General features: G+C 60.9%; 52 protein-coding genes and 1 tRNA gene (2 of these 53 only partly in view). 31 read left to right on the forward strand and 22 right to left on the reverse strand.

What is annotated here, in order from left to right:
- The 6 genes in view from rutB to rutG are tightly spaced (at most 41 nt apart) and all read left to right on the forward strand, a layout consistent with a single transcriptional unit that may run on beyond the window.
- Positions 1-523: the 3' portion of a pyrimidine utilization protein B gene (gene rutB / locus C1N62_RS10590; protein ID WP_137764985.1), read on the forward strand. 242 nt of this gene lie to the left of the window's left edge; only the last 523 of its 765 coding nucleotides appear in the window; its start codon lies off the left edge, out of view; the stop codon is at positions 521-523.
- The gene (gene rutC / locus C1N62_RS10595; protein ID WP_137763596.1) at positions 516-905 is read left to right on the forward strand and encodes a pyrimidine utilization protein C; all 390 of its coding nucleotides are present in this window, start codon (positions 516-518) and stop codon (positions 903-905) included. The genes rutB and rutC overlap by 8 nt, the downstream gene beginning before the upstream one ends.
- A gap of 11 nt (positions 906-916) precedes the next feature.
- Positions 917-1,708, forward strand: coding sequence for a pyrimidine utilization protein D (rutD, locus tag C1N62_RS10600; protein ID WP_137763597.1), 792 nt, complete (start codon positions 917-919; stop codon positions 1,706-1,708).
- Positions 1,705-2,295 (forward strand): malonic semialdehyde reductase, encoded by a 591-nt coding sequence (locus C1N62_RS10605; RefSeq protein ID WP_137763598.1) that lies wholly within the window; start codon positions 1,705-1,707, stop codon positions 2,293-2,295. The genes rutD and C1N62_RS10605 overlap by 4 nt, the downstream gene beginning before the upstream one ends.
- Positions 2,296-2,318: 23 nt before the next feature.
- A complete protein-coding gene (gene rutF, locus C1N62_RS10610) occupies positions 2,319-2,840 on the forward strand; it encodes an NADH-dependent FMN reductase RutF (protein WP_137763599.1) in 522 nt (173 codons plus the stop codon).
- Positions 2,841-2,881: 41 nt separating this feature from the next.
- On the forward strand, positions 2,882-4,204 hold the full coding sequence (gene rutG, locus C1N62_RS10615; protein WP_137763600.1) for a pyrimidine utilization transport protein G: 1,323 nt from the start codon (positions 2,882-2,884) through the stop codon (positions 4,202-4,204).
- A 47-nt stretch (positions 4,205-4,251) separates the two neighbouring features.
- Here the strand turns inward: rutG and C1N62_RS10620 are convergent, their stop codons facing one another.
- Positions 4,252-5,097, reverse strand: coding sequence for a DMT family transporter (locus C1N62_RS10620; RefSeq protein WP_137764986.1), 846 nt, complete (start codon positions 5,095-5,097; stop codon positions 4,252-4,254).
- Positions 5,098-5,375: 278 nt separating this feature from the next.
- Here C1N62_RS10620 and C1N62_RS23495 point away from each other — a divergent pair, with 278 nt between their 5' ends.
- Entirely contained in the window at positions 5,376-5,498 is a 123-nt protein-coding gene (locus C1N62_RS23495; protein ID WP_255508602.1) for a hypothetical protein, read from the forward strand.
- A 196-nt stretch (positions 5,499-5,694) separates the two neighbouring features.
- Positions 5,695-7,428, forward strand: a complete 1,734-nt coding sequence (locus tag C1N62_RS10625; RefSeq protein ID WP_137763601.1) for a potassium/proton antiporter — start codon at positions 5,695-5,697, stop codon at positions 7,426-7,428.
- 251 nt (positions 7,429-7,679) lie between these two features.
- Here C1N62_RS10625 and osmE read toward each other — a convergent pair whose 3' ends face one another.
- Positions 7,680-8,015 carry an osmotically-inducible lipoprotein OsmE gene (gene osmE / locus C1N62_RS10630; RefSeq protein WP_137763602.1) on the reverse strand — a complete coding sequence of 112 codons (336 nt, stop codon included), beginning with the start codon at positions 8,013-8,015 and terminating at the stop codon, positions 7,680-7,682.
- Positions 8,016-8,404: 389 nt separating this feature from the next.
- On the opposite strand from osmE, the gene C1N62_RS10635 reads away from it, so the two are divergent.
- On the forward strand, positions 8,405-8,908 hold the full coding sequence (locus C1N62_RS10635; protein WP_240775691.1) for a cupin: 504 nt from the start codon (positions 8,405-8,407) through the stop codon (positions 8,906-8,908).
- Here the strand turns inward: C1N62_RS10635 and C1N62_RS10640 are convergent.
- Positions 8,886-9,074, reverse strand: coding sequence for a hypothetical protein (locus C1N62_RS10640; protein ID WP_137763604.1), 189 nt, complete (start codon positions 9,072-9,074; stop codon positions 8,886-8,888). The two genes, C1N62_RS10635 and C1N62_RS10640, sit on opposite strands and share 23 nt — an antisense overlap.
- A gap of 680 nt (positions 9,075-9,754) precedes the next feature.
- Positions 9,755-9,842: transfer RNA gene (locus C1N62_RS10645), tRNA-Ser, on the reverse strand.
- A 218-nt stretch (positions 9,843-10,060) separates the two neighbouring features.
- Here C1N62_RS10645 and yccA point away from each other — a divergent pair.
- Both yccA and tusE read left to right on the forward strand, forming a co-directional pair.
- The gene (gene yccA, locus C1N62_RS10650) at positions 10,061-10,717 is read left to right on the forward strand and encodes an FtsH protease modulator YccA (protein WP_137763605.1); all 657 of its coding nucleotides are present in this window, start codon (positions 10,061-10,063) and stop codon (positions 10,715-10,717) included.
- Between the two features lie 104 nt (positions 10,718-10,821).
- Positions 10,822-11,151 (forward strand): sulfurtransferase TusE, encoded by a 330-nt coding sequence (tusE, locus tag C1N62_RS10655; protein ID WP_137763606.1) that lies wholly within the window; start codon positions 10,822-10,824, stop codon positions 11,149-11,151.
- On the opposite strand, the gene yccX is transcribed toward tusE, so the two are convergent.
- Entirely contained in the window at positions 11,152-11,430 is a 279-nt protein-coding gene (gene yccX, locus C1N62_RS10660) for an acylphosphatase (protein WP_137763607.1), read from the reverse strand.
- Positions 11,431-11,519: 89 nt separating this feature from the next.
- Here yccX and rlmI point away from each other — a divergent pair, with 89 nt between their 5' ends.
- Complete coding sequence (gene rlmI / locus C1N62_RS10665; RefSeq protein WP_137763608.1) at positions 11,520-12,710, forward strand: 23S rRNA (cytosine(1962)-C(5))-methyltransferase RlmI; 1,191 nt, start codon at positions 11,520-11,522, stop codon at positions 12,708-12,710.
- 65 nt (positions 12,711-12,775) lie between these two features.
- On the forward strand, positions 12,776-13,093 hold the full coding sequence (gene hspQ, locus C1N62_RS10670; RefSeq protein WP_137763609.1) for a heat shock protein HspQ: 318 nt from the start codon (positions 12,776-12,778) through the stop codon (positions 13,091-13,093).
- Positions 13,094-13,147: 54 nt separating this feature from the next.
- Here hspQ and C1N62_RS10675 read toward each other — a convergent pair whose 3' ends face one another.
- Entirely contained in the window at positions 13,148-13,567 is a 420-nt protein-coding gene (locus C1N62_RS10675) for a CoA-binding protein (protein WP_137763610.1), read from the reverse strand.
- A gap of 249 nt (positions 13,568-13,816) precedes the next feature.
- Here C1N62_RS10675 and C1N62_RS10680 point away from each other — a divergent pair, with 249 nt between their 5' ends.
- Both C1N62_RS10680 and C1N62_RS10685 read left to right on the forward strand, forming a co-directional pair.
- A complete protein-coding gene (locus C1N62_RS10680; protein WP_137763611.1) occupies positions 13,817-14,497 on the forward strand; it encodes a DUF2057 family protein in 681 nt (226 codons plus the stop codon).
- 133 nt (positions 14,498-14,630) lie between these two features.
- Positions 14,631-15,089: a methylglyoxal synthase gene (locus C1N62_RS10685; RefSeq protein ID WP_137763612.1), complete on the forward strand. Its 459-nt coding sequence runs from the start codon at positions 14,631-14,633 to the stop codon at positions 15,087-15,089.
- A gap of 7 nt (positions 15,090-15,096) precedes the next feature.
- Here C1N62_RS10685 and helD read toward each other — a convergent pair whose 3' ends face one another.
- Entirely contained in the window at positions 15,097-17,082 is a 1,986-nt protein-coding gene (gene helD, locus C1N62_RS10690; RefSeq protein ID WP_137763613.1) for a DNA helicase IV, read from the reverse strand.
- 163 nt (positions 17,083-17,245) lie between these two features.
- Here helD and C1N62_RS10695 point away from each other — a divergent pair, with 163 nt between their 5' ends.
- Together C1N62_RS10695 and yccS are read left to right on the forward strand one after the other, a co-directional pair.
- Positions 17,246-17,686: a YccF domain-containing protein gene (locus C1N62_RS10695; RefSeq protein ID WP_137763614.1), complete on the forward strand. Its 441-nt coding sequence runs from the start codon at positions 17,246-17,248 to the stop codon at positions 17,684-17,686.
- Positions 17,687-17,759: 73 nt separating this feature from the next.
- A complete protein-coding gene (gene yccS, locus C1N62_RS10700; protein ID WP_137763615.1) occupies positions 17,760-19,904 on the forward strand; it encodes a YccS family putative transporter in 2,145 nt (714 codons plus the stop codon).
- 40 nt (positions 19,905-19,944) lie between these two features.
- On the opposite strand, the gene C1N62_RS10705 is transcribed toward yccS, so the two are convergent.
- Entirely contained in the window at positions 19,945-20,559 is a 615-nt protein-coding gene (locus C1N62_RS10705) for a TfoX/Sxy family DNA transformation protein (protein WP_137763616.1), read from the reverse strand.
- A gap of 266 nt (positions 20,560-20,825) precedes the next feature.
- Here C1N62_RS10705 and sulA point away from each other — a divergent pair, with 266 nt between their 5' ends.
- Together sulA and ompA are read left to right on the forward strand one after the other, a co-directional pair.
- Positions 20,826-21,281, forward strand: coding sequence for an SOS-induced cell division inhibitor SulA (gene sulA / locus C1N62_RS10710; RefSeq protein WP_370465599.1), 456 nt, complete (start codon positions 20,826-20,828; stop codon positions 21,279-21,281).
- Between the two features lie 356 nt (positions 21,282-21,637).
- Complete coding sequence (gene ompA / locus C1N62_RS10715; protein WP_137763618.1) at positions 21,638-22,708, forward strand: porin OmpA; 1,071 nt, start codon at positions 21,638-21,640, stop codon at positions 22,706-22,708.
- A 109-nt stretch (positions 22,709-22,817) separates the two neighbouring features.
- Here the strand turns inward: ompA and matP are convergent, their stop codons facing one another.
- On the reverse strand, positions 22,818-23,273 hold the full coding sequence (gene matP / locus C1N62_RS10720) for a macrodomain Ter protein MatP (RefSeq protein WP_137763619.1): 456 nt from the start codon (positions 23,271-23,273) through the stop codon (positions 22,818-22,820).
- A 208-nt stretch (positions 23,274-23,481) separates the two neighbouring features.
- On the opposite strand from matP, the gene C1N62_RS10725 reads away from it, so the two are divergent.
- Both C1N62_RS10725 and fabA read left to right on the forward strand, forming a co-directional pair.
- A complete protein-coding gene (locus C1N62_RS10725; RefSeq protein ID WP_137763620.1) occupies positions 23,482-25,227 on the forward strand; it encodes a Lon protease family protein in 1,746 nt (581 codons plus the stop codon).
- A 67-nt stretch (positions 25,228-25,294) separates the two neighbouring features.
- On the forward strand, positions 25,295-25,813 hold the full coding sequence (gene fabA / locus C1N62_RS10730; RefSeq protein ID WP_137763621.1) for a bifunctional 3-hydroxydecanoyl-ACP dehydratase/trans-2-decenoyl-ACP isomerase: 519 nt from the start codon (positions 25,295-25,297) through the stop codon (positions 25,811-25,813).
- A 62-nt stretch (positions 25,814-25,875) separates the two neighbouring features.
- Here the strand turns inward: fabA and rmf are convergent, their stop codons facing one another.
- The 6 genes from rmf to rlmKL all read right to left on the reverse strand — a co-directional run bounded on the left by rmf (position 25,876) and on the right by rlmKL (position 33,869).
- Positions 25,876-26,043: a ribosome modulation factor gene (rmf, locus tag C1N62_RS10735; RefSeq protein ID WP_137763622.1), complete on the reverse strand. Its 168-nt coding sequence runs from the start codon at positions 26,041-26,043 to the stop codon at positions 25,876-25,878.
- Between the two features lie 268 nt (positions 26,044-26,311).
- On the reverse strand, positions 26,312-26,878 hold the full coding sequence (gene pqiC, locus C1N62_RS10740; protein ID WP_137763623.1) for a membrane integrity-associated transporter subunit PqiC: 567 nt from the start codon (positions 26,876-26,878) through the stop codon (positions 26,312-26,314).
- Complete coding sequence (pqiB, locus tag C1N62_RS10745) at positions 26,875-28,518, reverse strand: intermembrane transport protein PqiB (RefSeq protein WP_137763624.1); 1,644 nt, start codon at positions 28,516-28,518, stop codon at positions 26,875-26,877. Before pqiB ends, pqiC begins: the two co-directional genes overlap by 4 nt.
- Complete coding sequence (gene pqiA / locus C1N62_RS10750; protein WP_240775692.1) at positions 28,505-29,746, reverse strand: membrane integrity-associated transporter subunit PqiA; 1,242 nt, start codon at positions 29,744-29,746, stop codon at positions 28,505-28,507. Before pqiA ends, pqiB begins: the two co-directional genes overlap by 14 nt.
- 92 nt (positions 29,747-29,838) lie before the next feature.
- Entirely contained in the window at positions 29,839-31,743 is a 1,905-nt protein-coding gene (locus tag C1N62_RS10755) for an ABC transporter ATP-binding protein (protein WP_137763626.1), read from the reverse strand.
- 5 nt (positions 31,744-31,748) lie between these two features.
- A complete protein-coding gene (gene rlmKL / locus C1N62_RS10760) occupies positions 31,749-33,869 on the reverse strand; it encodes a bifunctional 23S rRNA (guanine(2069)-N(7))-methyltransferase RlmK/23S rRNA (guanine(2445)-N(2))-methyltransferase RlmL (RefSeq protein ID WP_137763627.1) in 2,121 nt (706 codons plus the stop codon).
- 102 nt (positions 33,870-33,971) lie between these two features.
- Between rlmKL and C1N62_RS10765 the strand changes: the two genes are divergently transcribed.
- Entirely contained in the window at positions 33,972-35,081 is a 1,110-nt protein-coding gene (locus C1N62_RS10765) for a YcbX family protein (RefSeq protein WP_137763628.1), read from the forward strand.
- A gap of 45 nt (positions 35,082-35,126) precedes the next feature.
- On the opposite strand, the gene C1N62_RS10770 is transcribed toward C1N62_RS10765, so the two are convergent.
- Positions 35,127-35,675: a cell division protein ZapC gene (locus C1N62_RS10770; protein WP_137763629.1), complete on the reverse strand. Its 549-nt coding sequence runs from the start codon at positions 35,673-35,675 to the stop codon at positions 35,127-35,129.
- A 227-nt stretch (positions 35,676-35,902) separates the two neighbouring features.
- Positions 35,903-36,913, reverse strand: coding sequence for a quinone-dependent dihydroorotate dehydrogenase (gene pyrD / locus C1N62_RS10775; protein ID WP_137763630.1), 1,011 nt, complete (start codon positions 36,911-36,913; stop codon positions 35,903-35,905).
- Positions 36,914-37,195: 282 nt separating this feature from the next.
- Here pyrD and ssuE point away from each other — a divergent pair, with 282 nt between their 5' ends.
- From ssuE to ssuB, 5 genes are all read left to right on the forward strand, one after another.
- The gene (gene ssuE, locus C1N62_RS10780; RefSeq protein WP_137763631.1) at positions 37,196-37,771 is read left to right on the forward strand and encodes an NADPH-dependent FMN reductase; all 576 of its coding nucleotides are present in this window, start codon (positions 37,196-37,198) and stop codon (positions 37,769-37,771) included.
- A 92-nt stretch (positions 37,772-37,863) separates the two neighbouring features.
- Entirely contained in the window at positions 37,864-38,751 is an 888-nt protein-coding gene (locus C1N62_RS10785) for a sulfonate ABC transporter substrate-binding protein (protein ID WP_240775774.1), read from the forward strand.
- Positions 38,752-38,809: 58 nt separating this feature from the next.
- Complete coding sequence (gene ssuD, locus C1N62_RS10790; RefSeq protein ID WP_137763633.1) at positions 38,810-39,961, forward strand: FMNH2-dependent alkanesulfonate monooxygenase; 1,152 nt, start codon at positions 38,810-38,812, stop codon at positions 39,959-39,961.
- Between the two features lie 10 nt (positions 39,962-39,971).
- The gene (gene ssuC, locus C1N62_RS10795; RefSeq protein WP_137763634.1) at positions 39,972-40,769 is read left to right on the forward strand and encodes an aliphatic sulfonate ABC transporter permease SsuC; all 798 of its coding nucleotides are present in this window, start codon (positions 39,972-39,974) and stop codon (positions 40,767-40,769) included.
- The gene (gene ssuB / locus C1N62_RS10800; RefSeq protein ID WP_137763635.1) at positions 40,766-41,548 is read left to right on the forward strand and encodes an aliphatic sulfonates ABC transporter ATP-binding protein; all 783 of its coding nucleotides are present in this window, start codon (positions 40,766-40,768) and stop codon (positions 41,546-41,548) included. The genes ssuC and ssuB overlap by 4 nt, the downstream gene beginning before the upstream one ends.
- A gap of 54 nt (positions 41,549-41,602) precedes the next feature.
- Here the strand turns inward: ssuB and pepN are convergent, their stop codons facing one another.
- Entirely contained in the window at positions 41,603-44,233 is a 2,631-nt protein-coding gene (gene pepN, locus C1N62_RS10805; RefSeq protein WP_137763636.1) for an aminopeptidase N, read from the reverse strand.
- Between the two features lie 411 nt (positions 44,234-44,644).
- On the opposite strand from pepN, the gene pncB reads away from it, so the two are divergent.
- The 4 genes from pncB to C1N62_RS10825 all read left to right on the forward strand — a co-directional run bounded on the left by pncB (position 44,645) and on the right by C1N62_RS10825 (position 50,234).
- The gene (gene pncB / locus C1N62_RS10810) at positions 44,645-45,850 is read left to right on the forward strand and encodes a nicotinate phosphoribosyltransferase (RefSeq protein WP_137763637.1); all 1,206 of its coding nucleotides are present in this window, start codon (positions 44,645-44,647) and stop codon (positions 45,848-45,850) included.
- 208 nt (positions 45,851-46,058) lie between these two features.
- Positions 46,059-47,459: an asparagine--tRNA ligase gene (asnS, locus tag C1N62_RS10815; RefSeq protein WP_137763638.1), complete on the forward strand. Its 1,401-nt coding sequence runs from the start codon at positions 46,059-46,061 to the stop codon at positions 47,457-47,459.
- 301 nt (positions 47,460-47,760) lie between these two features.
- Positions 47,761-48,861, forward strand: coding sequence for a porin OmpF (ompF, locus tag C1N62_RS10820; RefSeq protein ID WP_305036960.1), 1,101 nt, complete (start codon positions 47,761-47,763; stop codon positions 48,859-48,861).
- A 182-nt stretch (positions 48,862-49,043) separates the two neighbouring features.
- Positions 49,044-50,234: an amino acid aminotransferase gene (locus C1N62_RS10825; protein ID WP_137763639.1), complete on the forward strand. Its 1,191-nt coding sequence runs from the start codon at positions 49,044-49,046 to the stop codon at positions 50,232-50,234.
- Positions 50,235-50,293: 59 nt separating this feature from the next.
- On the opposite strand, the gene C1N62_RS10830 is transcribed toward C1N62_RS10825, so the two are convergent.
- The 4 genes from C1N62_RS10830 to mukB form a co-directional block, all read right to left on the reverse strand.
- Positions 50,294-50,923: an MBL fold metallo-hydrolase gene (locus tag C1N62_RS10830; protein WP_137763640.1), complete on the reverse strand. Its 630-nt coding sequence runs from the start codon at positions 50,921-50,923 to the stop codon at positions 50,294-50,296.
- Positions 50,924-50,977: 54 nt separating this feature from the next.
- Positions 50,978-51,529 (reverse strand): YcbK family protein, encoded by a 552-nt coding sequence (locus tag C1N62_RS10835; RefSeq protein ID WP_137763641.1) that lies wholly within the window; start codon positions 51,527-51,529, stop codon positions 50,978-50,980.
- A gap of 182 nt (positions 51,530-51,711) precedes the next feature.
- On the reverse strand, positions 51,712-53,568 hold the full coding sequence (gene ldtD / locus C1N62_RS10840; protein ID WP_137763642.1) for a L,D-transpeptidase: 1,857 nt from the start codon (positions 53,566-53,568) through the stop codon (positions 51,712-51,714).
- Between the two features lie 234 nt (positions 53,569-53,802).
- On the reverse strand, positions 53,803-57,193 hold the 3' portion of the coding sequence (gene mukB / locus C1N62_RS10845; RefSeq protein ID WP_137763643.1) for a chromosome partition protein MukB. Its footprint extends 1,058 nt past the window's final position; the window shows 3,391 of its 4,449 coding nt (coding positions 1,059-4,449); its start codon lies beyond the right edge, outside the window — the gene reads right to left on this strand; its stop codon occupies positions 53,803-53,805.

The following is a 57,193-nucleotide window of genomic DNA, read 5'->3' on the forward strand; positions in this document are numbered from 1 at the left end:
TGGCATCAAGGTGATCTTCTTCCAGAACGGCTGGGATGATCAGTATGTCGAGGCCGGTGGCCCCGGCTCGCCCAACTATCACAAATCCAACGCACTGAAGACCATGCGCAAGCAGCCGGAGCTGATGGGCAAGCTGCTGGCGAAAGGTGACTGGGATTACCAACTGGTGGACGAACTGCAACCGCAGCCGGGTGACATCGTACTGCCGAAACCGCGCTACAGCGGCTTCTTCAACACCCAACTCGACAGCCTGCTGCGCAGCTATGGCATCCACCATCTGGTGTTTACCGGCATCGCCACCAACGTCTGCGTCGAGTCCACGCTGCGCGACGGCTTCTTCCTCGAGTATTTCGGCGTGGTGCTGGAGGATGCCACCCATCAGGCCGGGCCAGCCTTCGCCCAGCAGGCGGCGCTGTTCAATATTGAAACCTTCTTCGGCTGGGTCTCGGATGTCGCCAGCTTCTGCGCGGCCGTGACCAGCGAGTCTACCCCACACACCACACTGGAGAGTGAGAATGCCTAAACACGCGATTATCCCACCGGGCAGCGGCGTGCCGCTGGCCCCCTTCGTCCCCGGCACGCTGGCCGACGGCGTGGTCTATGTCTCCGGCACCCTGCCGTTCGACAAAGAGAACAATGTGGTGCACGTCGGCAATGCGGCAGCGCAGACCCGGCATGTGCTGGAGATCATCCGGGGGGTGATTGAGACCGCCGGCGGCAGCATGGAGGATGTCACCTTCAACTCCATCTTCCTCACGGATTGGGCGAACTACGCGGCGATCAATGAGGTGTATGCCGAATTCTTCCCCGGTGACAAACCGGCCCGCTTCTGCATCCAGTGCGGGCTGGTGAAGCCAGACGCGCTGGTGGAGATCGCCTCCATCGCCCACATCGGCGTGCGCTGAGGGAGCCTCGCATGTTCCATGAGATCCGTGGCATCCGCTCCCCGGCCGCACCCACCGTGGTGCTCTCGGCGGGGCTGGGCGGCAGTGGCAGCTTCTGGCAGCTGCAGTTGGCAGCGCTGGAGGCGCGCTACCGGGTGGTGATCTATGACCACGCCGGTACCGGCCGCAGCGGCGGTACCCTGCCGGCTGAGTACACAATGGCGGCGATGGCCAGCGAGCTGGCGACGCTGCTGGAGACGCTGGAGGTGCGGCAGGCGCATCTGGTGGGCCATGCGCTGGGCGGCCTGATTGGGCTGCAACTGGCGCTCGACCATCCGGGCCTGCTGGCGAGCGTGCTGGTGGTCAATGGCTGGGCGGTGCTGGACAGCCAGACCCGCCGCTGCTTTGAGGTGCGCCGCGACCTGCTGCTCAACAGCGGCGTGGCGGCCTATGTGCGCGCCCAGCCGCTATTTCTCTACCCGGCTGACTGGCTCTCCCGCCATGAGGCGCAGCTGGTGGAGGAGCAGCGCCACCAGGAGGCACATTTTCAGGGCAGTGAGAACCTGCTGCGGCGCTTGCAGGCGCTGATGGCATGCGACCTGCGCACGCGCCTGCCGCAGCTTGACCTGCCAGTGCTGGCGCTCTCCAGCCGCGATGACCTGCTGGTGCCCTGGCCCTGCGCCAATGCGCTGGCGGCGCTGCTGCCGCACGGCGAGACACACATCATGCCCTACGGCGGCCATGCGATGAGCGTGACCGACCCCGAGACCTTCAACCCCCTGATGCTGGCGTGGTTGCAGCGCCACTGCACGGAGCCTGTATGAGCGAAGCATTACGTCCCAGCGCCCTGGCGACGCTATTCACCGAAGCGCGCAGCCAGAATGGCTGGCTGGAGAAGCCGGTCAGTGACGCGCTGTTGCAGGAGGCCTACGCGCTGGCGGCTCTTGGCCCCACCTCGGCCAACTGTAGCCCGGCGCGCATTCTGTTCATCCGCACGCCGGAGGCGCGGGCGCGACTGTTGCCAGCGCTCTCCAGCGGTAATGTGAAGAAGACCGAGAGCGCCCCGGTGACGGCCATCGTCGCTTGGGATCCGGCCTTCTATGACGCCCTGCCGGAGCTGTTCCCGCATGGCGACGCGCGCAGTTGGTTCACCTCCAGCCCGGCGCTGGCCGAGGAGACCGCGTTTCGCAACGCCAGTTTGCAGGCCGCCTACCTGATCATCGCCTGCCGGGCGCTGGGGCTGGATACCGGGCCGATGTCCGGGTTCGATCAGGCGAAGGTGGACAGCGAATTTCTGGCGGAGCTGGGCTGGAAGTCCAACTTCCTGATCAACATTGGCTACGGTGACGCTGGCAAAGTGTATGGCCGCCTGCCGCGCCTGCCGTTTGACCGCGCCTGCCGACTGCTGTAGGCAATTCACATAGGAGTGGCCGTATGCAAACCCTGTTATCCACTACCCCGGCCGCCCCAGTGGCGGCACCCACCTTCCGCGATGCCATGGCGCGCCTCGGCGCGGCCGTCAACATCATCACTACGGATGGCCCGGCCGGGCGCGCCGGTTTCACCGCCTCGGCGGTGTGCAGCGTCACCGACAGCCCGCCGACGCTGCTGGTCTGCCTGAACCGCGCCGCCTCGGTGCATCCGGTGTTCCTCGCCAACCAGCAGCTGTGCGTCAACACGCTGGCCGCCGGCCAGGAGGCGCTCTCCACGCTGTTTGGCGGCAAGACGCCGATGGCGGCGCGTTTTGCCGCCGCCGAGTGGCAGACGCTGGAGAGTGGCTCGCCGGTGCTGGCTGGCGCGGTGGCCAGCGTCGATTGCCGCATCAGCCAGGTAGTGAGCGTCGGCAGCCATGACATCCTGTTTTGCGAGGCGCTGGCGATCTGTTGCAACACGGAGGGGCATGGCCTGATCTATGCCGACCGCCGCTACCACGCCCTGACGCACGCCCCACGTTGACCACCCTGCCGCCCGTGCGGCGCTTTTTTTCGGAGAAGACAATGGCTCACTGGTTCCCGCAATGGCAAAAACGGCAGGGCAATCTGGATGGTGCCCTGATCGCCCCGGACGAGCGGCTGCCGCTCGGGCCGACCCTCATCATGGGGCTACAGCACACGGTGGCGATGTTCGGCGCCACCGTGCTGATGCCGCTGCTGATGGGCTTCGACGCCAATCTGGCGATTTTGATGTCCGGCATCGGCACCCTGCTGTTCTTCCTGGTGGTGGGGGGCCGGGTGCCGAGCTACCTTGGCTCCAGCGCCGCCTTTGTCGGGCTGGTGATCGCGGTGACTGGCTACGGCGGTCAGGGGCCGAACCTCAATATGGGCGTGGCGCTCGGCGGCATCATCGCCTGCGGCGCGGTCTATACGCTGGTCGGGCTGGTGGTGATGGCCGCGGGCACCCGCTGGATCGAGCGGCTGATGCCGCCGGTGGTGACCGGTGCGGTGGTGATGGCGATTGGCCTGAACCTGGCACCAATTGCCGTTAAAGGCGTCTCTGGCTCGGCGTTTGAGAGCTGGATGGCGGTGGTGACGGTGCTCTGCATTGGCAGCGTGGCGGTCTTTACCCGTGGGCTGCTGCAACGCCTGCTGATTCTGGCCGGGCTGGTGGCCGCCTACCTGATTTACGTGGCCGTCACCAACGGGCTGGGCTGGGGCACGCCGGTGGACTTCACTCCCCTCGCCAGCGCCGCGTGGTTTGGCCTGCCGGCCTTTACCGCGCCGGTGTTTGACAGCCACGCGATGCTGTTGATTGCGCCGGTGGCGGTAATTCTGGTGGCAGAGAATTTGGGCCACCTCAAGGCGGTGGCTGGCATGACCGGGCAGAGTCTGGATCGCTACATGGGGCGGGCGTTTGTCGGCGACGGGCTGGCGACCATGCTCTCGGCCTCCGCGGGCGGCACCGGCGTTACCACCTATGCCGAGAACATCGGCGTGATGGCGGTGACCCGCATCTACTCCACGCTGATCTTTGTTGCAGCGGCGCTGATCGCCATTGTTTTGGGCTTCTCGCCCAAATTTGGTGCACTGATCCACACCATTCCCGGCCCGGTATTGGGCGGCACCTCGATTGTGGTGTTCGGTTTGATTGCGGTGGCCGGTGCGCGCATCTGGGTGCAGAACCGGGTGGATTTGAGCGAAAACGGCAACCTGATTATGGTTGCCGTCACGCTGGTGCTGGGGGCGGGCGACTTTGCGCTGACGCTGGGTGGCTTTACGCTGGGCGGCATCGGCACCGCCACCTTTGGGGCGATTTTACTCAACGCGCTGCTGCGCAACCGGCGAGTGCTGCCAGTTGGCACAGAATCTGCAACCAAAGGATGACGACCTCAGTTTCTCCTTAGCTCATCATCGTTGATGATCACCGGCGGTTACTCAGCCCACCCGTCTGAGACAACCGCCGGTTTTTTTCTTTTCAGCCGCAACTCACTCACCAGTACCCCCAATACAATCAGCACCCCGCCCAACAGTGCGACGCCCGGCAGGCGCTCGCCCGCCAGTCGCCCCACCACACCGGCCCACACCGGTTCCCCGGCATAGATCACGGTGGCGCGCGTCGGTGAGACGCTCTTTTGCGCCCAGTTCATGGTGACCTGGATCAGCGCGCTGGCGCAGCCCAGCCCAATGGCGCTGTAGAGCAGGCGATCGCTCAGCGGCGGCACCGACTCGCCGGTCGGCCCCATCATCATAAAGGCCAGCAGCGAGGCGGTTCCCAGCTGGATGATGGTGACGCGGCGAATGTTCACCTGCCCGGCGAAGGCGCCAATCAACAGGATCTCCGCAGCGATCGCCAGCGCGCTGACCAGCGTGATCAGCTCACCGAAGGTGAACGCCAGCGAGGCGTTGTCTGGCCCGGCCAGCAGGATCAGGCCAGCAAACGCCAGCACGATACCGATGCTCGACATCAGCCCCGGCGCGCGGCGCAGCACCAGCCACTGTAACAGCGGCACGATGGGCACATACATGGCGGTGATGAAGGCGGATTTGCTGCTGCTGATGGTTTGTAGCCCAACGGTTTGCAGGCCGTAGCCAAACATAATCGCTACCCCCACCAGACTGCCCGCCTTCAGTTCGGCCAGGGTCAGGCCGCGCAGCGTATGGGCGGAGAAGAGCAGCAGCACTGCGGTGGCGGTGGCGAAGCGCAGGCCCACGAAGAAGAAGGGGCTGCTCTCCTGAACGGCCAGGTGGACGACCAAAAAGGTGCCGCCCCACAGCATGGTGATGCCAATCAGCACCCACTCCTGGACAGACAGGCGCAAACCGGGCGCACGCACGGCGGAAGTTGAATCAGACACAGGTTCTCTCTTGTCATTGCGCCCGCCAGCCGGGCGCAGCCGGGCAGTATAGCCGCTCGGCGCGCCCAACCCAACCCCGCGCGGCTGTACAACCGGGCCGGGTGCACTACACTCCAAAAAGGCCGGTGAACGCTGCCTGGCTGGCTGATGCGGCACAGGGATAGGCCGGCTGACCTCTGCCCCTTACCGGAGATATGCTTATGGAAACTGCATTGATTGGGTTGTTGGTGCTGCTTTGTGTGGTGGCGGCCTACGCCCTGACCCGGCACATCCGGTTGAGCCGCTCGCGTGACCTGCTCAACCCGCGTGACCGCCGCCGTTGAAGGTAGGATCCTGGGCCAGAGGGAACCGGCCCCCCTCCCTGCCGCGCTGCGCCTGCCAAAAAAGGCGCAAGCGCTCATTTTCCTAAATTATCAATAACCTCTTTGCTATTCTCGGGTTAAATTATATCTGGATTATCCAGACCATTTAACACGCTGGCATGGTTGCTGCATGACTGGCAAAAAGGAGAGAGGCAGAGTGAACGCATCCACAATCAACACACTGTTTGTGATTGGCGCCGTGTTGGTGGGGGCAAGCATTCTGCTAAGTTCGCTCTCTTCCCGCCTCGGCATTCCCATTTTGGTGATCTTTTTGGCAATCGGGATGCTGGCCGGGGTCGATGGTCTGGGCGGCATCGAGTTTGACAACTACCCCTTCGCCTACCTGATCAGCAACCTGGCGCTGGCGGTGATCCTGCTGGATGGCGGTATGCGCACCCGCGCATCCTACTTCCGCGTCGCGCTATGGCCAGCGCTGTCGCTGGCGACGCTGGGCGTGGTGCTCACCGCCGCCCTTACCGGGCTGGCGGCCGCCTGGCTGTTTGACATCGATCTCTATCAGGGCTTGCTGATTGGCGCGATTGTTGGCTCGACGGATGCGGCGGCGGTCTTCTCGCTGATTGGCGGCAAGGGGCTGAATGACCGCGTCAGCGCCACGCTGGAGATTGAGTCCGGCTGCAATGACCCGATGGCGGTGTTCCTGACCATCACCCTGATTGACATGATCGGCAAGGGCGAGCAGGGCCTGAGCTGGATGTTCCTTATCGACATCGTGCGCCAGTTTGGCCTTGGCATCCTGCTTGGCTTTGCAGGCGGCTGGCTGTTGCAGCAATCCATCAACCGCATTTCGCTGGCCAACGGCCTCTACCCACTGCTGGCGCTGAGCGGCGGCCTGCTGGTGTTTGGCCTTACCACCCTGCTGGAGGGCAGCGGCATCCTGGCGGTCTACCTCTGCGGGCTGAAACTCGGCAACTCCCCGATCCGCAACCGCCACGGCATTTTGCAGACCTTTGATGGCATGGCCTGGCTGAGCCAGATTGGCATGTTCATGGTGCTCGGCCTGCTGCTCACCCCGAGCCAGTTGCTGCCGATTGCCGTGCCGGCGCTGCTGCTCTCGGTATGGATGATCCTGTTTGTCCGGCCGGTGGCGGTGTTCGCCAGCCTGCTGCCGTTCCGCAGTTTTACGGGCCGCGAGCGCATCTTCCTCTCCTGGGTGGGCCTGCGCGGCGCGGTGCCCATCATCCTGGCGGTCTTCCCGATGATGGCGGGCATCCCGGATGCGCGGCTGTTCTTCAACGTCGCCTTCTTTATTGTGTTGGTGTCACTGCTGGTGCAGGGCAGCTCGCTGGCGTGGGCCGCCCAGCGGGCGCGGGTGCTGGTGCCGCCCCAGCCTACGCCGGAGTCACGCATTGGGCTGGACATCGACCCGCAAAACGTCTGGCAGCACTTTACCTACAAGCTTGGCGCGGAGAAGTGGTACATCGGCGCGGCAATCCGTGACCTGCACATGCCGCCGCAGACCCGCATTACCGCGCTGTTCCGCGGCCAGGAGATGATCTATCCCTCCCGCCACACCCGCTTGCAGGAGGGGGACGTCCTGTGCGTGATTGGCCGCGAGAGCGACATTCCGCGGCTCGGCAAGCTGTTCAGCGAGACGCCGAAAACCCGGGTGGTGGATGAGCGCTTCTTTGGCGACTTTATCCTCGACGCCGATGCCCCGCTGGGCGGCGTGGCGGCGCAATATGGGCTGACGCTGGAGGCGGAGATTGATCCCAACCAACCGTTGCGCCACTTCATCATGCAGCATCTGGGCGGTGAGCCGGTGATTGGCGACCACGTGGAGTGGAACGATCTGGTCTGGACTATTGCAGAGATGGAGGGCCACACCGTGACCCGGATCGGCGTAAAAATTGACGGCGACGAGCCGGCCTAGGGGCTGGTACGGTACATCACCACCAGCAGCACGACGATGGTCAGCCCGCACAGCAGGCTCAGGCATTTAAACAACCGCTCAGTTTTCGGTCTCATGGCGTCTCCTTGTGAGTGAACACTCAGGTTACGCCATCTCCCCCGCCAGCCATGGCGGGAATAGCTGGCCGCTTTGCTGCCAAATTGCGCGATTGCCCACGCATCGATAAAAAAAGGCCGCCGGGTCTCCCCGGCGGCCTCTCTGATGTGGTGCGATTACTGGCCCTGCTGCGGGTCTTTGTCGTAATCGGAGCAGGACTGGTAGCCCTTGTTCATCACATGGCCGGTTTCATCAAAGCTGACAAAGTAGGTCTGCGCCTTGCCGTCACGTGGTTTCACCGCGTAGGTGCTACAGGTGCCCTTGGCATGCACCAGCGTGGCGTCGGTGGATGGCGGGCCGGCGATGGCGCGCACCTGGGCGCGGGTCATACCGACTTTGACATCGCTGACAACCGGCTCATCTACATAACTGGCAGCACGGTCGTATGCGGTACAGCCTGACAGCAGCGTGACAGCTCCCATTGCCGCCATTAACAGCGTTTTTTTATTCATGACTTCTCCTCCTGAGGTGCGTGATGTCCTTTAAGCCTAGAAGATAACGCAAGTTTTTCAAATTCGTTTGCCGATTTTGCCACCGCCCGGCATTTTCCTATGAGACCGGTTTACCCCCGTCGGGTGCGCGCCACCCCTTGCCAGACGGCCTGTTTGCCCGCGTCCGCGTGGGAAAAAAAGCCACAGGAAAAATCTTCCTACCGCGACCAGCATCACGTTTTGCGCTATACCTGTTTGATGTAAGCCTGCGCAATTGCTGTGCTTATTCCACCGTTACCCAAGGAGGAGCGCCGATGCCGCTTGATCGCCGCCAGTTTTGCGGCTTTTTCATTTTACTGGCCGTGTCGCCCTTTGGTTCCCCGGCGCGCGCGCAATCACGGGAGGTTGCCATGGAGAGGATTGCACTGACCAAAGCTGCCCACGGTGTCCCTAACAGCCCCTATCCGGTGATCCTCTATCACCATGTGCTGCCGCCGGAAACCGCTGACCCCGCGGCCTACCTGGAGCACCTGTTCACCGCCAATGGCTGGCCGCCGCAGTGGCGTTACCCGGTCTACCCCTATACCCATTTCCACTCCAACACCCATGAGGTACTCGGCTGCTATGCCGGCTCCGCCAAATTACAGCTCGGTGGTGAAGGCGGGCCAGTGCATGAGGTCACGGCCGGGGATGTGCTGCTGCTCCCGGCGGGAGTGGGTCATAAGCAGATGGAGGCCGACAAGGCCTTTATGCTGGTGGGCGCCTACCCCACCGGCTTTAGCCCTGACCTCTGTCGGGATGAGCCGCCGCTGTTGGCGAAACGCCGCAAAAGTGTGCTCGCGGTGCCGCTGCCAACCAGCGATCCGGTCACTGGCCACAGCGAGGGGTGCCTCAAGTATTGGGTGAAAGCGTAGAGGGTGACTCTTTGATATAGCAGCGTTTGACGTCCAGCCGGGCGTCGTCGTGCTTCACATCATTGAAGTAGGTGATGGCAAACATCACGGAGACCACAATCAGGCTGGAGGCCAGCAAGGCAATGAGGGCAATCAGTTTGTTGTCATCGAAACGGTTCTTCTCCATGCTGTTTCCCTCCTTGTCCGTCAGGTCACCAGTAGTGTAATAATCAGCGTAAAAATGATAAGGGCGCTGGAGGCTACCACCAGCACGGCGACCGCAAACTGCGCGTCGCCCAACGTCTCCTGATACGGAGGTCTCTCCGGGAGAGGGGATCTCTTTTCCACAACATCTCATTACGCAGCGTACTGCGTGCAATCGCGGGCGACACATATTCACGCCCATCATGAAGATATAATAAACAATACAGCCCAGATGTGCCACGCGCCGCAGTCATCACCGATCGCCAGCAACAAAAAAACCCTGCGCCAGGCAGGGTATATTTTTGCTGCAAAACATCATTTTACTGATTGGCCTATCTGCTGCTAACAGAAGTCCGTGAGGAAAGGTCGTTAACCCCCGGCGCTTATCTCCGGTTGTCAGGCAAGTCAGCTCTTCGACGGGAAAACAACAGACAACCTCCGTTCGTCTATTGGCACTAATCCTAATTTATTACTTAGTTTCTGAATGTGATGAACATCACTTTCCACTATCACGACTTATGTGTCGTGCTTAAGTTAGAACAGGATCACACTTCTGCGGGCATTTACAGACAGAGAGAACATCGGTGCAAAGATAAGGAAAGTCAAAGAAGATACGGCGCTTGGAACTATCAGGGAGAGTGTCATGAGGTACTGCAGGGAGAGTGGCGGAGGAGGTGAGATTCGAACTCACGGATGGTCTCCCATCGACGGTTTTCAAGACCGTTGCCTTAAGCCGCTCGGCCACTCCTCCGCAACGACGCGAACTATAAACATCCCCGATCACGTTGTAAAGCCCGATGTGTGTCAATTGCCTGAAAAATCGACATAAGGCACGTAAGCGTTGCAAATATCATCAGGATGATGCGTTTTTATGCGTCAGGAGCGCGTAAAGAAGGGTAAAACGCCTTTGCCCGCTTACGGTAACTTCTTATTATTTCCTCTCTTTTCACTCTTTATAGGTGGATGGTTATGGATCGTATCGTCGTATCGTCACGGGAGTCATCGCTCCTCAGCACCCACAAGGTGCTTCGCAATACCTATTTCCTGCTGGCGTTAACGCTGGGCTTCTCTGCCCTGACGGCGACGGCCAGTACCCTGTTGCAACTGCCGGCACCCGGCCTGTTGCTGATGCTGGTAGGCTTTTATGGCCTGATGTTCCTGACCTACCGTCTGGCTAACAGCCCGGCCGGTATTCTGGCAACCTTCGCCCTGACCGGCTTCATGGGGTACACCCTGGGGCCGATCCTGAGTTCGCTGCTCTCGGCGGGCGCGGGAGACATCATTATGCTGGCATTGGGCGGCACCGCACTGGTGTTCTTCTGCTGCTCGGCCTACGTGCTCACCACGCGTAAGGATATGTCCTTCCTCTCCGGCATGATGATGGCGGGCTTTGTGGTGCTGCTGGTGGCGGTGATCGCCAACCTGTTCCTGCAAATCCCGGCGCTCTACCTGGCAATCAGCGTGTTGTTCATTCTCTTCTCCTCAGGTGCCATCCTGTGGGAGACCAGCAACATCATCCACGGCGGCGAGACCAACTACATCCGCGCCACCGTTGGCCTCTATGTGTCGCTGTACAACATCTTTGTCAGCCTGCTGAGCCTGTTGGGCTTCGCCCGCAGCAACTGATCCCCCTGCCCCGTCGCCCCACTCCGCTGGGGCGACGCCCTGCTGTCCGTTGCACACGATTTTTGCTAGACTGCCCGCCGTTTTTTCTGCATGACTGAGGTTGTATGTTCGAGTTTGAAGGCCGCCCCATCGAAACCGATGCGCAGGGCTATCTGAAAAACAGCGCCGACTGGCAAGAGGGCATGGCGCCCCTGCTGGCGGAGCAGGAGGGCATTGAGCTGACGGACGCGCACTGGGAAGTGGTGCGCTTTGTGCGCGGCTTCTATCTGGAGTTCAATACCTCGCCGGCCGTGCGGATGCTGGTCAAGGCGATGGCACAAAAGTATGGTGAGGAGAAGGGCAACAGCCGCTATCTGTTCCGCCTGTTCCCCAAGGGGCCAGCCAAGCAGGCCACCAAGATTGCTGGCCTGCCCAAGCCCGTGAAGTGCCTGTAATCAGTGACGCACCCTGAAGTCAGGGTAGTCGCCGGGGGCCTTGGGTTCCGTCAGTACCCGATCCACTTTGGCGCTTTTTGGCCCCCCCTGTTTTAGCCAGTCAATCAGGCTGTCCACCTGCTGCTGTGATCCGCACGCCACCACTTCGACGCTGCCGTCGTCCAGGTTGCGCGCGTAGCCGGTCAGGCCAAGCTGGGTCGCCTGCTGCTGGGTCGAGTAACGGAACCCGACGCCCTGTACTCGCCCATAGACATAGGCAGAAACACAGACATTTGCCATAATCTTCTCCTCCTGATGTGATTCATTGCATTTTCGGCACCACCGCCCGACAATGTCGCTCTTTTTTTTCAGCTGGCAGCCTTTATATTATGACCGTACGTCTGTTTCTCGCCAAAGGGCGTGAAAAATCCCTGCTCCGCCGTCACCCTTGGGTCTTCTCTGGCGCCGTTGCGCGCGTTGAGGGCAAAGCCGCCTCGGGCGACACCATTGAGATCCATGACCACCAGGGCAAGTGGCTGGCACGTGGCGCTTACTCGCCGCAGTCCCAGATCCGCGCCCGTGTCTGGACTTTTGACAAAGAAGAGGCGATCGATACCGCGTTCTTCATTCGCCGTCTGGAGCAGGCGCAGCAGTGGCGCCAGTGGCTGGCCGAGCGCGACGGCCTGAATGGCTACCGCCTGATTGCTGGCGAATCCGATGGTTTGCCGGGCATCACCATCGACCGCTTCCAGAACTTCCTGGTGCTGCAACTGCTCTCCGCTGGCGCGGAGTTCCAGCGTGCGGCGCTGCTCTCCGCCCTGCAACACTGCTTCCCAGAGTGCGCGATCTATGACCGCTCCGATGTGGCGGTGCGCAAGAAAGAGGGGCTGCCGCTGACCCAAGGCCAGGTGCTGGGCGACCTGCCGCCGGCGTTGCTGCCCATTACCGAGCACGGTATGCAGCTGCTGGTGGATATCCAGCAGGGCCACAAAACCGGCTTCTACCTTGACCAGCGTGACAGCCGTCTGGCGGCACGCCGCTATGCCGAAGGCCGCCGGGTGCTGAACTGCTTCTCCTATACCGGTGCCTTTGCCGTCTCCACGCTGATGGGCGGTTGCCGCCATGTCACCAGCGTTGACACCTCTCAGGCGGCGCTGGATGTGGCGCGCCAGAACGTCGAGCTGAACCAGCTGGATCTGAGCAAGGCCGATTTCGTGCGCGAAGATGTGTTCCAGCTGCTGCGCGCCTACCGTGACCGCGGCGAAACCTTCGACCTGATCGTCATGGACCCGCCCAAGTTCGTCGAGAACAAGAACCAGCTGGCGGGCGCCTGCCGCGGTTACAAGGACATCAACATGCTGGCGATGCAGATCCTGTCACCGGGCGGCATCCTGCTGAGCTTCTCCTGCTCTGGCCTGATGCCTACCGATCTTTTCCAGAAAATTTTGGCCGACGCCGCTGTGGACGCGGGGCGTGATGTACAATTTATAGAGCAGTTCCGCCAGGCGGCGGATCACCCGGTCATTGCCACCTACCCTGAAGGACTCTATCTGAAAGGCTTTGCCTGCCGGGTGATGTAACTTGAAAACGTGCCTTTTGCCCCCATCTCTGTTGGGTTAAGGCACGGTTTCTCAGGAGGTCATCTATGATTGCCAGCAAATTTGGTATTGGCCAGCAGGTTCGCCATAAGCTGCTAGGGTATTTGGGCGTGGTGATTGATATCGATCCCGAATACTCATTGGACAAGCCCAGTGCGGAGGAGGTAGCAGACAGTGACACGCTGCGCTTCGCGCCCTGGTATCACGTGGTCATGGAGGACGATCAGGGGCAGCCAGTGCACACTTATCTGGCTGAGGCGCAACTCGATAGTGAAGTGGCCCAGGCCCACCCTGAGCAGCCCTCGCTGGATGAGCTGGCCGAAAATATCCGGCACCAGCTCAAGACCCCGCGCCTGCGCCACTGATCGCATCACTGAGAAACGCCTGAGCCCAGACCCGGTCTGGGCTTTTTTATGGCTTTATGCTGACTTATGCAGCCCCAGCCGGGGGATCTCAATCTTCGGGCAGCGATCCATCACCACTTTCAGGCCAGCATCCTGCGCCAGCACCGCCGCTTCCCCATTGATGACGCCGATCTGCAACCACAGCACATCCGCGCCAATCTCAATCGCCTCCTGCGCGACGCCATAGGCCGCATCGGGGTTGCGGAACACGTCGACCATATCCACATGCTTGCCAATTTCCTTTAGCGAACCCACTGCCTGCTGGCCCAGCACGCTCTTGCCCGCCAGTTTGGGGCTGACCGGAATCACGTCATAGCCCTGTGCCAGCAAATAGGCCATTACCCCATAGCTTGGCCGTGACGGGTTATCACTGGCACCCACCAGCGCGATTGTTTTTACCGATTGCAGGATCTGCGCAATATCACTCTGTTGCATGGTTTCACTCCTTTGCCTGTTCAGTGTGCTAAGTGTAACCCACCGGCGACGCCCGTCACTCCATCGCACATTTTTTGCCGCAAACTGCACCATCCCGTTCAATTTGTCAGCAAAAAATTCACGTCATGAATAAATAATCAACAGTCATTTCATTTCTAAATATTAACAAAGCGTCCATTTGAAAAACTTTGACACACTGTGGCGGTTCACTGAGAATATCGGCGGTCAATTTTTATAAAGGAGAGCACAATGAAAAAAGCAAGGCTGTTTGCCGGGTTGCTGGCGCTGGCCGTCGGCCTGCCGGCTATGGCCGCTACGCTGGCGCTGTCACCCGAAGTGGATCTGCTGGTGGTGGATGGCAAAAAAGTATCAGGCTCGCTGTTGAAGAGTGCTGACAGCCTGGAGTTGAGCGCCGGGGAGCACCAACTGCTGTTCCGCGTCTCCAAGGTGGTCAAATCGGGTCAGCATGATCAATTTATCTACCACTCTTCGCCGCAGATCGCGGTCTTTGACACCCAAAACCATAAAACAATCAGCATCAAGCTCCCCACTCTGGCCAGCGATCGTGATGGCCGCCGTTTTGACACACACCGCGACTACCAGATTCTTGATGAACAGCAGCAACCTTTGCCGCTGCGCCGCGATACGCTCCAAGTGCCCGGCCTGACCCTGACGGCAGATCTTGAGAATGTCATGGCTGGCTACAATGCTGGCAAACACCCGGCCTCACTGCCAGCACTCGCCATCCAGCCTCAGGAAGCCCCAGCCGCGCTGCCGGTGGTGGTCGGCAACGTCAACCAGAAAACCGTCACGCTACAGGGTGAGAACGTCACCGAGCAGATGTTGCAGTACTGGTTCCAGCAGGCGGATCACACCACCCAAGCTCGCTTCCTCTCTTGGGCGGAACAGCACCGCGCAACCGCGAAATAACCTCATCAGGCGCTTTTTTCTACAAAAAGCGCTTTTTTCTCCTCGCGGGCCGCTTTTCCCCGCTCCAGCATTTGCAGAGAAAAACAGTTTCAGTAATCTGTCACTTATCTCAACGTCTGATAAGGGACATCGCATGGAATTCACGACCCGCACGATCGGCAAGCAGAAGCACATTGCTCTGGTTGCCCACGATCACTGCAAGCATATCCTGTTGAACTGGGTGGATGAGAACAAGGCTCTGCTCTCAGAGCACCGGCTCTACGCCACCGGCACCACCGGTAATCTGGTACAGCGCAATACCGGGCTGGAGGTCACCAGTATGCTAAGCGGGCCGATGGGTGGCGACCAGCAGGTGGGCGCACTGATTTCTGAGGGCAAGATTGATGTGCTGATCTTTTTCTGGGACCCGCTGAATGCGGTGCCGCATGACCCGGACGTCAAGGCGCTGCTGCGTCTGGCGACGGTATGGAATATCCCGGTCGCCAACAACCGCGCCACAGCGGATTTCCTGATCAGCGCCGGCCTGTTCCGTGAGGAAGTGAAGGTCACCATCCCTGACTACCAGCGCTATCTGCAAGAACGGTTGAAATAATCCCCCGTCAGGGCGTGCGACGCTGCGGCACGCCCTGCGCACGCAGCGCCGCCGCCCACGGCGAGGGTGCCTCTGGCGGAGAGAGCAGCCAGGCCCGCGTGCGGGCGCGGGTCAGCGCCAGATAGAGCAACCGTTGGCTCTCCGCGCCAGCCTCTTCCGCAGGTGCCAGCGCCTGTTCCAGTGCCGCTACCGCACCCTCATCCGCCATCGCTTCCAGCACAATCACATACTCTGCCTCCTGCCCCGCGCTCGCCTGAATGGTCGAGAAAGCCAGCGACAATTTTGGCCAGCGGGTTTTCGCCTTTTGCAGCAGCGCTGGACGTTGGTGCGCGTCACACGCCAGCAGCAGCACCCGCTCCTTCTCCTGCGCAAAACCGCTCAACTTGTCGAGCAGCGCGGCCAGCTGGTCATCCGGCAACAGCAGCAAGTCCGGCGATGGCCCGTTCCGCAGGCCCAGCTTGCGGCGCGCGGCCACGTGGCCAGCCAGAAGACGGTCGGCAAGCTCGCCTATCGCGTCGGCGCGGTAGCTGCGTGCCAGCGTACACACCGCCATCGCAGCCGGTAATGCTTGCGTGTGGGTCTCATGCGATAGCGACGCATTGACGGTGACAAACAGGCTGGGGCCATCGTCACCCGTACAGAGGGCACGCAACAACTGCGCATGCAGCGGCGGCAGGTCTTGCCACTCATCCAGCAGAATATGCCGCCAGGGTGGATTGAAACGCCCCTTGTTCAAGCGATCCAGCGCCTGCCGGATCGCGCCGTCGGCATCCACCGCTCCCTCCTCTTTCAGGGCGCTGCGCCACCCCTTCACCAGCGGGGCCATCAGTTTTACCTGTTTTGCGAAGCTTGGTGCCTCTGGTGCTTCAGCGATGATTGCGGCCTGGCTGCCACCGTGCGCGCGCATCAATCCCAGCCAGCGATCGAGCCGACCGGCCAGCCGCTCGCCCAGCGCCCGGTTTTTCCAGAACGCGCCGGTAGGCAGCGCCCAGCCCAGCTCCTCTTCCAGCCAGAGACGCCAGCCGTTGGCCTGTGGCTTTTTCTCTTCACACTGTTGCCGCCATAGCTTCAGCAACAGGGCGCGGCGCGCCTTCTCATCCTGTTCCAATTTGCTGAGCACCAGCGCCTTGCGCCCGCCCTGCTGGAGAATCTGCAACGCCAGCGCGGGCACGGTAAGGGCCTCGGGGGCCTGCTTGCCCTGCTCGATTTTCAGGCGGCCGTTCAGCTCATCTGCCGTGCTCTGGCCGCTGGCGATCAGCAGGATCTGCCCGGCGGCGGCCTCCCCGCGCTGCACCAACCAACCAGCGCGTGCCACCAGCACCGCAGTTTTGCCACTGCCAGCCATGCCCGCGACCTGCACGGCGCGTTCGCCATTCACTACCGCCTGCACCTGCCGCTCATCCAGCGGCCCAGTGGCTGAGGTGGCGAGCCACGCCGGGTGTGCCTCCTGCATCTGTTTCGCCCAGCGGCGGTTGCGCGCCGCCTGTCGTGCCTCCCCCTCCTCCAGCCACGCACGGCAGTGGGCCGCGGCGGCGCGGCAGGCGTCAAATTCCGTCATCCGTGCCAGCGGCATCGGCAGCGCGGCAAAGGTATCGGCAATCTCCGCCTGCAACGCTGACAGGGCGGGCTGGCTCATCCAGCCATCGGCCTGCTCCGCCTGCGCCAGTGCCGCGCTCTGCGCCTGCAATACGCTGGCACTGATGACGCTCATCTCTTCGCTCCACTGCTGCCACACCTCGTTCAGGTGGTGGTGGAAGCGCTGCGTCTCCTGCCAGTCAGTGCCATGCAGCCGCACCACTTTCTGGCCCGGCAGCTCAAACTCCAGCTCGCCCCAGACCATTCCTCGTTTACACTGAATACGGACCAATTGGTTGAAAGGGATCACGTAGTGGTGTCGCTCCCCACTCACCTCAAGGCCCGCATTGAGCAGCCGTACCCGATCATAGGGGTGCTGCGCCAGACGTTTGCCCAGTGACGTTGCTTTCAGTTCCATAATCCACGCTGTCAGTTACCAAGGGTTCAATGTTCCAGCGCAAGTTTACCTGTGGGAGGGATAGGCGCTCCAGCGTTAAAAAAAGGGTAAACTGGCCGGGTGTGGCACAACCATAGCGCACTCTGGCAACCAGGTTTTTTAAATAAGGGACAACTTTTCTATTATGCGTACTGTATTGAATATTTTGAATTTCGTGTTGGGTGGCTTTTTCACCACCCTCGCCTGGCTGTTTGCCACGCTGGTGAGCGTGGTGCTGATCTTCACCCTGCCGTTGACCCGCTCCTGTTGGGAGATCACCAAGCTGTCGCTGCTGCCCTACGGCAATGAGGCGGTGCATGTGGATGTGCTCTACCCGGAGCGGAGCAGTACCCTGCTCAACAGTGGCGGCACGCTGCTGAACGTGGTCTGGTTCGTGCTGTTTGGCTGGTGGCTCTGCCTCTCCCACATCGCTACCGGCGTGGTGCAGTGCCTCTCCATCATTGGCATTCCCGTGGGCATCGCCAATTTCAAGATTGCGGCCATTGCCCTGTGGCCGGTAGGCCGCCGCGTGGTGCCAGTCGAAGTGGCGCAACAGGCGCGGCTGGATAATGCCCGACGCCGTTAATCGGCGGCAGGCCACCTGGCCTGCCCTCGCCCCGGCTGCGGCCGGGCCAATTTTATGATTTGCGGAGTCTTCTGTGCTCGCTTATGCCACCGGCCTGCGTCGGTACTTTTATAACAGCAGCGTCCTGTACCATATCCGTATCACCCTGGCGTTGGCCGGTGCGGCGGCGGTGCCCTGGTGGCTGGGCCAGCCCAAGCTCACCATCCCATTGACGCTCGGGGTGGTGGCAGCCGCGCTGGCCGATCTGGACGATCGCCTGACCGGCCGCCTACGCAACCTGCTGATCACGCTGCTCTGCTTCTTTGTCGCTTCCGCCTCGATTGAGCTGCTGTTCCCCTACCCCTGGCTGTTCGCCGCCGGGCTGACGCTCTCCACCTGCGGATTCATCCTGCTTGGCGCGCTTGGGCAGCGCTACGCCACCATCGCCTTTGGTGCCCTGCTGATCGCCGTGTACACCATGCTGGGGACGTCGATGTACCACGTCTGGTATCAGCAACCGCTGCTGCTGCTGTGCGGCGCGATGTGGTACAACCTGTTAACGCTGCTTGGCCACCTGATCTATCCGATCCGGCCGCTGCAGGATCTGATTGCCCGCAGTTTTGACCAGCTTGCCGCCTATTTGGATGCCAAATCCAACCTGTTCGATCCCGACCTTGAGGAGGGCAATCAGGCGCTGATTGATGTGGCGATGGCTAACGGCACACTGGTCGCGACCCTCAACCAGACCAAAGTTTCCTTGCTGACGCGCCTGAAGGGGGATCGCGGCCAGCGTGGCACCCGCCGCGCCCTGCACTACTATTTTGCGGCGCAGGATATCCATGAGCGCGCCAGTTCCACCCACGCCCAGTACCGTGAGCTGAGTGAAAAATTCCGCTACAGCGACATCATGTTCCGCTTCCAGCGGTTGCTGACTATGCAGGCGCGGGCCTGCCAGCATCTGGCACAGTGCGTCCTGCACCAGCAGACCTATCACCATAACAGCCAGTTTGAGCGGGCATTCAGCCACCTGCAGGCGACCCTGACCCGGCTCTCCGCCGACGCAGAGAACCGCGACCTGTTGCGGGCGCTGCGCCACCTGCTGAAAAACCTGCGCGCCATTGATGCCCAGCTGGCAAACATTGAGTCTGAGCAGGCGAGCGCCGCCCTCTACGCCCATGAGCGGCTGTCGGAGGAGGGATTGTCAGGCTGGGGGGATATGTTGCTGCGTTTTCGCCGCAACCTGACGCCGCGCTCGGCGCTGTTCCGCCACGCCATTCGCATGTCCGTGGTGCTCTGCGTCGGTTACGCCTTCATCCAGGTGACCGGAATGGATCACGGTTACTGGATTTTGCTGACCAGCCTGTTTGTCTGCCAGCCCAACTATAACGCTACCCGCCGCCGGCTGGCGCTGCGCATCATTGGCACGCTGGCCGGGGTGCTGCTTGGCCTGCCGATCCTCTATTTTGTTCCGTCGACGGAGGGTCAGTTGGTGTTGGTTGTCATCAGTGGCGTGCTGTTCTTTGCCTTCCGCACCGTGCAGTATGCCCATGCCACCATGTTCATTACCCTGCTGGTGCTGCTCTGCTTCAACCTGCTGGGCGAGGGGTTTGAGGTGGCACTGCCACGCGTGGTGGATACGCTGCTGGGCTGTGCCATCGCCTGGGCGGCGGTCAGCTTTATCTGGCCGGACTGGCGTTTCCGCCAACTGCCGCAGGTGATTGACCGGGCGCTGAATGCCGACTGCCGCTACCTTGACGCCATACTGGTGCAGTACCATCAGGGGCGCGACAACCGTCTGGAGTATCGTATCGCCCGTCGCGATGCCCACAATGGCAATGCCGAACTGGCCTCGGTGATCTCCAATATGTCGGCGGAGCCAGATAACAGTGCCGATCGCCAGGAGCAGGCGTTCCGCTTGCTCTGCCTTAACCATACGCTGCTCAGCTATATCTCCGCCCTTGGCGCGCATCGCGGTGAACTGGGCGATCCGGCCGTCCTCGCCATTCTGGATGACACCGCCTGCTACGTCGATGGTGCGCTGCACCTGACCGAGCATGACGCCGCGCGCATCCAGCGGCTGCTGGCCCAGCTCTCTCAACGGGTGGCAAGCATCACGCCGGAGGCCGAGAGCCGTGAGCAGTTGGTATTGCAACAGGTGGGGCTGGTGTTGCGGCTGCTGCCGGAGCTGGTGGCCCTGCATCAGCGGCTGGCGCACCCTGCACAGGAGAGTGCGGCGTGAATGGCGGCCAGCCCACTGGCTGGCCGCCTGACCTCAAGGCTTACTTTTTGGCGGCGGGGTGGATGCTCTCATACCAGCTGCGCAACTCCTCACGGCGCTCCGGTGGCAGCGCCGCCTCATGGTAGCCCGTGATCGCCCCCTCCAGAGCAAACAGCACCCGGATACTCAGGGGCGTTTTCTCGGTATCCAACTTCAGATAGCACGCCTTGGCACCCTGTGCTTTCAGCTCAGCCGGGTTGCCGATACCGGCCTGTAGCAGCTGCCCCTCCAGGTTAAGGCCAATATTGGGCAAGGCCTTTAGCCGGGTATCGCCTTGCTTCTCGCTTCCCTCGCGGCGGGCGCTCTCCACGGCGAGGGCCGCGAGCGCCTGCAACTGCGTCTCATCCGCCCAGAGCGCCTCCGTTACCCGGTAGTAGTTCAAGGTCAGCGGCAGACCGCGGCGCAGATAGCGCAGTCGCGTCATCCCCTGCTGGAGGAATTCCGCCTCAATGTGCGCCGTGGCGCGTAGATAGAGTTCACCCTGCAAAAACAGGCCGAACATCACGCCGCCGGCCAATACGCCATAACCGCCGAACTGCGGACGAGTACAAATTTCACCCAAAGAGGCCAGCGCGAGCTTGGCGCGATCGATCCTTTTTTCGTATAGGTTCTTCATTACTATTTCCTTTAGTAAATAGGTCTATCAACGAAATAACTGTATTAAGAACAGCGAATTACAAAATACGCAAACTGGGTGAGCGTGCCAAACACAAATTGCGTTTGCAGCGGATTACCTGCCAAATCTGCGAGCTGCTTTGAAAGAATGGCGTTGATTTTTGAATTTTCTGGGGATACTGTATATGCATACAGTGACTTCAGGGCAGGGAAATTATGCGTCCATCTCTTCATAACTATCAGACTGGCGAACACGCTCAAATCACAATGCCGTCCTCCACGCTGCCAGCCTCACCGGACTACCAAGGTGGCCTGATCAGCGAATTTGTCTACAGCGAGGAGCAGCCTGTCCTGGCACACATCCTTCTTCCCCTTCTGCACCACCTCGGCGCCCAGTCCCGCTGGTTGCTCTGGCTGGCCCCTCAACAGAAATTGAGCCGCCACTGGCTACGTGATTCCGGGTTGCCGGTGGATAAAGTGGTGCAGCTGCGCACCCTGCCCCCTGCCTCCACAGTAGAAGCGATGGCAAGGGCTTTGCAGAGCGGCAATTACAGCGTGGTGTTGGGGTGGCTGCCGGAACTGACCGACGCCGAACATGCCCGACTGCAACAGGCAGCACAACGCGGGCAGGCTTACGGTTTCATTATGCGCCCCCAGTTGGGGGAGCGCCGGGCGTGCGGACATTTCCCGGCCCTTAAAATTCACTCATCACGTTATCATTGACACAAATTAGGAATATTCTCATGAAAAAAGCCCTTTTTGACGTCAATAACTCTATAACCCGCCATTCAAGCGGCCTGTTTAACGTCCATTAAGGGTTTTTTTCGCCTAAATTCGTCACCAATTGCTCGAACATGTTAAAAATTATGTACGTTTTAGGCCATTTTTGCTGGCCCTGAAAACTTCATACTTGTAAGTTTCACGCCACGTTGTAGACTTTACATCGCCAAGGTTGCTCTATAAGGCCAAATCAATTGGCAAAGTAACTAACGGAAGCAATAACCTTGACGAAGGATTTTAACCAAGGGCTTATAACAGCTTAAAGCTCATTGCCTATTTGGATGATAACGAGGCGCAAAATGAAAAAGACAGCTATCGCATTAGCAGTGGCACTGGCAGGTTTCGCTACCGTAGCGCAAGCCGCCCCTAAAGATAACACCTGGTACACCGGTGCAAAACTGGGCTGGTCCCAGTACCATGACACTGGTTTCTATGGTAACGGCTACAACGGTGTTGGCAATGGCCCAACTCATGAAAGCCAACTGGGTGCAGGTGCGTTCGTAGGCTACCAAGCGAACCAGTACCTGGGCTTTGAAATGGGATATGACTGGCTTGGCCGTATGCCTTACAAAGGCAGCGTGAACAACGGTGCATTCAAGGCACAAGGCATTCAGCTGGCTGCTAAACTGAGCTACCCGATCTACGACGAGCTGGACATCTACACCCGTCTGGGCGGCATGGTATGGCGCGCTGACTCCAAAGGCTTCGTAAACGGCAACCGTATCAGCGACAACGACACTGGCGTGTCCCCGCTGGCTGCTGTAGGTCTGGAATACGCACTGACCAAAAACTGGGCTACCCGTCTGGACTACCAGTGGGTTAACAACATCGGCGACGCAGGCACCGTGGGTGCACGTCCTGACAACGCCATGCTGAGCCTGGGCGTCTCCTACCGTTTCGGTCAGGATGACGTTGCTGCTCCGATCGCTGCCCCGGCTCCGGCCCCGGCTCCGGTTGTTGAGACCAAGCGCTTCACCCTGAAGTCTGACGTTCTGTTCAACTTCAACAAATCCACCCTGAAAGGCGAAGGCCAGCAGGCTCTGGATCAGCTGTACTCCCAGCTGAGCTCCATGGACCCGAAAGACGGTTCTGTTGTGGTTCTGGGCTTCACCGACCGCATCGGTTCCGACCAGTACAACCAGAAATTGTCTGAGCAGCGCGCTCAGTCCGTTGTGGACTACCTGGTCTCCAAAGGCATCCCGGCTGACAAAATCTCCGCACGCGGCATGGGCGAAAGCCAGCCGGTTACCGGTTCTACCTGTGACAGCGTGAAAGGCCGTAATGCCCTGATCAACTGCCTGGCCCCGGATCGTCGTGTTGAGATCGAAGTGAAAGGCATCAAAGACGTTGTAACTCAGCCGCAGGCTTAAGTTAAACGCTCCAGATAATAAAAACCCCGCTTCGGCGGGGTTTTTTTATGCCAGCAGTCAGCCATAAAAAAAACCGCCAATGCGGTTTTTCTGTTCCCTTGATCACGGCCTACTCTTTCTTGGCCAGAATCTGCTGCAAATCCTGTTTCAGTGAGGACATCTGGCTCGCGTACTTCTCTTTGCGCTCCGCGTCTTCGATCAGCTGTACCACCGTTTCTGACAGCGTGACGCCGCGTCGGCGCGCCAGTCCGGCCAGCCGCTGCCAGACCAGAAACTCCAGATCGATCGATTTTTTGCGGGTGTGCTGGTGCTCGGCATTGAAGTGGCGTTTGCGCCGCGCCCGGATAGTCTGCTTAAGACGGTTATCCAACGCCGGATTCATGTGCTCGGCGATCCATTGCAGGACTTTGACCGGCTCGCTCTCCATCTGTAGCAACGCCTGTACGGCGTGTTGCGCAGCACTGTTTTCAAGATGGCGGGTGATGTGCTCCCCTTCCCGGTGTTTTTTCACCAGATACTTCCATTTCCATCCGCTTTCCAGATTTTCGAGTTGCTGGTATTTCATTGCGCGCCTTAATGTGACCGTGTAACGTTATTAAGCATAACAGCTTTGCGACGACTTTTTACCCCTTTTCTTTCTGTGATTTGTCTGTTTTTTGCGCACTCCACATCTACCCTGGAACCTGAATCCCGGATGAGACACTCTGCGTATATGCAGCCTTCGTTATTCTTGTATAATCGCCCTTTACCTATTACTGATTGACCCTGATACTTTGACCAATAACCGACTTGAATGGCAGTCACTTCTTCCTGACGCCGCGCCTTATGAGGCATTATTCGCCGCGGCGCCAGAATTGGCCCCGATAACCTTCTCCGCGATCCAACCGCGACTGGAAAATGGCTTGACCCTGTTCTGTCATCCCCAGTCCCGCCCACGCATGATGACGGTTAAAGCCCAGGAGAGTCGTGCCTATCTCTCGGTCATCGCTGAAGCGGTAGAGGGCTTGTTGCCAGAGCGCGACGGCCCGGCTGGCGGCCACTACCAGATTGAGGGCACCACCGCCCACTTTATTCCTGCCGCTTCCGGCCCGTTTAGCGCCACGTCGCGTTGCCAGTTCCATGAGTGGATAGAGCCAGAGCAGCTGTTTGGCCGTGCCGCCCTGCTGGACGGCCAGCTGGTGCTACAACCGGGCGTGGTGCACCAGCTGAATGGCGGCGTGCTGATCCTGAGCGTGCGTACCCTGCTGGCGCAGCCGCTGATGTGGCTGCGGCTCAAGCAGATGGTCAACGAAGGGATGTTCCGCTGGATCTCGCCGGACGAGAGCCGCCCCCTGCCGGTCGCCGTCCCACCGATGCCGCTGGCGCTGAAGCTGATTATCGTCGGTGACCGGCCGGGGCTGGCCGATCTCAATGAGATGGAGCCGGAGCTGGTCGATCAAGGGCTGTATGGCGAGTTTGAGGGCGAGTTGCCGCTCACCGAACCGGAAGAGATGGCGACCTGGTGTGCCTACATCAATACGCTGGCGGACACCCTGTCCCTGCCGCGCCCGGCGGCCGACGCCTGGCCGGGCCTGCTGACGGAGGCGGTGCGCTTCAGTGGCGATCAGGGCAGCCTGCCGCTCTGCCCGGAGTGGATTGCCACCCTGCTCTCAGAGGCCGCGCTCTATGGCAACGGCCCGCTGCTGGATGAGCAGGCCTTCGACGCCGCGCGTCAGGCCAAGGCATGGCGTGAGAGCTATCTGGCCGAGCGGATGCAGGATGAAATTGAGCTGGGCCAGATCCTGATTGAAACCGAAGGCGAAGTGGTAGGCCAGATCAACGGCCTTTCGGTGCTGGAGTACCCCGGCCACCCGCGCGCCTTTGGTGAGCCATCACGCATCAGTTGCGTGGTGCACGCTGGCGACGGCGAGTTCCATGACGTGGAGCGCAAGGCGGAGCTGGGCGGCAACCTGCACGCCAAGGGCATGATGATCATGCAGGCGTTCCTGATCTCAGAACTGGAGCTGGACCAGCAACTGCCCTTCTCCGCCTCGCTGGTGTTTGAGCAGTCCTACGGTGAAGTGGATGGCGACAGCGCCTCACTGGCCGAGCTGTGTGCGCTGATCAGCGCCCTCGCGCAGCAGCCGCTCAACCAGCAGATTGCCGTGACCGGCTCCGTGGATCAGTTTGGTAACGTCCAGCCGATCGGCGGGGTCAATGAAAAGATTGAGGGCTTCTTTGAAGTCTGCCAACGGCGCGGGCTGACCGGCAAGCAGGGCGTGATCCTGCCGCTGGCTAACTTGCGCCACCTTTGCCTGCAACCGCAGGTAGTGGATGCCGTGCGTGAGGGACAGTTCCATGTGTGGGCTGTCACTACCGCCGCTGAGGCATTAACGATAATCACAGGCGTAACCTATGCTGACGAACAGCAACCCAGCCTGCTGGGCGCCATTCAGGATCGCATAGCACAGGTCACCGCACAGGAACGCAGGCATCTGCCCTGGGGACTGCGCTGGTTAAACTGGTTTAACCACGGCTGATCGGAGTTGTTCAGCTTACACCTGTACGCTAATCTGCGACCTTCATTAAAATAAGGCTTACATCGACATGGTAGAAAAACGCGACTCTTACACGAAAGAAGATCTGGAAGCCTCCGGCCGCAGTGAACTGTTCGGCGCAGGCGGCCCGCCGCTTCCGTCTGGCAACATGCTGATGATGGATCGCATCGTCAAAATGAGCGAAACCGGCGGCAGCCATGACAAAGGCTACGTGGAAGCAGAGTTGGATATCCGCCCTGACCTGTGGTTCTTTGACTGCCACTTCATCGGCGATCCGGTGATGCCGGGCTGTCTGGGTCTGGACGCGATGTGGCAGCTGGTTGGCTTCTACCTCGGCTGGCTGGGCGGCGAAGGCAAAGGCCGTGCGCTGGGCGTGGGTGAAGTCAAATTCACCGGCCAGGTACTGCCGACGGCGAAGAAAGTGACCTATCGCATCAACTTCAAGCGTGTGATCAACCGCAAGCTGATCATGGGCGTGGCAGATGGTGAAGTGCTGGTTGATGGCAAGGTGATCTACACCGCCACCGATCTGAAAGTGGGCCTGTTCAAGGACACCAGCGCGTTCTAAGCGCCAAAATGAAAACCTCCGCGCCGTGGCGGAGGTTATCCCTTTCTCTTACAGGGCGCCGCTTAAGCGGTCACAGCCCTGTCCTCCATGGCTTGTCGCCAACCTCCCAACCAGTGAGACCGGGCATCCAACGATTGATAGGGACATAGCTCCCTGGGGCGCCCTGAAATACCTGCGTGATACCCGCGTGAATGTGCCCGTTCCAGGCGATCGCGTTTTTGTCTCTTCATATGCCTCATTTCCCTCATTGATAGTCTGGTGGAAAGAAAACAGTAACGCCGCCAGTTGCGCGCGCCACATGTGATCAATAGACCGAATAAAGGGGAAGATCAATGCGCAAAATTCACGCCAATGTCACATTTGTGAGGTATGTTAGGCGATTCAGGTAACTCACTGATGTAAATGATGATAGCGTAATTACCTGATAACAATAAAAAAAGCCCGGTGGGTCAGCGCAGAGTGCGGCTGGCCCACCGGGCTTTGACTTTTTTTGTCAGCTTATTTTAGATAAGTGGCAATAACCTTTGCCTGCTGCTGCCAGCCCTGCGCCAATGTGCTCACCAGCGCATCATAGCCATCTTCACCCTGCTCCAGTTGCAGGTTGAAGGGCTGGCTGATGATCTGGTTGTCACGGTTCAATGTCCACTGGCCGCTGATGATGGCTTTGCCATCGTAGCGGCCGTGGAAACCGGTCACGGTCACATTCAGTACCGCCTGCTCGCCGCTCATGGCGCGGGAAGAGACCAGCCAGCCCGGCAATTCGCGCCCCAGTTGGGCCGCCAGTGTCTGCTGCAACTGCTGCTCCAGCGGGCTGGCCCACAGGTTGTCCTTGGCGATGTGGTATTTCACCGCGCTGGTCTGGTAGGCCACGCCGGTGCCATTCAGATAGTCCGCCACTTCCACCTGCTCAATCCACAGCTGGCGCAGCGCCACCTGCGCGCCCGTTGCGACAGGGGCGGCGCTGGACGGCAGATCCGGCAACTGATAGTAGGCTTTGTTGTCGTCACTGCTGCTACAGGCGGCCAGCAGTGCCGCCAGCGTCACGGGAAGTATCCATTTCATCATTTTTTGGCCTTCTTCGGCTGAGGATCGGGGCTGTCAGATGCTTCAAACACCAGCGCGTTGCTCTTGTCATTGATGGTGCGCAACACCGGTTGCAGCTCACGCATCACCTGATCCAAACGCTGCATGTCGGCGACCATCTTGTTATAGGCCGGCGAGCCGGGCTGGAAGCCCTTCATGCTGCGGTTCAGCTCACGTAGCGTCTGCTGCATGTCCGTCGGCAGGGCCTGCATCTCCTTGCTGTTGACGATTTTGTTCAGCGACGCCATGGTGCGCTGCGTCTCCGCCAGGGTGCGCTTGCTCTGTGCCAGCGTCTGGGTGGCCTCATTGATCAGCGGGTTGAGCGGCAAGGCGTTGATCTTGTCCAGCGTCATCATCACTTTCTGCTGGATCTGCGCCAGGCCGCCGCTGGTGGTCGGCAGCAACGGATAGCCCGCCAGCTCGCGCGGTGTGCTCCACGGCTTCTCGTTCGGGTAGAAGTCCAGGTCGATGTAGAGCGCCCCGGTGAGCAGGTTGCCAGACTTCAGCGAGGCACGCAGGCCACGCTTCAGCGCGTCCTTCAATGCCGTATCCATGTCAAAGTGTTCGCCCAGCTGTTTGACAAAGCGATCCGGCTCAATGCGGATCAGCACCGGGATGCGGTAGTCGCTGTCAATCTGCTGCTCCACGCCACGCATCACAAACGGCACTTCGGCTACGGTTCCGAGGCGGATGCCACGGAACTCCACCGGCGCGCCCACCGTCAGGCCACGGATGGAGTCGGAGAAGAACATCACGAAGTCGCGGTGCTTGGTGTAGAGCGAATCCTGGATACTGCGCTGGTCATCAAACAGTGCGTACTCCGCGTGCTCCTGCGCCTCATCGCCGCGCTCCCAACCGCTCGGCACGTCAAAGCTGACGCCGCCGCTGAACAGCGTGGTCAGGGAACCCATCTCCACTCGCATTCCCTGCGCGGACATGTCGAAGTTGACGCCGCTGTCCTTCCAGAAGCGCACATTGGTGGTCACCAGCGAATCATAGGGAGCATTGATGAACAGCTGGTAGTGCATTGAGCGCGACTCGGTATCGAATTTCGCGGTCTCTACCGAGCCAACGCGATAGCCACGGAACAGCACCGGGTCGCCCGGCGTAAGCTGGCCGGAGCGCTCACTGTCGAGCACCACGCGAATCCCCTTGGCATCGGGCGCGGCCAGCGGCGGCGAGTCAAGCAACTGGTACTCGGCCGGTGCCTCCCCCTTGCGCCCCGGCTGCAACTCAATGTAAGCGCCGGAGAGCAGCGTGCCTAACCCGGACACGCCTTCGCGGCCAATCTGCGGCTTCACCACCCAGAAAGCGGAGTCGCCCTTCAGCAGCTTCTCCATCTCCGGGTTCAGGCGTGCCTTCAGGATGACGTGGTTGAGGTCATCACTCAACGTCACGCTCTCCACCCGGCCAACGTCCACGTTGCGGCTCTTGATGGTGGTTTTGCCCCCCTCAATGCCCTCGGCGCTGGTGGTGATCAGCGTCACCTCTGGCCCTTGGTGGCTGAAGTGGTAGAACAGGATCCAGGCGCCAATCAGTGCCGTCACAATCGGCACAATCCACACCGGCGACCAGCGTTTGATCTTCTCGACCTTGGCGTGGGTGCCTTCATTTGCTGTCAAGGTGCAGCTCCTTCTGGTTTTTTCTATTCAGGCCATCCCAGCTCAATCTGGGATCAAAGGTCATGGCGGCGATCATGGTCAAAATCACCACCATGGCAAACAGTACCGCAGCGATCTGCGGATAGACATTCATCAACTGCCCAATCCTGACCAAGGAAGAGAGCACGGCGATCACGAACACGTCTATCATCGACCAGCGGCCAACAAACTCCACCACCTCATAGATCAGGTGCATCCGCTCGCTGTCACGCTGGCGGTGTGGGTGGCGCGCGTCCCAGCAGAGCCAGGCGATCGCCATCATCTTCAGCGTCGGCACCATGATGCTGGCGATGAAGATCACCAGCGCCACCGGGTAGTCGCCGTCGCTCCAGAGCACAATCACCCCGGCCATGATGGTCGAGGGCGCGGCATTGCCCAGCAGCTCGGTGTTCATGATTGGCAGGACGTTGGCCGGGACGTAGAGCATTGCCGAGGTGATCAGCAGTGCCATCGTCCACTGCAAGCTGTGCTTTTTACGCAGATGCCCAACGGTATGGCAGCGCGGGCAGAGCGTCTCATCGGCTGGCAGCACCGCCGTACAGCAGGGGCAGGCGCGCAGCCCCTGTTGCAGGCCGCTCTCGCCGATCCGTACCGCCTGCCGGATAACCGGCTCTGGCGCGATGTCATGCCACAGCCAGCGCCGATCCAGACACTGGAAGGCACGCACCTGCAACAAACAGAACAGCACAAAGGCGTAGAAACTGAGGTTCACGCCAATGTTGCCGTAGGCCATCAGCTTGACGAAGCTGACCAGTACCCCGGCGAGGAAGATCTCCACCATGCTCCACGCCTTCAGCATGAACAGCAGGCGCGCCATCCGCACCTTCAGCGTCTGTGGCATCCGTACCCGTTGGCAGAGCAAAATGATGGCGACCATGCAGAACGCCGGCACCAGCTGCACAAACAGGATGAACATGCCAGCCATGCTGGCGTAGTTTTCTGACATCATCACCTGCGGAATTTGGTGCAGCGAAATTTCGCTGCTCAGCCCGCGCACATGGATGTTGATGAAGGGGAACAGGTTGGCCAGCAGCAGCATCAGCAGCGCACTGGCGGCAAACACGGTGGGACGGTGGCGAGGCTCAGACCAGGCCGTGTGCAACGTGGTATGGCAGCGCGGGCAGTTGGCCCGGTTGCCGGGGGAGAGGGGCGGCAAGGCCACCATCAGGTCGCATTGCGGACATAACATCTGATCTTCTGGGCGATGCGCGTGCACAGCCTCACTCTTCAACGGCATAGGTCTCCTCAGACAACAGGGCGGCCTCGCGGCCGCCACCTCAGTTATCCGTTCTTTTGCGCCTCAAGGCTTTCCCAACGCTCAAACGCCACTTCCAGCTCGCTCTCCGCCTTGGCCAGCGCATCAATCACGCGCTGGGTCTCCTCGTGCGGACGACTGAAGAAGGCCGCGTCGCTCATGGTCTCCTGGAGTGAGGCAATCTCAATCTCCAGCGCCTCGATGCGCTGCGGCAACTGCTCCAGCTCGCGTTGCAGGTTATAGCTTAGCTTGTTTGCCGCACGTTTGGGGGCGTCGGTTTTCGGCGCTGACTCTGCCGGACGGGCCGTGGCCGCAGACTGGCGCAGGCTACGGGAGGCCGCACGCTGCTGGTGGGCGTCATGGTAGCCGCCCACAAAGCTGTTGATGCTCCCCTGCCCTTCGAAGATCCAGCACTCGGTCACGCAGTTGTCGACGAACTCACGGTCGTGGCTGACCAGCAGCACGGTGCCCTGATAGCTGTCGATCAACTCCTCCAGCAGCTCCAGCGTTTCCACGTCCAGGTCGTTGGTCGGTTCATCGAGGATCAGCAGGTTGCTGGGGCGCAGGAACAGGCGCGCCAGCAGCAGGCGGTTGCGCTCGCCGCCGGAGAGCGCCTTCACTGGCGTCATGGCGCGTTTCGGGTGGAACAGGAAGTCCTGCAAATAGCCCAGCACGTGGCGCGGCCGGCCATTGACCATCACCTCCTGCTTGCCCTCCGCCAGGTTGTCCATCACCGTGCGCTCCGGGTCCAGCTCCGCGCGGTGCTGGTCGAAGTAGGCGATCTCCAGTTTGGTGCCACAGTGGACGCGGCCACTGTCCGCTTTCAGCTGACCGAGCATCAGTTTCAGCAGCGTGGTCTTGCCGCAGCCGTTGGGGCCTACCAGCGCGATCTTGTCGCCGCGCTGCACCTGGGCGGTGAAATCCTTCACCAGCACCTTGTCAGCCAACCGGTAGTTGACGTTCTCCAGCTCAAAGACGATCTTGCCGGAGCGCGTCGCCTCCTCGACCTGCATCTTGGCACTGCCCATCACCTCACGGCGATCGGCGCGCTCGCGGCGCAGCGCCTTCAGCGCCCGCACGCGGCCCTCGTTACGGGTACGGCGCGCCTTGATGCCCTGACGGATCCACACCTCTTCCTGCGCCAGCTTGCGGTCGAACTCGGCGTTTTGCAGCTCCTCCACCCGCAAGGCTTCCTCTTTGGTCGTCAGGTAGAGGTCATAGTTGCCGGGGTAGGAGACCAGCTTGCCACGGTCGAGATCCACGATGCGCGTCGCCATGTTGCGGATGAACGAACGGTCGTGGGAGATGAAGATGATGCTGCCCTGGAACTCTTTCAGGAAGCCTTCCAGCCAGTTGATGGTCTCAATGTCCAGGTGGTTGGTTGGTTCATCCAGCAGCAGCACCTGCGGGGCACTGACCAGCGCGCGCCCCAGCGCCGCCTTGCGCAGCCAGCCGCCGGAGAGCGACGACAGCTCGGCATTGCCATTCAGCGACAGCTGGGCCAGCACCTCCTGGATGCGGCTGTCGAGTTGCCACAGCCCCTGATGGTCGAGCACTTCCATGATCTGCGCCATGCGCGCCAGATTCTTCTCGCTCGGGTCCAGCTCCACCTGATGGGAGATGGCGTGGTAGGCCTTCAGGTGCTCGGCCTGCTCCGCCACGCCCTCGGCGACGAAGTCAAATACCGTGCCGCCGATGTTGCGCGGCGGGTCTTGTTGCAGGCGCGCCACAATCAGATCCTGTTCGTAGACGATGCGGCCATCATCCAGCGGCACCTCACGGTTGAGGATCTTCATCAGGGTGGATTTGCCCGCACCGTTGCGGCCCACCAGACAGACGCGCTCGTTCGGCTCGATATGCAGCTCGGTGTTATCTAACAGCGGTGCGTCACTGAAGGAGAGCCAGGCACCGGACATACTGATTAAAGACATAGCAGTTACTTTTCCTCGCCGGCGCGTTTCAGCAGCCAGCAGTTGTGAATCTGACGGTTACGGGCGAAATCCTGCGACAGCGTCTGGGCGGTGATCTCTTTCGCCTCCAGCCCCAGCTCGGCAAGGCCAGCCATATCCATCTGGAAGCCGCGCTTGTTGTTGGAGAACATGATGGTGCCGTTGCGGCGCAGCAGGCGCGTCAGGTGCTTCATCAGCGCCAGGTGGTCGCGCTGCACGTCGAAGGTGTCGGCCATGCGCTTGGAGTTGGAGAAGGTCGGCGGATCGATGAAGATCACGTCGAACTGCTCATTCGCCTCTTGCAACCAGGAGAGGCAGTCGGCCTGAATCAGGCGGTGCTGGCGGCCGGTCAGGCCGTTGGCGCGCAGGTTCTTCTCCGCCCACTCCAGATAGGTGCGCGACATGTCCACGGTGGTGGTGCTGCGCGCGCCGCCCAGTCCGGCGTGGACGCTGGCGGTGCCGGTGTAGGCAAACAGGTTGAGGAAGTCCTTGCCCTGGCTCATCTCGCCCAGCATCCGGCGGGCGATGCGGTGGTCGAGGAACAGGCCGGTGTCCAGATAGTCGGTGAGGTTGACCCACAGCTTGGCGTTGTACTCCTCCACCAGCAGGAACTCGCCCTTCTGCGCCAGCTTCTCATACTGGCTCTTGCCCTTCTGGCGCTCACGCGTCTTCAGCACCAACTGGTTGGACGGCAGGTCGAGCACCGCCAGCGTGGCGTTGATCACATCGAACAGGCGCTGGCGCGCTTTCTGCGGATCGACGGTTTTCGGCGGCGCGTACTCCTGCACCACCACTTTGCTGCCGTAGCGATCCACGGCGACGTTGTACTCCGGCAAATCGGCGTCATACAGGCGGTAGCACTCAATGCCCTGCTGCTTCGCCCACTTCTCCAGCTTGCGCAGGTTTTTGCGCAGGCGGTTGGCGAAGTCCTCGGCAATCTGCGGCGCGGCCGCGCCGTTGGCGTTCTCCGCCAGCTGGTAGTTTTTCTGCACGCAGTCGAGCGGGCCGTTTTTCGCCTTGAACTGGCGCTCGGCGCGCAGTTGCAGGCAGCTCAGCAGCTCCGGCGAGGCGCTGAACAGCGAGAGCTGCCAGCCGCCGAACTGGCTCTTCATGATGCGGCCCAGCAGGTTGTGCAGGGCGATCAAAGCCGGTTCACTCTCCAGACGCTCGCCGTAGGGCGGGTTGCTGATGACCGTGCCGCGCGGGCCTTCCGGCAGCGGGTTGGTCAGCTTGCTGACGTCAGCGGCGTTGAAGGTGATCAGCTCCGCCACGCCAGCGCGGCGGGCGTTGGCGCGCGCCATCTCAATCACCCGGCGATCGATGTCCGAGCCAAAGAAGCGGGAGGTGGTCTCTTGCAGGCCGCGGCGCGCACGTACCTGCGCCTCGGTGGTCACTTCGCGCCACAGCTCGGCATTGAAGCCGCTCCAGGCGGTAAAGCCCCAGTGCTGGCGATGCAGGCCGGGCGCGCGGTCGGCGGCGATCATCGCCCCCTCAATCAGCAGGGTACCGGAGCCGCACATCGGGTCGAGCAGCGGCGTGCCGGCCGCCCAGCCGGAGCGCATCACGATGGCGGCGGCCAGGTTCTCCTTCAGCGGTGCCAGGCCGGTCAGGTCACGGTAGCCGCGCTGGTGCAGGCCCTCGCCGCTCAGGTCAAGCGCCACGCTGGCGGTATCACGTTGCAGGAAGACGTTGACGCGGATGTCAGGCTGCTGCTTCGCCACGTTCGGACGCTGGTCAATTTTGCGCACGAAGCTGTCAACGATCGCGTCTTTTACCTTGAGTGCGCCATACTGGCTGTTGCGGATCTCATCATTCAGGCCGCTGAAGTGCACGGCGAAGGTTTTGTCCACGCCAAACACGGAGGGCCAGTCAATCGCCATCACGCCAAGGTAGAGATCAAGGTCGCTGTGCACCTTGAACTCATTCAGCGGCAGCAGGATACGGGAGGCCAAACGGCTCCAGAGCAGGCTTTGGTACAGAAGACGATCGTCACCCTGAAAATGTACCCCACCCTGCACCACTTTGCAGGCGTGGGCGCCCAGCGCTTCCAGTTCGCTTTTTAACAGTTCTTCCAAGCCACGCGCCGTGCTTGCAAACAGAGAGTTCATATCGACTTATCACCAAATAGAAAATTGTTGCGCATTATAGCTAATCCCACCCGCTTGTCATAAAGTTGCTGACGCCCATTTTTGTCAGCAAGGAGGCAACCATTGATTACCCTGACCAAACTCTTTATTCATCCGGTGAAATCGATGCGGGGATTGCAACTGTCGCAAGCCCACGTGGCGGAGTCCGGCCTGGCATTTGACCGCGCCTTTATGCTGACTGAGCCGGACGGCACCTTTATTACCGCGCGCCAGTACCCGCATCTGGTGCAGTTCACCCCGGCCCTGCTGCCGGGCGGCCTTTACATCACGGCCCCCAACGGCGACAGCGCGGTGGTGCGCACCGAAGAGTTCAGCGACAGCGACAGCCCAACCGAGGTGTGGGGCAACCATTTTACCGCCCGCATCGCCCCGGACGCCATCAACCAGTGGCTGAGCGGCCTGCTCAACCGAGAGGTGCAGCTGCGCTGGCTGGGGCCGGTGCTTAGCCGCCGGGTGAAGCCGCGCCCGGAGATCCCGCTGACCTTCGCGGATGGTTTCCCCTTCCTGCTGATCAATGAGGCTTCGCTGGAGGCGCTGCGCCAGCGCTGCCCGGCGGGCGTACAGCTGGCACAGTTCCGCCCCAATCTGGTGGTGGCAGGCGCGACCGCCTTTGCCGAGGATGGCTGGCGCACGCTGCGCATCGGTGGGGTGACTTTTGAGGTGACCAAGCCCTGTAGCCGCTGCGTGCTGACCACCGTCAGCACCGAACGTGGCGAGAAGCACCCCAGCGGCGAGCCGCTCAAGACGCTGCAATCCTTCCGTACCGCCGACGATGGCGACGTGGATTTCGGCATGAACCTGATTGCGCACAACAGCGGCATTATCCGCGTTGGCGATCGGGTGGAGGTGCTGACCACCGGTACACCGCGCGCTTACCATGCTGGTGAGGTAAAGGAGCGGCTGGCGCCACCGCTGCCGATGGCAGGCGGCCAGAGCGTGCAGATCAGCTATCAAGGCCAGAGTTTCAGCGGCAACCGGCAAGAGGTGCTGTTGGATCAGTTGGAGCAGCAGGGATTCCGCATTCCCTACTCCTGCCGGGCCGGCATGTGTGGCAGTTGCCGCCTGACGCTGGAGAAAGGAAAGGTGGCCCCGCTGGTGCAGGACGCATTGGGGGATGACGGCACGCTGCTGAGTTGCAGCTGCATACCGCTTGGGGATGTGGCACTCAGCTAACGGACGCCGTCAGGCAGGCGGCGCGCACCGGGCGCGCCCTGCCCGCTACACCGCCTGATCGTACAGGGCGGCGAGATCAACCTCTTCCGCGACCGGGATCAGCCGGTCATGCATGATCTTGATGGCATCGCCAAACTGCATGGTGCGCCCGGAGAGCGTCAGCTGGCCCTGGGCCAGTAGGCAGAGGCTGGCATTGTCGCCCGCTTCCACCACCAGCAGTTGCGCCTGCTGGCTGCTCTCGGTCACCTCGACCGCCACCACATCACCGCTTTTCGGTTGCATGGCGCGCGCCTGCTGCGCAAAGTGCCAACTTTTCGGCATCAGCGGCTTCAGGAAGCGGCAGGCCACCAACGCATTCAATACCAGTTCCGCCCGCAGCTCGGATTTAAGCTTAATTCGGCGGCACTGCTCCTCATAATCAAAATAGAGCGCGGCATCATCGACAGAAAATGCGCACTCCCCGAACGCGTCCGGCGTCAGCATTTTGGCAGGAAACCGTGAGCGAAATATCATCCCATTCGCCAGATCCAACATCAGCCGATCGTGATCGGCATCAAAATACCACCGCCAATTATCGTCAGGTTTGATTCTCATGGGTTACCCTTTCACGCCTGTTAATGAAAAAAGAGAAAAAAGACCGCCTGAAAATGTGTGCAGGGTGACGGCATGCTAATAAATGATGCCGGTGAGTGGAGCGGGACTTATTATTTACGCTGATAACGGCCTCTCATCCCGTGCCTAATACCCCCGGCAGTGGACAAAATATAGACGAGCCGGAGAGAGAAATAAACCCCCCGGCCCGGCAAGTTGCCTAAAAAATATCAAATTGAGTGAATAATATCTTTAATCAGGCGTGGCCCGTGGTAAATAAAGCCGGAATAAATTTGGATGAGCGAGGCCCCGGCCTGCATTTTCTCGCGCGCGGCGGTCAGGGAGTCGATGCCGCCCACGCCAATAATCGGTAAGCGGCCCTGCAGTTCCTGGTTGAGGCGGCGGATAATTTCTGTGCTGCGCAGCTGCACTGGCCGGCCGCTCAACCCACCCGCCTGCTCGCAATAGGGCAGGCCGTGCACCAGTTTGCGGTCGAGGGTGGTATTGGTGGCAATCACGCCGTCAATATTATGGCGCACCAGACTGTCGGCAATTTGTACCAGCTCCTCTTCCGAGAGATCCGGCGCAATTTTCACCGCCACCGGCACATATTTTTGGTGGCGCTGCTGCAATTCAGCCTGCTTATTCTTGATGGCGGCCAGCAATTCATCCAGCGCGTCGCCATACTGTAAGGTGCGCAAACCGGGGGTATTGGGTGAGGAGATATTCACCGCGATATAGCCGGCATAGGGGTAGACCTTCTCCATGCAGATCAGGTAATCATCCTTGCCCTGCTCCACCGGCGTGTCTTTATTTTTGCCGATATTAATCCCCAGAATGCCGCCGAAATGGGCCTTCTTCACGTTCTCGACCAAATTATCGACACCGCGGTTATTGAAGCCCATGCGGTTAATCAGCCCCTGCGCCTCGACAATGCGGAACAGGCGCGGCTTCTCATTGCCATCCTGCGGGCGCGGCGTCACGGTGCCCACCTCGACAAAGCCGAAGCCCATCGCACCGAAGGCGTCAATGCACTCGCCATCCTTGTCCAGCCCGGCCGCCAGGCCCAACGGATTGCGGAATGAGAGGCCCATGCAGCTGACTGGCTTGGCTGGCAGTGACTGGCGGATAAGGAATTCAAACGGCGAGCCGGAGAGGCGGCGAAGCTGGCGGAAGGTTAATTCGTGCGCGTGTTCGGGGTCGAGCTGGAAAAGCGCTTTTCTGACGAGCGGGTAATACATGAAATCTCCTGAGTTCCCGGTGGCAAACCGGGGGCGTATTATCCGGCATCGCCGGGCAAAAGGGAACTGATTCCCGCCCTCTACGCAATCGTTTACCAGCCCGTCACAGGCTGCTTACCTTTTTCCTCCTCTTCCCTCTCTATTCATTACCCACGTTTATCCGTTTTCTGGCAAAGGAATGCCGGAATTAAGATTTCATCAAAAGCGGACGGGCTGTTAGCTTTGTTATCACTTAGTTAGGAAAAACCGAATTATTATTCATTTTGGTTATAAGGAGTGATTATGCACGTTATATCCCTGGCTGGCAGCCCGCGCCTGCCGTCGCGCTCCTCGGTGCTGCTGCATCTTGGCGAGCAGTGGCTGCAACAACGTGACGTTAAGGTCACCAGCTATAGCCTGCATGATTTTGCCGCAGAGGATCTGCTGTTCGCCAATTTCGCCAGCCCACAGGTCAAGGCGCTGGCGGCGGATCTGGCCGGGGCCGACGGCTTGCTGATGGCCACGCCGGTCTACAAGGCCGCCTATTCCGGTGCGCTGAAAACGCTGCTCGACCTGCTGCCAGAGCGTGCACTGGAGCATAAGGTGGTGCTGCCGCTGGCCACCGGCGGCTCCATCGCCCACATGCTGGCGGTGGACTACGCGCTGAAACCGGTGCTGGCCGCGCTGAAAGCCCAAGAGGTGCTACACGGCGTCTTTGCCGATGACAGCCAGGTGGATATGAAGGCGCAGCCGCAGCCACAACTGGCGCCAGCGCTGGCCGAACGTCTGGAGGAAGCACTCGCCAACTTCCACCTGGCGCTGAGCCGCCGGGCGTCAGTCTCTACATTTGATTCCCATTTACTGCGGCATATCGCCTGATAACGGCCCGGAGGACAAGGATGAGTGCAAGCCTATTACGACACTGGAAACGCGCCACGGCGCTGTTCGCCCTGCTGGGCAGCCTGAGCCTAATGGCACAGGCGGCGGATGACCCGGCGCAGTTCCGCATTGGCTACCAGAAAGGCTCGGTCAGTCTGGTGCTGGCCAAGAGCCACCAGATGCTGGAGACGCGCTACCCGCAGACCCACATCACTTGGGTGGAGTTCCCGGCCGGGCCACAGATGCTGGAGGCGCTGAACGTCGGCAGCATTGACATGGGCAGCACCGGCGACCTGCCACCGCTGTTCGCGCAAGCCGCCGGGGCGGATCTGCTCTACGTCGGCCAGGAGCCGCCGAAGCCGAAGGCCGAGGTGATTCTGGTGCCGGAGAACAGCCCGATTAAACAAGTGGCGGATCTCAAGGGGCGCAAGGTGGCCTTCCAGCGCGGCTCCAGCTCGCACAATCTGGTGCTGCGGGCGTTGCAGGAGGCCGGCCTCTCCCTCAATGACATTACGCCGGTCTACCTGACCCCGGCGGACGCACGGGCGGCCTTTGCGCAGCACAACGTGGACGCCTGGGCTATCTGGGATCCCTACTACTCGGCGGCGCAGTTGCAGGGTGGCGTGCGGGTGCTGAAAGATGGCAGCACCCTTAACCAGACCGGCTCCTTCTATTTGGCGAGCCGCCAGTATGCCGAGGCGCACCCGGCCTTTATTAAAGAGGTGCTGGCGCAGCTTACTGCCGCCGATGCCCTGACGCGCAGTGACCGCACCCAGAGCATCACCCTGCTGGCGCAGGCGATGGGCCTGCCGGAGCCGGTGATTGCCACCTATCTGAGCCACCGCCCAGAAACCATTATTGAGCCGGTGGATGACCGCACGGTGCAGGCGCAGCAGAACACCGCCAACCTGTTCTTTGAGAACCACCTGTTGCCGAAACGGCTCGACATTGCCAGCCGTGTCTGGCGCGCGCCGCAGTAACCCTGATCTTTTCTCGCGATTCAGCCCGGCCGGATGCCGGGCACTAAAGGAGCACACCATGAGCCTGAACGTATTCTGGTTTTTACCGACCCACGGCGACGGCCGCTACCTCGGCACCAATGACGGCGCCCGTACCGTAGACCACGCCTACCTGCAACAGATTGCCCAGGCGGTGGACCGCATGGGCTTTGGCGGGGTGCTGATCCCGACCGGCCGCTCCTGCGAGGATTCCTGGCTGGTGGCGGCGTCGATGATTCCAGTGACGCAACGGCTGAAGTTTTTGGTGGCGCTGCGCCCCGGTATCATCTCCCCGACGCTGGCGGCTCGGCAGGCCGCGACGCTGGATCGCCTCTCCAACGGCCGCGCGCTGTTCAATCTGGTGACCGGCGGCGACCCGGATGAGCTGGCGGGTGAAGGGCTGTTCCTCGACCATGAGGCGCGCTATGAGGCGTCGGCGGAGTTCACCCACGTCTGGCGGCGGGTGCTGGAGGGCGAAACCGTGACCTTCAACGGCAAGCACATCCAGGTGCGTGACGCCAAACTGATGCTGCCGCCGGTGCAGCAACCGCGCCCGCCGCTCTACTTTGGCGGCTCCTCGGAGGCGGCGCAGGATCTGGCGGCTGAACAGGTGGAGCTATACCTCACTTGGGGCGAGCCACCGGCGCAGGTCAAGGAGAAGATTGAGCAGGTGCGCGCCAAGGCCGCCGCCAAGGGACGTAAGGTGCGCTTCGGTATCCGGCTGCATGTGATTGTGCGCGATACCACGGAAGAGGCGTGGCAGGCCGCTGACCGGCTGATCGCCAACCTCGATGAGGAGACTATCGCCCGCGCGCAGCAATCCTTCGCCCGCTTTGACTCGGTGGGCCAGCAACGGATGGCCGCGCTGCACGGCGGCAAAAAAGATAACCTCGAGATCAGCCCCAACCTGTGGGCCGGTGTCGGGCTGGTACGTGGCGGGGCGGGCACCGCGCTGGTGGGCGACGGGCCGACCGTGGCGGCGCGGATGCAGGAGTATGCCGATCTCGGTATTGATACCTTCGTGCTCTCCGGCTACCCGCACCTTGAAGAGGCCTACCGGGTCGGCGAACTGCTGTTCCCGCATCTCGATCTGGCCGCGCCGGACGGTGGCGAGACCAACCTGCGGGTGCTGCGCCCGCAGTCAGAGGTGATCGCCAATGATTTCTACACCGTTAAAGCCTCCCAGAGCTAAGGAGCGAACGATGCGAAATTTTGCCAAACGCGGGGCCTACCGCCTCGCCCCCTGGGCGGTGCCGGTGCTGTTGGTGCTGCTCTGGCAACTGGCGGTGGAGACCGGCTGGCTGTCAAACCGCATCCTGCCGGCCCCGAGCGCCGTGGTGACCGCCTTCTGGTCGCTGAGCGCCAGCGGCGAACTGTGGCACCACCTGGCGATCAGCAGCTGGCGCGCGGCCATCGGCTTTGCCATTGGCGGCAGCATCGGTTTGCTGCTCGGTTTTATCACCGGCCTCTCCCACTGGGGCGAGCGGCTGCTCGACAGCTCGTTGCAGATGCTGCGCAATATCCCGCATCTGGCGCTGATCCCGCTGGTGATTTTGTGGTTCGGCATTGATGAGTCCGCCAAGATCTTTCTGGTGGCGCTCGGGACGCTGTTCCCGATCTATTTAAACACCTACCACGGCATCCGCAACATTGACCGTGGCCTGCTGGAGATGGCCCGCAGCTACGGCCTCTCCGGGCTGCCACTGTTTATGCAGGTGGTGTTGCCGGGCGCCCTGCCCTCCATCATGGTGGGGGTGCGCTTCGCGCTGGGCTTCATGTGGCTGACGCTGATTGTGGCGGAGACCATCTCGGCCAACGCCGGCATCGGCTACCTGGCGATGAACGCCCGTGAATTTTTGCAGACTGACATTGTGGTGGTGGCGATTGTACTGTACGCCATCCTCGGCAAGCTGGCCGACCTCAGCGCGCAACTGCTGGAGCGTGTCTGGCTGCGCTGGCACCCCGCCTACCAACTGACGTCCCAAGGAGGCAACGCATGAGCACGCCTATCCGCATCCCGCAGGGGACCCCGCTGACGCTGAACCGCATCAGCAAACAGTATGGCGCGCGCGCCGTGCTGCGTGACATTGATCTGCGCATCGCCCCCGGCCAGTTCGTGGCGGTGGTTGGCCGCAGCGGCTGCGGCAAGAGTACCCTGCTGCGCCTGCTGGCCGGGCTGGAGCAGGCCAGCGACGGCGAACTGCTGAGCGGCAACGCGCCGCTGGCCAACGCCCGCGAGGAAACCCGGCTGATGTTCCAGGAGGCGCGTTTGCTGCCGTGGAAGCGGGTGATCGACAACGTCGGGCTGGGGCTGAAGGGTGACTGGCGACCGGCCGCGCAGGCGGCGCTGGCGTCCGTTGGGCTGGCCGAGCGCGCCAATGAGTGGCCTTCCGCCCTCTCCGGCGGGCAGAAACAGCGGGTGGCGCTGGCGCGGGCATTGATCCACCGCCCCCGCCTGCTGCTGCTGGATGAGCCGCTGGGCGCGCTGGATGCACTGACGCGCATTGAGATGCAGGGATTGATTGAGTCACTGTGGCTGGCGCATGGCTTTACCGTGCTGCTGGTGACCCATGATGTCAGCGAGGCGGTGGCGCTGGCAGACCGGGTGCTGCTGATTGAGGAGGGCCAGATTGGCCTGGATCTGGCGGTGGATGTGCCGCGCCCGCGCCGCCACGGCAATGCGCGGCTGGCTGAGCTGGAGAGCCAGGTGCTGGATCGCATCCTGACCCCGGTGCCGGTGCCGCTACAGGCCGTGCCGCCCGCACGCGGCTACGCCTGACCCACAGCCAATAAAAAAGGGCGCGATTATCGCGCCCTTTTTCATGGCTTACGATCAGGCCAGCAGTGCCTTGCTGATCTTCTCATAGAGATCGCCCGAGAGGTTTGGCAGTGCCTTCAGCTCCTCCAGCGCCGTGCGCATCAGCGCCTGATGCGCATCATCGTAGCGTTGCAGCCGGATCAGCGGATCCACCAGCCGTGACGCCACCTGCGGGTTGCGGGTGTTGAGGTCGGTGAGGATCTCGGTCAGGAAGCGGTAACCGCTGCCATCCGCCGCGTGGAACGCCGCAGGGTTGCCGGATGCAAAGGCGCCAATCAGCGAGCGTACCCGGTTCGGGTTGCTGAGGCTAAAGGCGCGGTGCTGCAACAGGCTGCGCACCCGCGTCAGCACATCCGCCGCCGGGCTGGTGGCTTGCAGGATGAACCACTTGTCCATCACCAGCCCATCCTGGTGCCAGCGCTCATCAAAGGCTGCCAGCAGCGCGTCGCGGCAAGGCAGCTCCGCGTAGACCGCCGCCGACAGTGCCGCCAGCGCGTCGGTCATGTTGTTCGCTTCGTGGTACTGCTTCGCCACCAGCTTATCGGCCAGCGTGCGGTCGCCGAACGCCAGATAGCTCAGGCAGAGATTGCTCAGGCTGCGCTTGCCGATGTCGGCATGATCCACCCGGTACTCCGGCGTGCGGTTGGCGTAGTAGACCGCCAGCCACTCATCCACCATTTCGGTCGCCAGACAGCCAACGAACGCCTGATGCACCGCGTGGATCGCCTCCGGGTCAATGGTGGTGAACAGCTCCGCCATCTCATTCTCGCTCGGCAGTGACAGGATCTGGGCCGCCAGCGCTGGCTCCAGCGAGGCATCCAGCAGGATGCCACGGAAGGCGTCCGCCACATGCAGCGGCAGGGAGAGCGGCTGTTTCTGCTGGTGGCGCGCCACGTTCAGCTTGATATAGATCGCCAGCAGGCTCTGGGCGGCATCCCAACGCGAGAAGGGATCGGTGGCGTGCTGCATCAGGAAGGTCAGCTGCTGGTCGCTGTAGGGGTAGTCCAGCTTCACCGGCGCGGAGAACTGGCGCAGCAGCGACGGCACCGGCGGCAGGGTGATATTGTCAAACACAAAGGTCTGCTCGGCCTCGGTGACGTTCAGCACCGACGACACCGGGCTGCCCTCGCGCACCAGCGGGATCACGCTGCCATCCATATGGTAAAGCTCGATGTCCAGCGGGATGTGCAGCGGCAGCTTCTCCTGACGGTCGGCGGTCGGCGGCGTCATCTGGCTGACATGCAGGCTGTACTGTTGCAGCTCGGCATTGTACTCGTCGCGCACCGTCAGCACCGGCGTGCCGGACTGGCTGTACCAGCGGCGGAACAGCGAGAGATCGACGTTGGAGGCATCCTCCATCGCCTGCACGAAGTCATCACAGGTGGCGGCGCTGCCGTCGTGGCGCTCAAAGTAGAGCTGCATCCCGGCCTGGAACTTCTCTTCGCCCAGCAGGGTGTGCATCATGCGGATCACTTCCGAACCCTTCTCATACACCGTCAGGGTGTAGAAGTTGTTCATCTCGATCACCATGTCCGGGCGGATCGGGTGCGCCATCGGGCTGGCATCCTCGGCGAACTGGGCGCTGCGCATCAGGCGCACGTTGCCGATGCGGTTGACCGGGCGCGAGCCGAGGTCGGAGCTAAACTCCTGATCGCGGAACACCGTCAGCCCCTCTTTCAGGCTGAGCTGGAACCAGTCACGGCAGGTGACGCGGTTGCCGGTCCAGTTATGGAAGTACTCATGACCAATCACCCGCTCAATGTTCAGGTAGTCGGTGTCGGTGGCAGTCTCCGCCTTCGCCAGCACATATTTGGAGTTGAAGACGTTGAGGCCCTTGTTCTCCATCGCGCCCATGTTAAAGAAGTCCACCGCCACGATCATATAGATGTCGAGGTCATACTCGAGGCCAAAGCGGGTCTCATCCCACTTCATCGACTGCTTGAGCGAGGTCATCGCCCAGTCGGCGCGATCCAGGTTGCCACGGTCAACGTACAGCTCCAGCGCCACTTCACGGCCAGAGCGGGTGGTGAAGGTGTCGCGCAGCACATCGAAGTCGCCCGCCACCAGCGCAAACAGGTAGCTCGGCTTCGGGAACGGGTCTTCCCACTTGATCCAGTGGCGGCCATCCTCCAGCTCGCCCTGCTCCAGCCGGTTGCCGTTGGAGAGCAGGAAGGGGTAGCGCGCCTTGTCCGCGACGATGCGGGTGGTGAAACGCGCCAGCACGTCCGGGCGATCCAGGTAGTAGGTAATGTGGCGGAAGCCCTCGGCCTCGCATTGGGTGCAGAGCGCCTCACCGGAGAGGTACAGCCCCTCCAGCGCGCTGTTGCCAGCCGGGTGGATCTGGTTGACGATGGTCAGGGTAAAGCTGGCGGGCAGTTGCTCCAGCACCAGCGCGTGGGCCTCCTCGCGGTAGTGCGGCCACGGCTGGCCGTCAATCGCGACGCTCACCAGCGTCAGGGATTCACCGTTGAGCACCAGCGGCGCGCCCGCCTCGCCGCGACGGGTGATCCGGCTCGTCGCGGTGACGGTGGTGGTGTCTGCGTCCAGCTCAAAATCGAGGTCAATGTCAGTGATGGTATAGTCCGGCGCACGGTAGTCATGCCGGTATTTAGCCTGCGGCTGCGTTGCTGTGGTGACCTGTGTCATAGAAGCCCTTTGACGTCCGGTAGTTGAGGTTAACGAAGTGTATTCCGCCCGCGCGGGGCTGCCAGCATGGTGGCGGCGTAGGCCGGTTGCGGCGATCCATCGACTTTATCATAGCTGCGATAAAATCCGGGAATGTAAGAAGTTTACGGGAAAATCGGTCGCCGCCCGCGCGTGCCGCGCCCTGACGACGGCAAGGGCCTTGTAAATGTTTACAATTTTACTTTGTTGTTATCTCATTTTATTAACATTTATCGGCCATACTCTCCCCCGACGGCACGTTTTCCTCTCGACCCCCGTTTCGCTTTTATGGTGTGATGAGGCTTCAATAACCGGATAATCAAGGTATACTTCACGCACTTTTGCTGATTATCCCGACTATGGAATGCTCCTACGAGGATGCTGTAACGCGCTATGACTCAATACGCCTCCCCGATTTTGACGTCAATACTGGACACCGATGCCTATAAGCTGCACATGCAGCAGGCGGTTTTCCATCGGTATCATGACATTACCGTGGCCGCGGAGTTCCGCTGCCGTGGCGATGAGTTGCTGGGCGAATACCGTGACGAGATTCAGGCGCAAATCACCATGATGAGCGACCTGGCCCTGACCGATGCGGAGTACCAGTTCCTCGCCGGGCTGCCCTTCTTCCACCGGGACTACCTCGACTGGCTGAAAGCATTCCGCTTCAACCCGCAGCAGGTGCAGGTGACCAACCGCAATGGACGGCTGGAGATCCGCATTAACGGCCCGTGGCGTGAGGTGATCATGTGGGAAGTGCCGCTGCTGGCGGTGATCAGCGAGGTGGTGCACCGCCACCGCTCGCCGGATGCCACGCCTGAGCAGGCGGTCAGCCAGCTGCGCAGCAAACTGGCGCGCTTTGAGGAGATGGCCGGCGACACCGACATCTCCCGCTTCCGGCTGATGGACTTCGGCACCCGCCGCCGCTTCTCGCGCGCCGTGCAGCAGGCCATCGTCAGCGAACTGAAGGGCGACTTCCCCTATCTGGTCGGCACCAGCAACTACGATCTGGCGCACCAGCTTGGGTTGGCGCCGGTCGGCACCCAGGCCCACGAGTGGTTCCAGGCGCACCAGCAGATCTCGCCGGTGCTGGCCAACAGCCAGCGCGCCGCGTTGCAGGCCTGGCTGGATGAGTACCCGGATCAGCTCGGCATCGCCCTGACCGACTGCATCACCATGGATGCCTTCCTGCGTGACTTCGGCCCCGGCTTCGCCCATCGCTATCAGGGGCTGCGCCACGACTCCGGTGATCCGCTGGAGTGGGGTGAGAAAGCCATCGCCCACTATGAGAAGCTGGGCATCGACCCGATGAGCAAGACGCTGGTCTTCTCCGACAACCTGGATCTGGACAAGGCGCTGGCGCTCTACCGCCACTTCTATACGCGCATCAATCTGGTGTTTGGCATCGGCACCCGCCTCACCTGCGACATTCCGGGCGTCCGCCCGCTGAATATCGTGATCAAACTGGTGGAGTGCAATGGCAAGCCGGTCGCCAAGCTCTCGGACAGCCCCGGCAAAACCATCTGCCAGGATCAGGCGTTTGTGAAGGCACTGCGTAAAGCCTTCGACTTGCCGCTGGTGAAAAAGGCCAGCTAAGCGCCCTGACGGTGCCGCCCTTGGGGGCGGCGCCGCTGCCCTCCCCGCCCGAGATCAACTTCCGCTCATTTTCCCGGCCATTTCGCCCAGAATGTTGCCGTGCGCCCATGATTTCTGCTTGTGTCCTGTGACGCGGTAAGTAACATAGCAAAACCCGCCGCGGCGGGTTCCGTAATTTTGAATTAACCCTTATTAAAGAGAGAAATCTATGAGCGTTGTGCCTGTAGTCGACGTACTGCAAGGCCGTGCTGCGGTCGACAGCGAAGTCACCGTACGCGGTTGGGTACGTACCCGGAGAGATTCTAAAGCTGGTATCTCCTTCCTCGCCGTATATGACGGCTCCTGCTTTAATCCGTTACAGGCCGTCGTGAATAACTCTCTGTCCAATTACCAGGATGAGGTACTGCACCTGACTACCGGCTGCTCCGTGGAAGTGACCGGCACCGTGGTCGCCTCGCCGGGCGAAGGCCAGAGCTTCGAGTTGCAGGCCACCGCAATCAAGGTAGTCGGCTGGGTGGATGACCCGGACACCTACCCGATGGCGGCCAAGCGCCACAGCATCGAGTACCTGCGTGAAGTGGCGCACCTGCGCCCGCGCACCAACCTAATCGGCGCCGTGGCGCGCGTGCGCCACACCCTGGCTCAGGCGATCCATCGCTTCTTCCATGAGAACGGCTACTTCTGGGTTTCTACCCCGCTGATCACCGCCTCTGACACCGAAGGTGCTGGCGAGATGTTCCGCGTTTCCACGCTGGATCTGGAAAACCTGCCGCGTGACGATCAGGGCCGGGTTGATTTCCGTGAGGATTTCTTTGGCAAAGAGGCGTTTTTGACCGTTTCTGGCCAGCTTAACGGCGAAACCTACGCCTGTGCGCTCTCCAAGGTTTACACCTTCGGCCCGACTTTCCGTGCGGAGAACTCCAACACCAGCCGTCACCTGGCTGAGTTCTGGATGATCGAGCCAGAAGTGGCCTTTGCGACGCTGGATGACGTAGCAGGTTTGGCAGAGAAGATGCTGAAATATGTGTTTCAGGCAGTGCTGGATGAGCGCGCTGACGATTTGGCGTTCTTCGCCGAACGTGTCGATAAAGAGGCGATTTCTCGCCTTGAGCGCTTCATCAGCTCTGATTTTGCTCAGGTCGATTACACCGATGCGATCGAGATTCTGCTGAAGTCGGGCCAGACCTTTGAGAACGATGTGAGCTGGGGCATTGACCTCTCCTCCGAGCATGAGCGTTACCTGGCCGAGAAACACTTCAAGGCACCGGTGGTGGTGAAGAACTACCCGAAAGACATCAAAGCCTTCTACATGCGCATGAACGAAGATGGCAAAACCGTGGCCGCGATGGACGTGCTGGCACCGGGCATTGGCGAAATCATCGGCGGTTCGCAGCGTGAAGAGCGTCTTGACGTGCTGGATCAGCGCCTTGAGGAGATGGGCCTGAACAAAGAGGATTACTGGTGGTATCGCGACCTGCGCCGCTATGGCACCGTGCCGCACTCCGGTTTTGGCCTTGGTTTTGAGCGTTTGATCGCCTATGTCACCGGTGTGCAAAACGTGCGCGATGTGATTCCTTTCCCGCGTACGCCGCGTAATGCCAGCTTCTAACGGCTAACTTTCGCACTATTAATACAAAATTGTTACAAATCAGAGGCCAGCAATGCTGGCCTTTTACATTTTTTTAAACTTCGATCCTGCTCACAAAGTTCCCTAAAATTCACACATTGTTACAAATGGTTGCTTTCTGAAACCCCATTAGTACTTTCGTAGCATTTTCGCGGTAGATTAACCGTACTACCAATGGAACACTGCGTGCAGACACAGGAAGACACCAAACTTTCAACAATAGTTCCCAGAACTATTAACGGCAGTGGCAAGGTGTCCGAATAACACCAATGAGGGTAATATAATGATGAAGCGCAACATTCTTGCAGTGGTTATCCCGGCTCTGTTGGCTGCTGGCGCAGCGAACGCCGCCGAAATCTACAACAAAGATGGCAACAAGCTGGATCTGTACGGTAAAGCTGTTGGTCTGCACTACTTCTCTGATGACGACGGTTCCGACGGCGACCAGACCTATGTTCGTTTCGGCTTCAAAGGTGAAACCCAAATTACTGACCAACTGACCGGTTTCGGCCAGTGGGAATACAACGTTCAAGCGAACAACTCTGAAGGTTCCGATGCACAAGACGGCAACAAAACCCGTCTGGGCTTCGCGGGTCTGAAATTCGGCGACTACGGCTCCTTCGACTACGGTCGTAACTACGGCCTGCTGTACGACGCGATTGCCTGGACCGATATGCTGCCAGAATTCGGCGGTGACTCCGGTTACTCCGATGGCTTCCTGAGCGGCCGTTCTACCGGTGTGGCAACTTACCGTAACCACAACTTCTTCGGCCTGGTGGATGGCTGGGACTTCGCAGTCCAGTACCAGGGCAAAAACGACCGTTCTGACATCCGCCGTGCAAACGGTGACGGCTGGGCACTGTCCACCTCTTACACCAGCGAAATCGGTGTAGGCATCGTGGGTGCATACGGCGAATCTGACCGCACCAACGCACAGAACGCACCGGGCGTACTGGGCAACGGCGAGAAAGCACAGAGCTGGGCAACCGCTCTGAAATATGACGCCAACAACGTCTACCTGGCCGCCATGTACGGTGAAACCCGCAACGCGACTCCGTTCTCCCAGCAGATCGGTAACAGCGACGGTTCTACCACCAGCGTAGCTGGCTATGCCAACAAAGCACAGAACTTCGAAGTGGTTGCACAGTACCAGTTCGACTTCGGCCTGCGTCCGTCCCTGGCGTACGTTCAGTCCAAAGGTAAAGACATCGAAGGCATCGGCGACGTTGACCTGATCAAATACTTCGATGTGGGCGCGACCTACTACTTCAACAAAAACATGTCCACCTACGTTGACTACCGCATCAACCAGATTGATGACGACAACGCACTGGGCATCAACAGCGACGACATCGTGGCGCTGGGTCTGGTTTACCAGTTCTAATCACGATCTCCTGATTTATCAGGTGTGAATAAGGCAGGGCTTCGGCCCTGCCTTCTCTTTTTCTGCCCCCCGCCCCCCCCGCCAGCCTGTCCGCTCTTTTTGCCGCAAACGGTTGGCAAACGCCTGACATGGCGTTAACCTGATGCTTCTGCCCGCTTATCACAAGCCATGGACGTTTCTACATGTTTGAGAAAATCACCGCTGCCCCTGCCGACCCGATTCTGGGCCTGGCTGACCTGTTCCGTGCCGATGACCGCCCGACCAAAATCAACCTGGGTATTGGCGTCTACAAAGATGAGACCGGCCAAACGCCGGTGCTGACCAGCGTCAAGAAGGCCGAGCAATACCTGCTCGAGAACGAAGCCACCAAAAATTACCTGAGCATCGATGGCATCCCGGCCTTCGCCAGCTGCACCCAAGCGCTGCTGTTTGGTCAGGCCAGCGCCCTGATTGCTGACAAACGCGCCCGCACGGCCCAGACGCCGGGCGGCACTGGCGCGCTGCGCGTCGCCGCTGATTTTCTGGCGACCCAGACGGACGCCAAACGCGTCTGGATCAGCAACCCCACCTGGCCGAACCACAACAACGTGTTTGGTTCCGCTGGATTGGAAGTGTTGAGCTACCACTACTATGACGCGGAGAACCATGCGCTGGACTTCGACGCCATGCTCAAGAGCCTCGACGCGGCGCAGGCCGGCGACGTGGTGCTGTTCCACGGCTGCTGCCACAACCCGACCGGCATCGATCCGACCGCCGAGCAGTGGCAACAGCTGGCCGATCTCTCGCTGGCCAAGGGTTGGCTGCCGCTGTTTGACTTCGCCTACCAAGGCTTCGCCAACGGTCTGGAAGAGGATGCTCAGGGCCTGCGCATCTTTGCGGCCAGCCATGCCGAGCTGATTGTCGCCAGCTCCTACTCGAAAAACTTCGGGCTGTACAATGAGCGCGTCGGGGCCTGCACCCTGGTGACCGCCGATTCAGAGAGCGCCGATCGCGCTTTCAGCCAGATCAAGGCCACCATCCGCGCCAACTACTCCAACCCGCCGGCCCACGGTGCGGCCGTGGTCGCGACCATCCTCAGCAATGAGGCACTGCGCGCCCTGTGGGAGCAGGAATTGACCGACATGCGCCAGCGCATCCAGCGTATGCGCCAGCTGTTCGTCAATACCTTGCAGGAGAAGGGAGCACAGCAAGATTTCAGCTTCATCAGCAAGCAGAACGGCATGTTCTCCTTCAGCGGCCTGACCACCGAGCAGGTGCTGCGCCTGCGTAGCGAGTTCGGCGTCTACGCCGTCAACTCTGGCCGCATCAACGTCGCGGGCCTGACGCCGGACAACATGGCGCCGCTGTGTGAGGCGATTGTCGCGGTGCTCTGATGCATCCGGCATAAAAAAAGCCAGCCCGCGGGCTGGCTTTTTTATTGGCGTCACGCCCGTTACTGGAGGAACGGGTTGGTCAGGCGCTCATGGCCGAGGGTAGAGCTTGGCCCATGCCCCGGCAGGAAGGTCATCTCGTCACCCAGCGGCAGTAGCTTGGTGCGGATGGCATCAATCAGCGCCTCATGGCTGCCGCGTGGGAAGTCGGTACGCCCCACCCCGCCACGGAAGATCACGTCGCCGGAGATCATCAGGCGCGCGGCACGGTTGACGAACACGATATGCCCCGGCGTGTGGCCGGGACAGTGCAACACCTCCAGCCGCATCTCGCCGACCTGCACGATCTCCCCCTCCTCCAACCAGCGGTCAGGGGTAAAGGGCGCGCACTCGGCCAGCCCAAACATCTGGCTCTGCACCGGCAGCGCCTCCAGCCAGAAGCGATCCTCCTGCTGTGGCCCCACCAGCGGCACGCCAAAGTGCTGCGCCAGTTCAACCGCCGCCCCAACGTGATCGAGGTGGCCGTGGGTCAGCAAAATCTGGGTGACGGTGATGGGCCGGGCGGCCACTTCAGCAATGATGGTGTCGGCATCGCCGCCCGGATCGACAATCGCAGCCTCATGGCTGGCATCGCACCAGATCAGGGAACAGTTTTGGGCAAAGGCAGTGACGGGGATAGTGACGTAGTTCATAGGGCTCCACGGCCGGTGCGGAACGCCTTCCGCACCGGCGTAAACGCACACCTATCAGGACCAGTTACGCACTGGGCCAGTATCAATGTGCACAAAGTTGCTTCGTGGGTAATATCCTACACCACCGGCACGCATTTTTAACGCGGCCTTGCGGATATTGCTCAGTTGCACACCTTCAATGTGGAAATCCATGGCACGCCCGAGCGTGTGGTAGCTGTGCTTCGCCACCCCGCTGCTGTGCTTGCGTAAGTCGTCATTGGTGGCTACCGAGCGGTAACCGGAGATGAGCTGAACCGGTTTGTTGTTGCCCAGCATTACCTGAAGGCGATAGAGCTGGTCAAACAGGCTCGGGTCAATGGTCTTGATCTTATTGGCGCGAAAATCGCGGAACAAATGATTCAGCCTGGTCAACTCGTCCGTGTTGTAATTCCTTCCATCAAAGAACTCAGCTTTGAGCGTTTCCCCAGTATGCAGGTTATTGAGCGTCAATACCCGGGGACGAGGAGTTGAGAGAGTTGCGAACGCCTGCCCTGGAAGCAGTGCGATCCCCATAGCGGCGCCGCCTAACGCCAGCCACTTTCGGCGCTGTTTATCTATTTGGTCCATGAACTGTCTGATTACCCGGCAAGAGAGTCAAAAAATAAGCACATTGGCTGTGCTGTCCCGAACCTTAACTGCCAACGTTAGGTGAGTCAACCCACCAAAAAACGGGCTGAACCCCCGTTCCAGCAGCAACTGTGGGGATTCAGCCCGATAATCAGACCGTTAATTTGTGGGAATTTCTACATTTATTGCAGCAGGCGCTCGGCCTGAGGCAGTATTTGTGCGCCGGATCGCACGGTTTTATCATAATTGTAAATATCTGTTCGGAATTGCGGTTTCCCATCCTCTGCCACCCAGGCAGTCAAATAGTAGAGCTGCACCGGGATATGGTGACGAATCGGCACATAGGTGGTATTCCGCCCCTCCAGCGTGGAGCTGAGGCGTGCGCTGTTCCAGCCCGCATCTTTCAAAAGCATGTCCGCCAGCACCGAGGCCTTATTCACCCGCACGCAGCCGGAGCTAAGGGCGCGGATATCCTTCTGGAACAGCGCATGGTTCGGCGTGTCATGCAGGTAGATGGCATCCGAGCTTGGCATGTTGAACTTATAGCGCCCCAGCGAGTTGGTCGGCCCCGGCGCCTGACGCAGGCGGTAGGGGAAGCTGTTCGGCGACACCATGCTCCAGTCAATCATTGACGGATCGATCACCTCCGCATCATTGCTCCAGCCGCTCAACACCGTATAGCCATGCCGTTGCAGGTAGCTGGCATCACCCAGCGCCTTGGGAATGATGTCCTGACGGGTGAGCGTGGTTGGCACATTCCACGGCGGGTTGACCACCACGTTATTCAGCGCGCTGCTCATCAGCGGAGTCTTGCGGCTCGGGCGGCCAACAATCACGCGGGAGGCCAGCACCTCATTGCCATCACGGTAGTAGACCAGCGAATAGTTAGGAATGTTGACCATAATGCCGGTGGAGACGTTGCCCGGCAGGATGCGCAGCCGCTGGATATTCAGTGCCAGCAGGGTGGCGCGGGTCTGCGGCGAGACGTTCAGCCAGTCGCGGGTGCGGCGGCCAATCACGCCATCGTCTGCCAGCCCCTGCCACTTCTGGAAGCGCTTGACGCCCTCGACCAGATCGGGGGTATAGCGGTTATCTTGCACCTCAGTGGCGGTCTCCGGCGTGGCGGCCGGCGGGCTTTGCGGTGACGGCGGCACATCCTCAACCGGCGCAGCGGCTGGGCTGACGGTGGTAGGCGGCGCGCTCTCCTGCGGTGCAGCCTCCTCCAATGACAGATCGTCATCTACCGCCGGGCCATTGTTGGGGCCGCTCTCTGGCAACGGATCGGCATCCGCCAGTGGCTGGGCATTGGCATCCAGCATACCGGAGCGCGCCAGAATCTCGCGCAGCGCCGGGATGTCGTCGCTCAATTGGCCGGGGCGCAGGCTGGGGCCGTTGACCAGCTGCGGCCAGGGGCGGCCATCCGCCAGCATCTCTTTCAGCGCCTGATGCATCCGCGCGTACTGCGGGTGCTGCGGCGCCAGTGAGGTGATGTAGTTCCGCAGGCTCTGCGGCTGGGTGGCCTGCCCCGCCACCACCATTTGCCACTGGTTGATCACCGTGGCAGCTGGCAGCGACATCTTATAAGGCACGCTGGTGTAGAGCCAGTCACTGCCGTGGGTGCCCACGCCCGAGACAAATTGCAGATAGCCGAGCATGGCATCTGACAACACGATGTCGCGCGCCATGCCATCCAGATCAGGATTGCTTAACTGGCGCACCCACTGGGTAAATTGTGGCTGGACACCAGAGATCGCCAGTTCCGCCAACTGCTGCTGGAACTGCTGTACTGCCTGCTCATCGCGCCACATTGGCCGCATATGGTTGGCCGCATACAGGGAGGTCAGGGTATTTAGATAAAAAGGCGTTATCTTTCCGGGCAGCGCCGCACGGATCTGGCTGGCGGCATCCTGGGTGCTGATGCTCCCCGCCGTGGCAGGCAGCGCAGGCGCCGCGCCGGCGGTGTGAAGTGACGTGGTGCCCCAGGCCAGCGCGCAGCTGACGACCAAACTCTTGAGTGTACTAGGACGCGTAAGCATCATCCCTTGCCCCTTGGTTAAATACAAATAGATATCAATCATCTACTTGTGGTGGAACGTTATCTAAGTATAAAGCAGAACTGATTTTTTGCCCTCGCCACCCCACAATTCCCTAAAGGGAGGGGGCCAGCATGTCAGTGACTGCCAGAGATAGCGTGGCAGAAAGGCCAGAAAATGAAAAGCCGCCCGGAGGCGGCTTGATACATTTATTTTGCTCAACTATTCAGCATGATTATTTCAGGCTTCAGCTGCAACACTGCTATCTATGACAGGCTCCACTGGGGCAAAACCGCGCAGCCCGACCACGTGCACATGCTCATGGTTCTGCACCACTTTACGCACCAGCTTATAGGTGGTGCCCTTCTCTGGGCTGATGTTCTCTGGCGCGGCGATGATCAACTGCATCTCCAGCCGCTCACACAGCTCAAACAGCGTGGCGATGGACTTGGCATCCAGACGCGCGGCTTCATCAAGGAACAGCAAACGACAAGGGGAGATATCTTTGCCGCGCAGGCGGCGGGACTCCTCCTCCCAGCTCTGCACCACCATCACCAGAATCGACATGCCGGTGCCGATCGCCTCGCCGGTGGAGAGCGCCCCGCTCTCCGCGCGCAGCCAGCCGTCGGAACCACGGTTCACCTCCACCTCCATCTCCAGGTAGTTGCGGTAGTCCAGCAACTCCTCGCCAATGGTCTGTGGTGTGCGCTGACCCATATCAATCTGCGGGTTGAGGCGCTGGTACAGCTTCGCCAGTGCCTCAGAGAAGGTCAGGCGGTTGCTGTTGAACAGATCCTGATGCTGCTCCTGCTGCTCAGAGAGCACCTCCAGCAGCGTGGCGTGCGCCTCGCGCACATTGACGTTGAGCCGGACGCTCTTCACCTGGCCGAAGGCCACGGCCTGCAGGCCCTGATTGAGCATCCGGATGCGGTTCTGCTCGCGCTGGATGGTTTTGCGGATGATGTTCGCCACGCTCTTCGAACTGATGGCCAGCTTCTGCTCGCGGGCGGTCAGCTCCTCCGTCAGGCGGCCCAGCTCAATCTCCATCTGCTCAATCGCCTCCACCGGATCATCGGTACGGATGATGTCCTGACGGATGCGCTCGCGCAGATGCTGGTAGACGGCGATATAGAACTGCACCTTGCGCTCCGGTCGCTTCGGATCTTCGGAGAGGCGCAGCACATCGCGCAGGTGTTCGTTGTCCGCCACCGCCAGCCGCAGCGCGCCCAGCGCCTTGTCCGACATGGAGCGCAGTTCGTCGGCACCCATGTAGGCCAGTTCACGGCGATGCAGGCGACGCTCCATGCCATTATCTTTCACCAGCCGCATCACCGCGCACCAGCCAGCTTTCGCCGCCACCACCTGCTCGCGCAGCTGGTGGTAATCCCGCTCCACCTTACGCAACCGCTTCTGTAGGGTATCCATCTCCGCTTCGCAGAAGGTCAGCTGCTTCTCCAGCTGGTTGCGACGGGCGCGGTTATTGTTCAGCGCGGCGTGCAGCTCATCGCGGCGGCTGCGCGCACGCGCCTCCGCGTCGGCATCCGCCCGGACGCCAATATCCTGCAACTCCTGCGTCAGCTCCTTCAGCATGTCGCGCTTGGCGTCATAGGAACTTTTCAGCGAGGCCAGCACCTGGCTGTACTGGGTCAGCTGGGCCTGATGCTGGCGCAACTGATCGCGCGCGCGGGTGCGATCCGCCTCCGCATGCTCCAGCCGCTGGCGCAGCTTGTCATTCAGGTCGCTGTTGTCATGCACCATGCCCGCCGAATCGGTGTAGCTGAAGTGGGCGCGGCGCTGCACCACTTCGGTCAGGGCGAAGGCTTGCTGTTTCGCCAGACGTTGCAGGTGCTGCGCGTCAGCGTAATCCGCCTTGAGCTGCTCATGCTGCTCCGGGTCGCTCTGCAACACTGACACCAACGGCTCGAGTTTGGCCAGCGCGGCCCCGTGCTGCTGGATGGCACGCGCGGCCTCCTGTGCCTCCTCCAGCTCCTCGCGGATCTCCTCCACGCGGTCTGGCAGGGTGTCGTCACACAGCAACGCCACCCGTGGCAACAGGCGGTTCAGTTGGGCAATGCCCTCTTTCGCCTGCTCAAACTGCTGGCGCTGCTGCTGGTTCTGCGCCTCATGGGCTGCCAGCGCGCGCTCCAGCTCGCTGCGGCGCGTGGCCAGCGCCCGCATCTCCGCCTCAGGATCGTCCTCAAACGCCACCGCCAGGTGGGTGCCGATAAAGCGGCTGAAGGCCTGATGGGCGCGCTGGATCTTCTGCACGTCAAAGGAGAGCGTCGCGTAGCGCTCCGCCAATGTCTCGCGCTCCTGATGCAGCGTCTCCAGCCGGCTCTCACGCGCCGCGCGGCCAAACAGCGGCACGGACGGGAAGCGCGAGTAGCGCCACTGGCGATCGGCGACCTTGACCACTACCGCACGCTCCAGCTCCTCGACATCCAGCACGCTGTCGTCAAAGGATTGCGGATCGCCCTCGATCAGGTAGAGATCCTCCGGGCACTCCTCCATTCCATTAAGCTGATCGCGGATCAACGAGAGATCCGGCACCACGATGGCGTGGCGCGACGGGCCATAGAGCGCCGAGAAGTACGGCGCGTCATCCAGGGTGACGTCATCATAGATCTCGGAGAGCAGCACGCCGCCGAAGCGCTCGGCCAGCGCCACCAGACGCGGATCCTCTGCGCCGCCCGGCTGGCTCAGGCGCTCAATCTGCGCATCCACCAGCCGCTTGGCCGCCGCCACCTCGTCGCGCTCCACGGTGGTTTCGCGCTCCTGCTCCAGCAACTGCTGCATGTACTCAGTGACCTGCTGGCTACCCTCCAGCTCCTCGCCACTCTGGACGGCCAGCTGATCCAGTGCCTCCTGCGCCGCCAGCCAGACTGGCGCGCGCGCGGTCAGCGCCTTGATGCGCTGTTGCAGCTGCTCCATCTCCTGACGCATCGCCATGCGCTGCTCACCGGCCTCATCCACGGCGGCGGTGAGGGTCTCGATGCGCTCCTCCAGCTCATACTGGGCGCTCTCCAGCTCCTCCGGCGGGCAGTCACGCCCGCTGCGTTTGCAGAACTCCTGCAACTGGCGCTCGGCCTCCTGCTGTTCACGCAGGCGCTGCTCCAGCTCGCTCAGGCGCAGGCGCAACGGGGCGACCCGCTCGGCCTGATGCTGCTGGGTGCCCCACTCGCGCAGCAGGTCGCGCGCGGTTTGCCACGCCTCGCTGCGCCCCACCTCGCCAGCGATGTTCACCACCAGCTGGTAGGCGTGCTCAAACTGGCTGTGCGCCGCCGCGGCCACGCTCATCTTCTGCTCAAGCTGCAACAGGGTGTCGGTGGCCTCCTGCTCTCTGGCGTTGAAGGTCTCCAGCCACTGCCCGGCGTTGGCGCTCTCCAGATCCGGCAGCTCGCACAACTCGCGCGCGCGGTTGAGCGCGTGCAGCGCCTGCTGGTACTGGATGGCGCGCGTCTGCTGCACATCCAGCGCCTGCTGGTAGTCGGCCAGCTGGCTCTTCAGCTCGTCCACCTCGGCTTCGGCGGCTTCAGCGCGCGCCTCATGCTCAGCGTGCAGGTCGGCGGCCTCGGCCACCACCTCATTCTGCTCCTCCAGCCGGTAGGTCAGCTCATCCAGATCGGACTGG

This window comes from Nissabacter sp. SGAir0207 (assembly GCF_005491205.1).
GTDB lineage: Bacteria > Pseudomonadota > Gammaproteobacteria > Enterobacterales > Enterobacteriaceae > Chimaeribacter.

Bases quoted from the DNA above. Each gene is read 5' to 3' on its own strand.
- C1N62_RS10705 (WP_137763616.1), bottom strand. From the start codon at position 20,559: ATGAAGAACCTATACGAAAAAAGGATCGATCGCGCCAAGCTCGCGCTG.
- C1N62_RS10695 (WP_137763614.1), top strand. From the start codon at position 17,246: ATGCGTACTGTATTGAATATTTTGAATTTCGTGTTGGGTGGCTTTTTC.
- C1N62_RS10835 (WP_137763641.1), bottom strand. From the start codon at position 51,529: ATGGACCAAATAGATAAACAGCGCCGAAAGTGGCTGGCGTTAGGCGGC.
- C1N62_RS10770 (WP_137763629.1), bottom strand. From the start codon at position 35,675: ATGAGAATCAAACCTGACGATAATTGGCGGTGGTATTTTGATGCCGAT.
- rmf (WP_137763622.1), bottom strand. From the start codon at position 26,043: ATGAAGAGACAAAAACGCGATCGCCTGGAACGGGCACATTCACGCGGG.
- ssuB (WP_137763635.1), top strand. From the start codon at position 40,766: ATGAGCACGCCTATCCGCATCCCGCAGGGGACCCCGCTGACGCTGAAC.
- pqiA (WP_240775692.1), bottom strand. From the start codon at position 29,746: ATGTTATGTCCGCAATGCGACCTGATGGTGGCCTTGCCGCCCCTCTCC.
- C1N62_RS10785 (WP_240775774.1), top strand. From the start codon at position 37,864: ATGGCACAGGCGGCGGATGACCCGGCGCAGTTCCGCATTGGCTACCAG.
- ssuE (WP_137763631.1), top strand. From the start codon at position 37,196: ATGCACGTTATATCCCTGGCTGGCAGCCCGCGCCTGCCGTCGCGCTCC.
- matP (WP_137763619.1), bottom strand. From the start codon at position 23,273: ATGAAATACCAGCAACTCGAAAATCTGGAAAGCGGATGGAAATGGAAG.
- rlmKL (WP_137763627.1), bottom strand. From the start codon at position 33,869: ATGAACTCTCTGTTTGCAAGCACGGCGCGTGGCTTGGAAGAACTGTTA.
- rlmI (WP_137763608.1), top strand. From the start codon at position 11,520: ATGACCGTACGTCTGTTTCTCGCCAAAGGGCGTGAAAAATCCCTGCTC.
- ldtD (WP_137763642.1), bottom strand. From the start codon at position 53,568: ATGATGCTTACGCGTCCTAGTACACTCAAGAGTTTGGTCGTCAGCTGC.
- C1N62_RS10830 (WP_137763640.1), bottom strand. From the start codon at position 50,923: ATGAACTACGTCACTATCCCCGTCACTGCCTTTGCCCAAAACTGTTCC.
- C1N62_RS10825 (WP_137763639.1), top strand. From the start codon at position 49,044: ATGTTTGAGAAAATCACCGCTGCCCCTGCCGACCCGATTCTGGGCCTG.
- rutG (WP_137763600.1), top strand. From the start codon at position 2,882: ATGGCTCACTGGTTCCCGCAATGGCAAAAACGGCAGGGCAATCTGGAT.
- yccA (WP_137763605.1), top strand. From the start codon at position 10,061: ATGGATCGTATCGTCGTATCGTCACGGGAGTCATCGCTCCTCAGCACC.
- C1N62_RS10605 (WP_137763598.1), top strand. From the start codon at position 1,705: ATGAGCGAAGCATTACGTCCCAGCGCCCTGGCGACGCTATTCACCGAA.
- C1N62_RS10755 (WP_137763626.1), bottom strand. From the start codon at position 31,743: ATGTCTTTAATCAGTATGTCCGGTGCCTGGCTCTCCTTCAGTGACGCA.
- hspQ (WP_137763609.1), top strand. From the start codon at position 12,776: ATGATTGCCAGCAAATTTGGTATTGGCCAGCAGGTTCGCCATAAGCTG.
- C1N62_RS10640 (WP_137763604.1), bottom strand. From the start codon at position 9,074: ATGGAGAAGAACCGTTTCGATGACAACAAACTGATTGCCCTCATTGCC.
- yccX (WP_137763607.1), bottom strand. From the start codon at position 11,430: ATGGCAAATGTCTGTGTTTCTGCCTATGTCTATGGGCGAGTACAGGGC.
- pncB (WP_137763637.1), top strand. From the start codon at position 44,645: ATGACTCAATACGCCTCCCCGATTTTGACGTCAATACTGGACACCGAT.
- ompF (WP_305036960.1), top strand. From the start codon at position 47,761: ATGATGAAGCGCAACATTCTTGCAGTGGTTATCCCGGCTCTGTTGGCT.
- rutD (WP_137763597.1), top strand. From the start codon at position 917: ATGTTCCATGAGATCCGTGGCATCCGCTCCCCGGCCGCACCCACCGTG.
- C1N62_RS10675 (WP_137763610.1), bottom strand. From the start codon at position 13,567: ATGCAACAGAGTGATATTGCGCAGATCCTGCAATCGGTAAAAACAATC.
- tusE (WP_137763606.1), top strand. From the start codon at position 10,822: ATGTTCGAGTTTGAAGGCCGCCCCATCGAAACCGATGCGCAGGGCTAT.
- ssuC (WP_137763634.1), top strand. From the start codon at position 39,972: ATGCGAAATTTTGCCAAACGCGGGGCCTACCGCCTCGCCCCCTGGGCG.
- helD (WP_137763613.1), bottom strand. From the start codon at position 17,082: ATGGAACTGAAAGCAACGTCACTGGGCAAACGTCTGGCGCAGCACCCC.
- fabA (WP_137763621.1), top strand. From the start codon at position 25,295: ATGGTAGAAAAACGCGACTCTTACACGAAAGAAGATCTGGAAGCCTCC.
- C1N62_RS10685 (WP_137763612.1), top strand. From the start codon at position 14,631: ATGGAATTCACGACCCGCACGATCGGCAAGCAGAAGCACATTGCTCTG.
- C1N62_RS23495 (WP_255508602.1), top strand. From the start codon at position 5,376: ATGGAAACTGCATTGATTGGGTTGTTGGTGCTGCTTTGTGTGGTGGCG.
- rutF (WP_137763599.1), top strand. From the start codon at position 2,319: ATGCAAACCCTGTTATCCACTACCCCGGCCGCCCCAGTGGCGGCACCC.
- ssuD (WP_137763633.1), top strand. From the start codon at position 38,810: ATGAGCCTGAACGTATTCTGGTTTTTACCGACCCACGGCGACGGCCGC.
- rutC (WP_137763596.1), top strand. From the start codon at position 516: ATGCCTAAACACGCGATTATCCCACCGGGCAGCGGCGTGCCGCTGGCC.
- pepN (WP_137763636.1), bottom strand. From the start codon at position 44,233: ATGACACAGGTCACCACAGCAACGCAGCCGCAGGCTAAATACCGGCAT.
- C1N62_RS10635 (WP_240775691.1), top strand. From the start codon at position 8,405: ATGGAGAGGATTGCACTGACCAAAGCTGCCCACGGTGTCCCTAACAGC.
- ompA (WP_137763618.1), top strand. From the start codon at position 21,638: ATGAAAAAGACAGCTATCGCATTAGCAGTGGCACTGGCAGGTTTCGCT.
- osmE (WP_137763602.1), bottom strand. From the start codon at position 8,015: ATGAATAAAAAAACGCTGTTAATGGCGGCAATGGGAGCTGTCACGCTG.
- C1N62_RS10680 (WP_137763611.1), top strand. From the start codon at position 13,817: ATGAAAAAAGCAAGGCTGTTTGCCGGGTTGCTGGCGCTGGCCGTCGGC.
- sulA (WP_370465599.1), top strand. From the start codon at position 20,826: ATGCCGTCCTCCACGCTGCCAGCCTCACCGGACTACCAAGGTGGCCTG.
- pqiC (WP_137763623.1), bottom strand. From the start codon at position 26,878: ATGATGAAATGGATACTTCCCGTGACGCTGGCGGCACTGCTGGCCGCC.
- asnS (WP_137763638.1), top strand. From the start codon at position 46,059: ATGAGCGTTGTGCCTGTAGTCGACGTACTGCAAGGCCGTGCTGCGGTC.
- pyrD (WP_137763630.1), bottom strand. From the start codon at position 36,913: ATGTATTACCCGCTCGTCAGAAAAGCGCTTTTCCAGCTCGACCCCGAA.
- C1N62_RS10620 (WP_137764986.1), bottom strand. From the start codon at position 5,097: ATGCTGTGGGGCGGCACCTTTTTGGTCGTCCACCTGGCCGTTCAGGAG.